Here is a 41357-nt window from a genome sequence, read left to right as displayed (position 1 = left end):
GTTTTTAATACTTAATTCACCACAAAACCTGGTGGTCAATTTGCTCCGGAATTAGGTGGTCAGTTTGCTCCGGAACGGGTGGTCAATTTACTCCGGAATTAGGTGGTCAAATTGACCGGTTTTTCCAATAGAATAGCAGTCTTCTTTTTCAAGGCTGTATAATTTTTTCTTCGGTGCGCTTTCAGGCTGCGGCAGGCTGCGGGCAGGGCCGAACATCTCAGCCATAACGCTTCGGTCTATCCTTACAAGGCGGATTCCCAGATTAACTGACGGAATTTCCCCCTGGCTGACAAGCCGGTAAAGTGTTCTTTTGGCAACACCAAAAAGAATGCCAGCTTCCGGAACAGAAAGAAAAGCCTTGTTCTCGGGTATTTTACCTGCCAGCACTTTGATCTCCTCTTCCTTTTTTAGCCGCAGCATCTTCTGTTTGTATGCTTTTTTGCTGCATTTAGGAGAGCAGTAGACGGAAGCTACGTTTTTGGGCAGAAATTCCCCGCCGCAGACAAGACATTGTTTATTTAATCGTTTCATAGCTCAATCTACTGATTAATACACCATAAGCATAAATAAGTGCCACTTTATCGCCTTTTAAGTGCCGGTACAAATGTGGTACAAATATATGATAAAAAACGATTAAAAAATAGCAGAATAAAAAAAGAACAAAAAAGAAAAAGCGCTGTAAACATAAAGTTTACAGCGCTTTAGCACTTATTCTTAACTGATGTTAATCAGTAATTATTTGACTTCTTCGAATTCAACGTCTTCAACATTGTCACCTTGAGACTGCTCTTGTTGAGGAGCCGCTTGTTGACCTTGTTCACCACCTTGAGCGTACATTGCTTCTGTAGCTACTTTCCAGGCTGCATTTACATTGTCTAATCCTTTTTGGATTGCTTCAAGATCTTGAGATTGGTGAGCAAATCTTAATTCTGTCAAAGCAAATTCGATAGCTGTTTTTTGATCGTCAGTAAGCTTATCCCCTAACTCTTTCAACTGAGTTTCAGTTTGGAAGATAGTACTGTCAGCTTCATTTATTTTTTCAGCTTTAGCTTTTAAAACTTTATCAGACTCAGCGTTGGCTTCAGCATCTTGTTTCATTCTTTCGATTTCTTCAGAAGTTAATCCGGAAGAAGCTTCGATACGAATATCGTGAGATTTACCAGTTCCTTTGTCAGTAGCAGTTACTTTGATGATACCATTAGCATCGATGTCAAAAGCAACTTCAATCTGAGGAACTCCTCTTGGTGCTGGTGGAATACCATCTAAGTGGAAACGACCGATAGTTTTGTTATCAGCTGCCATTGCTCTTGCTCCCTGAAGAACGTGTAGTTCAACAGATGGCTGAGAATCAGAAGCAGTAGAGAAAACCTGAGATTTTTTAGTTGGGATAGTTGTGTTTGCTTCAATTAATGTAGTCATAACACCACCCATAGTTTCGATACCTAAAGATAAAGGTGTAACGTCAAGTAACAATACATCTTTTACATCTCCGGATAAAACTCCACCCTGAATAGCTGCTCCAATTGCAACAACCTCATCAGGATTAACTCCTTTAGATGCTTTTTTACCAAAGAATTTTTCAACTTCTTCAACAATTCTTGGGATACGGGTAGAACCACCAACCAAGATAACTTCGTCAATATCAGAAATAGATAAACCTGCATTTTTCAACGCTTTAGCAACTGGTGCCATAGAACGTTTTACTAATGAATCAGTTAATTTTTCAAATTGAGCTCTAGTTAATTTTTTAACTAAGTGTTTAGGTCCGGAAGCTGTAGCAGTTACATAAGGTAAGTTGATTTCAGTTTCTGCAGAAGATGACAATTCAATTTTAGCTTTCTCAGCAGCTTCTTTGATACGTTGCAATGACATTGGGTCAAGACGCAAATCGATACCTTCTTCAGCTTTAAATTCGTCAGCTAACCAGTCAATAATTGTATGGTCAAAATCATCTCCTCCTAAGTGAGTGTCTCCATCAGTAGACAATACTTCGAAAACTCCGTCTCCTAATTCAAGAACAGAGATATCAAAAGTACCTCCACCTAAATCGTAAACAGCAATTTTTTGATCCGTTCCTTTTTTATCTAATCCGTAAGCAAGTGCCGCAGCAGTTGGCTCATTGATGATACGCATCACTTTAAGACCAGCAATTTCACCAGCTTCTTTTGTAGCCTGACGTTGTGCATCGTTAAAGTAAGCAGGAACAGTAATAACTGCTTCAGTTACAGTCTGACCTAAATAGTCTTCAGCAGTTTTTTTCATTTTTTGAAGTGTCATTGCTGACAATTCCTGAGCAGTGTATAAACGACCGTCAATATCCACACGTGGTGTATTGTTGTCACCTTTTACAACACTGTAAGGAACTCTTTTTGCCTCTTCCTGAGTCTCAGCAAAAGTGTGTCCCATAAAACGTTTAATAGAAGCAATCGTTTTTGTAGGATTCGTTACTGCTTGTCTTTTTGCAGGATCACCTACTTTAATTTCGCCACCTTCAACAAAAGCGATGATAGATGGAGTTGTTCTTTTTCCTTCTGCGTTAGGAATAACAACTGCTTCGTTACCTTCCATTACAGAAACACAAGAGTTCGTCGTACCTAAGTCAATTCCGATTATTTTACCCATTTTTTATATATTTAATTTTTGATATACATTTTAACTCAGGTGGCATAAGTCAATCTTTGTGCCAATATAAAAAACCAAAGTAAATTGTCAGTTTTAATGTTGTCATGGTAAAAATCAGCTGACAACATGACATTTTTAAAACCTGACAACTGTGGCATATCAGTACTTTAGGTGTCATTATCAGGAGCTTTTCCTGCTGTCCCTCCAATCTTTTATGCCGAACCCCGGCACAAAAGGATTTTCCCTCCCATCAGGGCTAGGGCATTTATTTTCAAAAGAAGCTTATCTGATCTCATCAGATTATATCTTTCCATATTTTCAATTAAATCCTGAAATACTTACATTAGCAACTTTCTTCAATCACATAGAATTATAAATGGAAAACTACAGCATCATTATATTTATTCTCGCGATCGTCATCGGGCTATCCGCTTTTGCCGACACCATCAAATTACCACAGCCTATTTTACTTGTTATGGTAGGAATCGCAATCGGATTTATTCCCACCATGAACGAAATTGAAATTAATCCGGAAATTATTTTCCTGATATTTCTGCCGCCTTTATTATACGATGCCTCTTTTAATATTTCGCCTAAGGATTTCAAAACCAATCTGAATACAATTGGCACACTCGCTATTTCACTAGTTTTCCTTACCGCCTTAGGAATCGCTGTTTTAGCCCATTTTACAATTCCGGGAATGACCTGGCCGCTGGCTTTTGTCCTTGGAGCAATTCTCTCTGCTACAGATGCTGTAGCCGCAATAAGCATTACAAAAGGACTGAAAATATCACATAAAACGATAACTATTCTTGAAGGTGAAAGTTTAATTAATGATGCTTCGGCATTGGTTGCCTATCGTTTTGCAGTGGCTGCCGTCATGGGTTCGGCTTTTGTCATCTGGAAAGCTACACTCGAATTCCTGCTTTTACTGGGAGGTGGATTTTTAGTAGGTTTTGTAATGGCGAAAATGCTGGGTTTTATATTGAACCGAGTACACAAAAACGTAAATGTAACGATTAGCTTCATGCTGTTAATGCCTTTTGTAACTTATCTTATCGCAGAACATCTGCATGTTTCTGGAGTAATTGCAGTCGTTATTTTGGGATTGGCAATTGCCCGTTTCAGTAAAAAAATATTTCCGGAAAGTTTAAAAATCAGTCCCGAAACCTTTGGGATATTATCATTTTTCTGCTCAACGGACTAATCTTTATTTTAATCGGACTTAATTTTCGTTATATTATGAAAGACATAGACAACAGCATGATTCTGCCTTACATCGGTTACGCAGCAATCATTACTATTGTGGCTTTATTGATTAGGATGGTCCGAATATTTTTGCAGAAAATCAATCTCCAAAAAGCATTTCAAAATACCAAAAGGAAAAGAAAAGTGAGCGAACATGCACTTTTGGATTTTAATAATAGTATCATCTTAAGCTGGTCCGGAATGCGGGGAATCGTTTCTCTGGCCATTGCAATTGGTATCCCTAAAGAACTGGAAGACGGGACTCCCTTTCCCGAGCGAACTGTTATTATATTTATCTCTGTAGCTGTTGTTCTTTTAACACTTATTGGTCAGGGACTTACTTTGCCTTTAATTGTAAAAAAATTTAGTACCAAAGAAAATAACGATCCTAAAGAATCGTTCTAAAATTACAGCGTTTCGTAACTACTACAAACTAAAATTTTACAAATTATGGAAAACAGCATTGCAATTTATGGCGCTTACGGACATACAGGGAAATTTATTGTAGCTGAACTTTCCAGAAAAGGATATAAGAACCTCCTGCTTTCCGGAAGAGATCCCGAAAAATTAACTCTTCTCCATCAGGAATATCCGGATTTAAAAATAAAAGCAGCCGCCATTGATGATCCAAAAGCAATGGATGACGCTTTTTACGGAGCCTACATTATCATAAATTGTGCAGGGCCTTATTTAGATACTGCAAAACCTATCATTGAAGCTGCTTTGCGTTCAGGCAGTCATTATATCGATTTGAGTGCGGAACAAAAAGCAGTATTAGATGTATTTGAACTTTTTGCTGAACAGGCAAAAAACAGTAAAATTTTAATAATTCCTGCCGCTGCCTTTTACGGTGGGTTAGCCGATCTGCTCAGTACGGCACTAACTCAGGACTGGAACAAAATTGACGAAATAAACGTTTATATAGGTCTGGATTCGTGGCATCCGACCAAAGGAACAAGACTGACCGGAGATCGAAACCACTATAAAAGATTAACATTCAAAGACAATCGTTTACAGGAGCTTGAAGCCGGGGTTCCAAAGGAATGGGATTTCAAAAACCCGATCGGAATTAAGGAAGTTGTGGCTTTACCGCTCTCTGAAATTATTACAATTTCCCGCCATTTAAATGTACATACCATTAGTACCTTCCTTAGTCAGAACTCTTTGAATGATCTCCGAAATAATGACACGCCCGAACCAAAACCGGTTGACAGTAAAAACCGCTCTTCTCAGCAATTTTGTGTGGAAGTTATTGCGGTAAAAGGCAATATCAGGAGAACCGTTTCGGCTCATGGACAGGATATTTATGCCGTTACAGCACCTTTGGTTACAGAAGCTGTCAACAGAATCTTATCGGGCAGCATAAAAAAAACAGGTGTCACAACAATGGGCGAAGTCTTTGACGCTTCTGATTTTTTACAATCCTTAAGTGAAGATGATATTAAAATAGCTGCCATAGAAGAATCTACATTAAATTAAAAACCTATTGTCCCTTACACAATGCCAAAATTCATATCCTTATTCTTCTTATTATTTCCCATAGCCTTATTGGCGCAAAAAGATAATTTCAATAAAAAAATCATTAAAGTAAATGGCGATCTGAACAAAGATGGCTTAGCAGACTATGTTCTAGTTTCGCAAGACACTTTAAGCGACAATGCCCCGTATCTACTCGAAATTTATTTTGCTGAATCCAATGGTCATTTCAAGCGCGTCCTTTCGTCAGTAAAAGCTATAGATCCGGCTTTTCCCGAAGGCAGAAAAGGGTATTACAATGGAAATGCATTTTCGGATATTACCATAAAAAAAGGCATTCTTAGTATCAACAATGAACTTTTGCGGGGTCACTATGAGCATAAATTCAGGTATCAGCATAATAATTTCGAACTCATTGGTTTCTCCGAAGTCTATTCGGACGGACAGGGAACAATGGGAACGATTGACTTTAATTTATCGACTGGAATCCGCATCAAAAAGACAGAACCTTATGGCGAAGATGATTTTCCGGTAACAAAAACTCAAAAGAAAATCATTATCAGGCCGCTTCCGAAACTAAAGGATTTTGCTCCTTTCAAAACGGAATATTTTTAAAAACCAGCGGCAATAGTTCTGTTTTGCAGTAAAAGGTCTGAGTTTTTATTTGTAATTTCGATTTCTCAATAAAATACAAACAAAATGGTTTCATTTATTAAAGAATTATCTTTTCGCTGGTCAGATCTTGATCCAAATTTTCACGTTCGTCATAGTGCTTATTACGATTTTGGGGCACAACATCGTATCGAAATATTAGAACAGCTGGGTTTAACCCTGCGTGTCATGCAGACGCAAAGTTTTGGCCCGGTTTTGTTTAGGGAAGAATGCATCTTCAGAAAGGAATTAAAACTTTCAGACAAGATATTCATTCACACCAAAACTTCAAAAATGAAGGCAGATGCTTCCCGCTGGTCCATTATACACGAATTCAGGAAGGAAGACGACACCCTTTGTGCTGTCATCACCGTAGACGGCGCCTGGATGGATACCAAACTGCGTAAATTAGCTTCGCCAACTCCTGAAATTGCTATTGAAGCGTTAAGTATTTTCCCTAAAAGTGATGATTTTATTGGGCTTTAAAAGAAAATCTTAATCTGTTATAAATTACAAAAATCCAAAAAGCACCTTCTAAAAAATAGTCGTTTTTTGGATTTTTTTTAAACTTACAACCCTATGATTGATTATTTAAAAGACTTTAGAATAGGTGTTTTTATTACCATTATAGCGATTGTTACTATTGCTCTGGGTGCTATTACCGACAAGGTATTACGTTATTTTTTATATCGCAAATTAAGCAATAAGGAATATGACGCGACTGGTTTCCGGTTTCTGAAGCATTTAATCATCACCGTAATTTATATTTTGGGATTTGCCTTTGCTTTAATCCAGATTCCGGAATTTAAAATTATCGGACATTCCTTTTTGGCAGGTGCCGGAGTAATTTCCCTGGTAGCGGGGCTGGCATCACAACAAGCTTTGAGTAATATTGTAAGCGGTATTTTCCTCGTGATTTTTAAGCCTTTCCGGATCAATGATAAAATTACCATCAATGGCTTCGTGGGCACAGTGGAAGATATTAATTTGCGGCAGGTCGTTTTGAAAGATGCCGAAAACAACCGGATCATTATTCCGAATTCGGTTATCAGCAATCAGATTATCGTAAACACCAATATGCACGATACCAAATGCTGTAAAATAATCGAAATTGGCATCGGGTACGACTCAGATGTCGAAAAAGCACTGGAAATCATGAAAGAGGAAGTGGCCGGACATCCTCTTTTTATTGATACCCGAACAGCCGAAAATAAAAAGCAAAAAATACCTCTGGTCGTCGCACGTGTTGTAGCACTTGCCGATTCCTGCGTGACGCTGAAAGCATGGGCGTGGGCGAAAAATTCGACAGACGGCTTTATCATGTACTGCGATTTATTGCAAAGCATCAAAAAACGTTTTGACGAGGCCGATATTGATATTCCTTATCCGCAGCGTGTTGTTACGCTGAAAAAATAATCCCTGCAATAAACTTTCGGTTTTTTCTGATAATTTTAAGAGTATAATTTTTGCATTTAAAGCGGTAAGCCTTACTTTTATTATAATTGCAAATTAAAACTGTCTGAAAATGAAAAAAATACAAATCATATTGCTGCTGCTTCCCTTTATATGTCTGGCACAGCAGGAAAATATAAAAGCACTCGACATCAATTTAACCAATTATGAATATCCTTTCCCGGTTCATTTTTTAGAGTTGAACAATCAGCGTCAGCCTTTAAAAATGGCTTACATGGATATCAAACCGGAAAATTACAACAACAAAAATATCGTACTGCTTCATGGTAAAAATTTCAACGGAGCCTATTGGGAAACCACAATCAAAGCGCTGACAAAAGAAGGTTTCAGGGTCATTGTTCCGGATCAGATTGGTTTCGGAAAATCTTCAAAACCGGATCATTTTCAATACACATTTCAACAACTCGCAGAGAATACCAAAAAAGTACTGGATCATTTAGGAATTCAGAAAACAACCGTTCTCGGACATTCCATGGGCGGAATGTTGGCCACAAGATTTGCGCTGATGTATCCCGAAACAGCAGAAAAACTGGTCCTTGAAAATCCTATTGGTTTAGAAGACTGGAAATTGGTCGTTCCTTACAAACCCGTAGAATGGTGGTACGAATCGGAATTGAAACAAAATTACGAAGCCATCAAAAAGTACCAAATGGAAAATTATTACGACGGCAAGTGGAATGCTGATTTTCAAAAATGGGCTGAACTGGGCGCAGGATGGACGACTGCCCCGGATTATTCAAAAGTGGCCTGGAATTCTGCCTTACTTTACGATATGATTTTTACACAACCCGTTTTATACGAATTTAAAAACATCAAAAGTCCGACACTTTTAATCATCGGAACGAGAGACAAAACGGCTTTAGGAAAACAGCTTGTCCCGGAAGAAGTCAGAAAAACAATGGGCAATTATATGGAATTAGGCAAGAAAACACAAAAAGCAATTCCGAATGCAAAATTAGTTGAAGTTCCGAACACCGGACATTTACCACATATTGAATCATTTGATTCCTTTATAAAACCATTAATTGTATTTTTGAAACAATAAAACTTTAACCTTAAAAACGAAATATATGTTTACTATAGAACAAATAAAAGAAGCACACGGCAAAGTAAAAAGCGGTGCTGATTTTCCAAATTATATACAGGATTTAATCATTTTAGGCGTAAAAGGGTACGACACATTTGTACACGACGGCCATGTTGAATATTACGGGGTAAACAATTACAGCGTTACTGCTGATGAAAAATATCCTGAAATTAAAATCTCAGTGGCTGTCAATAAAGAGCTTTTTATCGAATTTCTGGTCAAACACCAGAATGGCGAAACAGATTATCTTACATTTTGTAATCATGCTGCACAATCTGGTATTGCCAAATGGCGTGTAGATATCATCGAAATGACCTGTACTTATTTTGATCTGGCAGGAAACGAAATATTGATTGAAAAAATTCCGGGTTAATATTATTAAAAAGAATTTAATTTTTCATTTAAATGTCCAATACATTTTCACCTCTTATACAGCCTGAAGAATTAGTAAAACTGCAGGAATCATCAGGAATCATACTGATTGATGCACGGGCCGGAATTAATGCCGAAGAAAATTATCAGAAAGAACACTTAAAAGGCGCGCGCTATGTTGACCTGAATAAGGACCTGGCAACCGTCGAAAGCGATCCTGCACAGGGCGGAAGACATCCGCTGCCTTCTTTTCAAAAGTTTTCAGAAGTACTTTCCAGACTTGGAATTCAGCCTTCGGGCCATGTGATCATTTATGATGATAAAAGCGGGGCGAATGCCGCGGCCAGATTCTGGTGGATGCTGCGTGCCATTGGCCATGAAAAAGTGCAGGTTTTAAATGGCGGTTTGCAGGCTGCAATAAAAGCAGGTTTTCCGGTCAGTTCGGAAATTGAAATTTTCGAACCCGTTGAAAAATATCCGGTTTCAGCATGGAATTTAGCCTTAGCCGATATTGAAGCAGTCGAAAAAGCCCGAAATAACGACGAAAACATCGTAATCGATGTTAGGGATAAAAATCGTTTTGACGGACTCACAGAACCCCTGGATTTAATTGCAGGACATATTCCCGGTGCGGTCAATGTTCCCCTTAGTGAAAACTTAAACGAAAATGGCTTTTATCATTCTGCTGAAATATTACATCAGAAATACAGCCAAATTTTGGGCGATGTAAAACCTGAAAGCACAATTGTACATTGCGGTTCGGGCGTTACGGCCTGCCATACTTTGTTAGCAATGGACTACGCCGGAATTCCGATTCCGAAACTGTACATTGGCTCCTGGAGTGAATGGTCGCGAAACGATCGCGACATGTTTACACAGCAAACAAAATAACCGCGAAGTAAAATTCATAATTATTAGCCACAGATTACCGGATTAAAATGATTTTAAAAATCTGTGCTAATCTTTTATCCCGATAGCTATCGGGAGTGGCAAAAACAACTATTAATCTATGTTTTTGTTTGTTAAAGATATACGCAACAGGTAAAAACAATTCTATTAAAAAACAGAAATGCAGCATTGGGATATACTTTTGTCGAATCAGGTAAACAAAAAAGCCTTTATCGATACTTTACTTTCTGGCGAAGCCAAAGGAGAACTAGCCGTTTTTAACAATCAAAAAGGGATTCTTTTTTCAGATATTGCCATTGAGAAATTCATCGAAAAAGAATACCAGTACGACATTGTTGAGGCTTCTCCGGATTCCCACAGGCAATTGCGGACCTTTTCTTCCGGCGAACGCAAAAAAGAGTTTTTAAAATACTGTATCAGCCAAAAACCTGACTTTATCATTTTCGATAATCCATTTGATCATTTAGATCAGGCCTCGCGTGTCATTTTAGCCGAGTCTTTAAAAGATTTAACAGAGCAGATCGCTATTATTCAAATCGTAAACCGCGTTACCGACGTACTTCATTTCGTGCCCAATAAAGCGCAGATCAAAGACAATACCTTTGAATTACATCCTCTTTCAAAAATAGAAAAACTTTATAAAACGCTAAATACAGCGGCAATTCCAAAAGCTTTGGAATCACATTCCTTCGACGAAAATGTCTTAATCAAAATGGAAAATGTTTCCGTAAGCTATGACGACCGAAAAATTGTAGATCAAATTTCATGGACCATAAAACAAGGTGAATTCTGGCAGTTGATCGGCCCGAACGGTTCCGGGAAAAGCACGATTTTATCTTTAATCACCGGCGATAATCCAAAAGGTTTCGGGCAGGATTTACATTTGTTCGGAAGAAAAAAAGGAACCGGGGAAAGCGTCTGGGACATCAAAAAACAAATCGGAATCTTCACGACTTCCATGACCGATTTATTCCAAAAAGGACATACTCTGGAAGAAATGATTCTTTCGGGATTTTTCGATTCCATCGGTTTATACATTGAGCCTACCACTTTGCAAAAACAAACCGTGGCGCAATGGCTTGAAGTAATTGAAATGAGTGATTTGCGCAAAAAACGTTTCATAGATCTTTCTATTGGCCAGCAAAGAGTCGCATTAATTGTCCGTGCGGTTTTAAAACATCCGCCTTTATTAATTCTGGATGAACCTGTAGAAGGTCTGGACGACGAAAATGTTGCTCTGGTCATTCAGTTGATCAACACCATCAAACAGGAAACGAATGTCAGTATTTTATACGTTTCACATCGCATCGAATCCGGCCTCGCCCCTACTTCGGTATTTGAATTGCTTCCGGCCCCCACAGGGTCAATCGGCAAAATCAAATACCACCCGGAGCTAAACTAAAAAACAAAATGAAAATTAAATATCCTGTGTTATTAGTCTTATCCCTAATAATCACTTCCTGTTCCGGCACCATTGCCACTACCAAAAAAGAATATAAGATCACTCCAGCGGTTGCCCTAAAATCAGACTGGAACTTAAATACAACAGAATGGTTTCTTGAAAAAGACACGTTAAGGGGAATTGGCGGACCCATGCATTGGGGTGTCATAGAATCTAAAAAGAAACTTCCGGAGAATTATGAAATTGCTTTTAACGTCAATATGACCAAAGAATCACTGTTTGAAATTATGTTAAACATCGATAAGGAACAATATATCAGAACCTATCTCTATCAGATCGACCAGAATATCGTGATTGGAAGAGGTGTTTACAAAAAAGGAACAGATGAATATGAAAAACGCGGCGGCCCGACTTTATTCAAAAAACCAATGAAGTTAGAAAACAACAAATGGTATTCCGTAAAAATAAAAGTACTGCACAAGCATTTGTTCTTTTCAGTCGATAACGAAACTGTCTTAGAATGTTCCCTGGAAAAAAGCCTGTTAAGCCAACAAGGCAAGTTAGGTTTCCTAACCAACGGAGAAGCAAAAATCAAGGACTTAACCATTAAAAATATCCCATAAAAAAAGCTCCGACTGGAGCTTTTTAAATATCAGGAATTATCTAATTTTCTAATTAAAAAATTATCTAATTAATTTAAAAAATCATCTAATTAATTCGCTTCTTCTTCCATATTATGAGACTTCCCGTAATTGCGCCATTTCTCGATACAATCCTGGAAATCTTGCGGTAATTCCGTATCAAAACGCATCATTTCTCCGGTATTCGGATGTACAAAGCCAAGTGTTTTGGCATGCAGCGCCTGACGTGGCAAAGCTTTAAAACAATTTTCTATAAACTGTTTGTATTTCGTAAACGTAGTTCCTTTCAGAATCAAATGGCCGCCATAACGTTCATCATTAAACAACGGATGCCCGATATGCTTCATGTGCGCACGGATCTGGTGTGTTCTTCCTGTTTCTAATCGACAGGAAATCAAAGTCACATAACCAAAACGTTCCAGTACTTTATAATGCGTAATAGCAGGTTTCCCGATTTCAGGATCGGCAAAAACAGCCATCTGCATGCGGTCTTTCAGGTGTCTGGCAAGGTTTCCTTCAATTGTCCCTTCCTCTTCGGCCACATTTCCCCAAACAAGGGCAATATATTCGCGTTCCGAAGTTTTAGCTTCAAATTGTTTGGCCAGATGTGTCATGGCCGCTTCCGTTTTGGCTACCACCAGAAGTCCGGAAGTATCCTTATCAATTCGGTGCACCAAACCAGGTCGTTCGCTGCTGTTCATAGGCAGATTATCAAAATGATGCGCCAGGGCATTCACCAAAGTTCCGGTATAATTTCCGTGACCAGGGTGTACGACCATTCCGGGTTCTTTGTTAATCAGTAACAAAGCATCATCTTCATAGACAATATTCAACGGAAGATCTTCCGGAAGAATATGGTTTTCAAACGGGGGGTGCGTCAGCATTACGGTCACCACATCAAGTGGTTTTACTTTATAATTTGATTTTACAGGAATATCATTTACAAAAATGTTTCCTTCAGTGGCTGCGTTCTGAATTTTATTTCGGGTCGCATTCTGAATCAAATTCATTAGGTATTTGTCAATACGCAATAGCGCCTGACCTTTAGGGACTTCAAATCTGAAATGTTCGAATAATTCGTCTTCCAGATCTAAATTTTCATTATTATTGTTCATCTTGTGGTGTTTCAGTTGCCGGCACAGCTAAACTGTCTGTCGCCTGACTGTCGTCTACATACGATGCTTTTCCGTCTCCTAAAACCAAATCGATTTTAGAAGCTTTGAGCACGCGGTCTCCTACTTTTAAGTTTCTTCCTTTATAACGCATTTCCAGAACCATATCTTTTCCAAGGTTCGGAATGTAAGTGATCGTTCCCGCTTCAAGCCCTAAAGCTTTTAGGGTCGGAACCGCTTCGCGATAGGTTTTTTCGATTAAGTCCGGAATTTTAACCGACGAAAAACCGGATGCATTAATTTTAATATATATTTTTCTTCCTACTTTTACCTTTGTTCCTGGCAGTGGATCTTGCTCTACAACACTATATTTAGGAAATTCACTTCTATAATCAACACTATCCAAAAGCACATAATCCAGATCCAATTCGTCCAGCTTACTTTCCACTTGTTCTTCTGTCAGTTTGGATAAATTCGGAACGGTTATTTCGTTCCCGTGATCCGTTGTAAAAGTCAGCCAATGCATAAACAAATACCCCAAAACTGCAATAATAGCAGCCGCACCTAATACCTGAAGAAAAAATACACGGCTTGTTAAATACTTACGTAAACTCATAAAATTATTTTTAGTTGTCGCAAAGATAAACCTATTTCGTTTCAAAAAAAATGATAATTTTGTTTAAAACAAGAAAGTATAGGGATTGTTGTCCTGAGCCAAGCCGTTTGTCGTGCTGAGCGAAGTCGATTGTCATCCTGAGCGAAGCCGTTTGTCATCCTGAGCGAAGCCGAAGGATGATTTTCAGGAGCCATTTCCTGCTGTCCGCTGTATCTTTTATGCCGAACACCGGCACAAAAGGATGCCGCTGCCATCAGGGCTGGGGCACTTGTTTTCATAAAATATTTTAAGTTTTGTTTGTCAGGCTGAACGAAACCGGATTGTCTGGCTGAGCGAAGTCGAAGTGTCACACTTATCGAAGTTCAAATTGTCAGGCTGAGCGAAGTCGAAGCCTCCGCAAAGTGATGCAGCAAACGTGGGCTTCGACTTCGCTCAGCCTGACAAAAAAAGTTTTAAATGTCGCTCAGCCTGACAAAAATGAGAATCACCCATAAAAACCTGAAACAAAGAAAACCTGAAACGAATAAACAAATAAACGTTTAAACAAATAAACATCAAAAAATGAAAAACATAGCCATCATCATGGGCGGATATTCAAGCGAATATAAAATTTCTCTTATCAGCGGAAACGTCGTACACCAATACCTTGACAAAACGAAATATATCGGTTTCCGTATTCATATTTTTAAGGAAAAATGGGTCTATGTAGATGAAAACGATGCTGAATTTCCAATTGATAAAAATGATTTCTCCGTTACCGTAAACGGACAAAAAATCACTTTCGACTGTGTTTTCAACGCCATCCACGGAACTCCGGGCGAAGACGGACTTATGCAGGCTTATTTCGAATTACTAAACATCCCGCAATCTTCCTGTGATTATTACCAGTCCGCATTGACTTTCAATAAACGTGATTTGCTTTCGGTTTTAAAACCATACGGAATCAAAACGGCAATTTCCTATTACCTTAACAAAGGTGATGCGATCAATACAGCCGAAATTGTAAAAAAAGTCGGTTTACCCTGTTTCGTAAAACCAAACAAAGCAGGTTCGAGCTTCGGAATTTCAAAAGTAAAAACAGAAGCCGAATTGCCAATTGCCATTGAAGTGGCTTATAAAGAAGACAACGAAATCATCATCGAAAGTTTCCTTGACGGAACGGAAGTTTCGGTTGGTGTCATTAATTATAAAGGCGAAATCAAAGTTTTACCGATTACAGAAATTGTATCAGACAATGATTTCTTTGACTACGAAGCCAAATACGAAGGAAAGTCACAGGAAATAACACCTGCCAGAATTTCAGACGAATTAACTCAAAAAGTGGGAGAAACGGCAAAACGTGCTTACGAAGTGTTGAAAATGAAAGGTTTCTCGAGAAGCGAATTCATTATCGTAGACAACGAGCCGTACATGCTCGAAATGAACACGATTCCGGGATTAACAACAGAAAGCCTGATTCCGCAACAAGCAAAGGCAGCCGGAATCTCCCTGGAAGATTTGTTTACCAATGCGATTGAGCTGGCTCTTTCTTAAAAGTTGCTAAGATCCTAAGGTTCTGAGACGCTAAGTTTTAGAACCTTATTTTTTTAATCACAATATTGTCAGACTACATGAAGTCGAACTGTCAGACTGAGCGGAGTCGAATGTCAGACTGAGGGAAATCGAATGTCAGACTGAGCGAAGTCGAAGTCCCGTAACAATTTATGATGCGTTGCGCTCTGAATGCGATTTCTCCTTCGTCGAAATGACACAAAACATAATTTAGAAGAATTAAATAAACTTTATGAAAGTGGTAAAATTATAAAAATCACCAGAAAAAATCTAAATTTTAATAAACAGGACTTAGTACCTTAGCCACTCAGAAACTTAGAACCTCAAAAAAAATGAAAGAAATTTTCGAATGGAACAGAATATTTTATAACGATCTGCCGGAGAATTTTGCTCTGGAAGTTATTTTTCGATCCACAGTCATGTTTACAATTCTGTTGCTCACCTTAAAACTGGCCGGAAAACGAGGTGTAAAACAACTATCCATTTTCGAAACCGTCATTATTATTGCCTTAGGTTCCGCAGCGGGAGATCCCATGTTTTATGAAGATGTTGGCATTGTTCCGGCGGCCATTGTTTTTACGGTAATTATTGCTTTATATCGGGGCGTAACCTGGCTTACGGGGAAAAGCAAGAAATTTGAAGAATTCATTGAAGGCAAAACTGAATGTCTGATCAATAATGGTAAATTTTCTATCGCTACATTCAAAAAAGAAAGTCTCGCGCAGGATGAGTTTTTCTCAGAACTACGCATAAAATCCATCGAACATCTTGGGCAGGTAAAACATGCCTTTATAGAAACCAGCGGTGAAGTAAGCGTCTTTTTTTATGAAGATAAAGAGGTACAATACGGCCTTCCGATTTTACCGGCCGCATTCAATAAAAAAAGTAAAATTATTGAGAGCGAAGGCGTTCATGCCTGTACTTTTTGCGGTCATACCGAAGAACAAAAGCCGGGAACTGCTAAATGTGAAGTATGCCAAAAAGACGAGTGGGTTCCGGCCATCAAAACACTTAGAATAACGTAATAGAGTTAAATTCCAATTCTAATCGTGATTTGGATAAATTCCAAATTCCAATAAAAATCAATAAAACTCTAGCATCTTTATTTAAAAAACTCTGAACCTTTGTCACTGTGAACCTCTGAACCTTTAAAAAAAAAAGCTTTAGCTTGTTTGATTAAAAAACTCTGAACCTTTGTAACTTTGAATCTTTGAACCTTAAAAAAACTCTGAACCTTAAAAAATGAGAAAAGCCATATTCCCCGGATCATTCGATCCGATTACGCTGGGTCACGAAGATATCATCAAAAGAGGAATTTCCCTGTTTGACGAAATTGTAATTGCGATTGGTGTTAATGCCGAAAAAAAATACATGTTTTCACTGGAAGAGCGGAAACGTTTTATCGAAGAAACCTTTAAAGACGAACCCAAAATTTCGGTGATCACTTATGAAGGACTGACCATAGATCTGGCCAAAAAACTAAAAGCGAATTTCATTTTAAGAGGTTTGCGAAATCCGGCCGATTTCGAATTCGAAAAAGCCATTGCACACACCAACAGACGCCTTTCTAAAATAGAAACGGTATTTCTTTTAACGGCTGCCAAAACATCTTATATCAGTTCGAGTATTGTTCGCGATGTATTGCGCAATAATGGTGAATATGAATTATTGGTACCGGATGCTGTTAGGGTGAAGAAGTAATTCCAGCTAAATTTAACTTAAAAATATAAATTTGGAGAAGTAACATATATATCTATTTTTGTACAATTAACCAAAACACTAAAAATGGTATTTTATTACGGAACCAAAGCTACGAATTTAAGAAATGGGCAAATTATTAATGTAGATTGTCCCAATTGCAACACCAATGTGTCAATGATTTACAGCGTATTTGGAAAATATGGTCACTTGTATCTCATCCCTTTTTTCCCAATCAAAAAATTAACTTTTGCTGAATGTAATTCTTGCAAAAAAACATTCGAACAAAAAGAATTACCAGCGCCAATACAGCAAAAACTGGAAGGAGAAAAAGAAAAAAACAAAGTGAAGACTCCGATCTGGATGTTTTCGGGGTTGTTTTTAATTGCTGCTATTATCGGTCTTGTTTCCTACAGTTCACATCAGACAGACTTAGACACAGCAAGCTTTATTAAAGATCCAAAAGCCGGAGATATTTATTATTTAGACTCAGTTGAAGGCTATTATACTACCTTAAAAATAAATCAGGTTTCAAAAGACAGTCTGACTGTTTTCCTGAATGATATGGAAATAGGTAGTAAAACAGAGATGGATAAAATTGATATTGACAAAAATTACACAAAGAAATCTAACATATCTAAAAAAGATATGTTAAAACTTTATAATGAAAAGAAAATTTATGAAGTTAAACGCAATTAGAATTTAATCTTCAGGCATAATTTGCGAAACGTAGTATTTAACTCTACTTTCGCCAAAAAATAAGATCAAAAACATGAGCATAGAAAGAGAATTAAACAAACGCAGCGGATCGAAATGTGAACTTTGCGGCGCAACCGAAAACCTTAAAGTATATACGGTTCTGCCCACCCAAAAAGGCGGGATTGACGAAAGCGTAATGGCGTGCGGCACTTGTGTAGACCAGATCGAAAATCCGGATAATGTCGATTTAAATCACTGGAGATGCTTAAACGACAGCATGTGGAACGAGAATGTAGCCGTACAGGTTGTGGCCTGGAGAATGTTAAGCCGTTTGCGTGCTGCAGGATGGTCACAGGAATTACTGGATATGATGTACCTGGACGAAGATACGCTGGCCTGGGCAAAAGCAACAGGTGAAGGCGAAGAAGCTGAAAACAAACTGGTACACCGTGACAGCAACGGCGTAATTTTAGAACACGGAGATTCTGTTGTTTTAATCAAAGACCTAAAGGTAAAAGGATCAAGCATGGTCGCCAAACAGGGAACTGCTGTTCGTAACATTCGCTTAGACCATGAAAATGCCGAATACATAGAAGGAAAAGTAGACGGTCAACAGATTGTCATTATCACGCAGTACGTGAAGAAGATATAATTTTTAAAGGTACAAAGGTTCAAAGGAACAAAGTTGCAAAGATTTTATTTTTATAACCTGAAACTAAAAAAGGCTATTCAAAATCTGAATAGCCTTTTTTGGTTTTATGCTTGAAAGTAAATTATTTCTGGAATAATTTATTGATCTGATCTTTTACGAATGGCTCAGAAACGCTGCTTGTTGCAGAAGAAGCTTCTTTTGAAGAAACCATGAACTGAACTGTAGCTTTCTCAGGAATAACACTTCCTGTGTAGTGCAACCAGATATAGTTATTAGGCAATTCTAATTTAATATCGTACAAAGGGCTTGCAGTAAAACCTCCCATAATAATATTATAAAGGCCTGTGTAATCATTGTTTACGTTTTTAAATGAAAACTTTCTTAAAGCAGAAGAGTCATCATCATTCTGGATGCTAGTATAATAAACAGTATATTCATCTCCAATTTTTTGAATATAATTGTTATTTACTTTTCCCAATTTTTCAACTGGTACAGTTTCAAGAACTTTAATCTGTGCAAACGAAACAAAACTAAAGAGCAAAATGGCAAGGGTAATAATTTTTTTCATAACGAATTTGGGGTTAATTTTTACTAATATTATAAACGCCGAAATTATGAAAAATTACCGCTACAACTGCTATTTTATTAACATTAAATTGTGAATATTAGTTAAAATTCCAAAGCGGCAAAACAAACCGAATGTAACCTTTTAATAATCAATGAAATAAACTAAAAATAATGGCTTTAAACTTTGTTAATTTTCTCAAAAATTGGTCAAAATTCATTGCTTTTATCGCTCTTCTTCCTTTTTAACGACCTTTCTGGCCACTTCAATTTTAAATTTTTTGCCTTTCATTTTCTCGTCCCTGATATTTTTCAGCAACTCTGTTACCTTATTATATTTTACTGCTGCAAACGAAATAAAGTCTTTTACTTCAATAAGACCTAAATCTCCTTTTTCCAGTTTTCCTTTTTGGGAAAAGAAACCTACAATGTCAATTTTATTTAATTTGTTTTTCTTTCCGCCACTAATATAAATGGTTTGAAATTCCGGTGGTTTTGGTAATGTTGTTACGTTATCGACATTCAGGACATCCATTCCGTAGTCAATATAATCGAGTTGTTTTTCACTTTCGTGAATCAGTATATAAGCCGTTCCGGAAGCAAGCATACGTGCTGTACGACCGTTACGGTGGGTAAATTCGTCTTCTTTTAAAGGCAAATGATAATGAATTACATGCTTCATTTCCGGAATATCCAGACCACGGGCCGCAAGATCGGTTGTGATTAAATAACTCACACTTCCGTTTCTGAACTGAATCAAAGCGCGTTCACGCTCGTCCTGATCCATTCCGCCATGATAATAAACAGAGTAGATTCCTTTTTCGTTCAGTGTATCACTAATGCGCTCCGCCGCATCACGGTGATTGCAGAAAATAATCGCCGATTGTGATTTCAGCGAACAAATCAGATTGAATAAACTCCCCAGCTTATCTTTTGCAGAAGAAACCACCATTTTCATTGACAGATTGGTCTTTTCTTCTTCTTCAGGAATAAAATCCAGAACAGTTGGATTAACGACTCTCGTATATCGTGGAATCTCAACATCTGAAGTAGCCGAAACCAAGACCCTTTTGTTCAGTTTCGTTAATTTCCCAATGATAAAAGACATTTGCTCATGAAAACCCAATTGCAGTGATTTGTCAAATTCATCCAGAATTAGGGTCTGAACTTTATCCAGACGAAAAGTTCCCCTGTCAATATGATCTGCAATTCGTCCCGGCGTTCCGATTAAAACTGCCGGAGGATTGCTTAAGTTTTTGATTTCAGTATCTATCGAGTGACCTCCGTAGCAGATATTTACTTTATAATCGGTGCCCATTTTTTTCCAGACCTGTTCGATTTGCAGTCCTAATTCACGGGAAGGAACTAAAATTAAACATTGAACGGAAAGAATTTCAGGCTGTAATAATTCTAAAACCGGCAATAAAAAAGCCAACGTTTTACCTGATCCTGTCGGGGAAAGTAATAAAACGTTATTGTCGTTAAGAATTGCATCCTGTGCAACTTCCTGCATTTCGTTCAGGCTTTCGATGCCTAAATTCAAAAGTATATTGTTGGAATGGTGTTTTTTATTCATTTTGCAAAAGTAATCAAAAAAAGTGGTTTCAGGTTTTCACGTTTTCTTTCTTTCAAGTTTTTTAACCGCAAAGTTCGCAAGGATTTACGCAAAGTTTTTTTTTATTCAATCACGCAAAGTTTGCAGGGGTTTACGCAAGGTTTTTTTTATTCAATCACGCAAAGTCGCAAAGTCGCCAAGTTTATTTTCTTTGCGACTTTGCGACTTTGCCTTTACTTTGGATTAGTTTAAAAAAGAGTAAATTTATTCAAAGGAAAGCAGAGGTGAACTATCGACTTTGCTAGTCAGGAACTATGTCGCGCATTAGTCCTCTGCCTTCTCCTTGAATCCCGTTGAATTGCTTCAAATAGAATGATAGACATAGCGGTCTAATAAAGGCTCTAAAGAAGTTCAACATTTTTGTTTATCTAAACTCAAAGTTATGAAAAATTATTTGTTCCATGCAGGCATTGATATTTCAAAAGACAAATTGGATATCAATATTTTAGACTCTTTAACTCTTCAATCACAGCATTTAATTATTAGGAATGATATAAAGAGTATTTCTGATTTGATTAAGATTTTACAAAAGAAGATAGATCTAAATCGTACTCTTTTTTGTTGTGAGAATACTGGAGTTTACACGAATCATTTATCTTTTGTTTTGTTGAATAAGGAGTTGGATCTATGGGTGGTTCCCGCGATTGAAATAAAAAAATCGAAAGGCATTTCAAGAGGAAAAAATGATAAAACCGATTCAAAAGATATATCATATTACAGTTATAGACATTTAGACAAACTAAATCTTTTCACTCTAGCTGATGTTGATGTTCAGAAATTAAAAATTCTCTTTACAGAAAGAGCAAAAATGATCAAAGCACTTTTAATTCCTCAGACATCCAGAGAAAATAAGGAGTTTACCCAAAAAGAAATTTACAAGGAAATATCCGGAGTTAACGGAGCTTTGCTAAAACAAATTAAGAATTCGATTAAGAAAATTGAAATTAGAATCAAAGAAGTTATAAAATCAAATGATCAGTTGAATAAACAAGACCAGCTTGCCCGATCAATTCCTGGAATTGGAGCGCAGACCAGTGCCTATTTGATCATTGCTACGAAAGGTTTTTCATCTTTCGATAATTGGAGGAAATTTGCCTGCTATAGTGGTGTTGCACCTTTTGAATTTAGCTCTGGTACAAGTGTTAGAGGAAAGACAAAAGTAAATCATATGGCAGATAAAAAAATGAAGTCACTATTGCAAATGTGCGTTTTGACAGCAATAAAATACGATCCGCAGTTAAAGGAATATTACAATATAAAAAAAGCTGAAGGAAAAAATTCAATGCTCGTTATGAATAATATAAGATGCAAACTTATAAGCAGAGTTTTTGCTGTCATTAGCAGAGGAACTCCCTATATCAATACTTATAAATTTGCATCATAAATTTTCAATCCATTTACTTGCATTTTATGATAGAATGCGTGAAATAAATTAGTACTCTTTACGGTAAAATATCAAAGTTTCTGTATTTATAATTCACAAAGTTCGTAAAGCTGCAATCACGCAAAATCGCCAAGTTTTGATTATAAAGCTTTGCGAACTTTGCGTTTTTAAACCCTCCTATATTAAAAAACTTTGCGTGCCTTGCGTTTAAATGCCAAAATTGCCCTACCCTCATTTCAACTTAAAACCTGAAACCTGAAACAAATAAAACTTTATATTTGACTTTTCTATTAAAAACCCAAATCATGAGACTTTTTACCATTGTCATTTCCCTTTTTACACTTACTCTTTTCGCCCAAAACACCAAAAAATACGATACTTTTTTCGAAAAAGGAAATGGAAATCAGGCGGCAGACTATCAGGAAACCATCAACTACTACACCCTATTATCGCATGATTTCCCAACAATACAGATGCTCGAAATGGGCCTGACAGATTCAGGATATCCTTTACATATGATCACTTTTAATCCGGACAAAGAATTTGACTTTACTAAAATTCAGAAAAACAAAGCCGTCCTGTTAGTGAATAACGGAATACACGCCGGAGAGCCTGACGGAATTGACGCTACCATGCAATTGTTCCGCGATCTGGCTTTAGGAAAAATCAAGGCTCCCAAAAATACGGTTATCGTCACCATTCCGGTGTACAATATAGGTGGCGCTTTAAACCGAAATTCCACCACAAGAGCCAATCAGGATGGTCCTGAAATTTATGGTTTTCGCGGTAACGCCAGAAACTACGACCTGAATCGCGATTTTATGAAATCGGATACGCGTAACACCAAAAGTTTTGTCGAGATTTTCCAGAAAACAAATGCCGATGTTTTTATAGACAATCACGTTAGTAACGGATCTGATTATCAGTACAAACTAACCTACATCATGACGCAACACAACAAATTAGGAACTGTTCTGGGTGATTTTATGAATACCCAAATGATGCCTGCTTTGGTAAAAGACCTGCAAAATAAAAAAATAGAAACGACACCTTACGTCGATTCGTTTAAGGATACACCAGACAAAGGTTTCGGTCAGTTTACAGATAGTCCGAGATATACCACAGGTTATACTTCGCTCTACAATACCATTGGATTTGTGGTGGAAACACACATGCTGAAAAAATATGCCGACCGTGTTAAAGTAACCTACGAATACATGAAGTCGACCATTGATTTCATGGACGCCAATTACCTAAAAATAAAAGAACTTCGACTGAAAAACGAAGAACAATATAAACCCAAAAAGACCTATACTTTGAAATGGGAAATGGACAGTACCAAAACGACTCCTTTTTCATTCCTGGGCTATGAAGCGGGTTACAAAAAAAGTGAAGCCACAACAGGAAATCGCTTGTTTTATGACCGCAGCAAACCTTATAAAAAAGACGTTCCGTACATTAAGGAATTCAAATCCGTGAAAGAAGTTGTGATTCCGACCGCTTATATTATTCCACGTGGGTATTGGAATATTATTGATCTTTTGAAAAACAATGCCATCACCTACTCTACTTTAAAAAAGGATACGATAATAGAAGTCGAAAGCTATAAAATTGCAGATTTCAAAACCGCTCCATCGGCTTATGAAGGGCATTACATTCACAGAAATACGACCATTACTTCTAAAATCGTAAAAGTTACTTTTTCGAAAGGCGATTACCTCGTTCCAACAAATCAAAAAGGGGTAAAATATCTATTGGAAGCTCTCGAACCGGAAGGGGTTGATTCTTTCTTCAACTGGAATTTCTTCGATCCTATTTTACAGCAAAAAGAACATTATTCCGAATATGTTTTTGAAGATACGGCTGCGAAACTTTTAAAAGATAATACAACATTGAAAGCTGAACTCGAAGCTAAAAAAGAATCTGACGCCACGTTTGCTAAAAGTCCCGAAGCACAATTGGAATGGATTTACAAACATTCTGCTTATTATGAGAAGGCGCATTTGCAGTATCCGGTTTATCGTGTTTTGTAGATTTTTCTTAACCGCAAAGTTCGCTAAGGTTTTTTGTTTTTGATTGGGTTGAAAAACGCGAGAGGTCGCAAAGGTTTGCGTATGGATTGTTGTTATTTTTTCGGGAACTTTAATAAAGAGGAATATAGGCTGGGGTAAATTTAAATGTATTATGGTTTTCCGTAATATTTTCTTTTAGAATGCTTTTATTTTTGGATTGTAATAATTTAAAAACAAAAAGTATGGCTTGGAGTATACGTAAACGAATTAAAATTATCCCGGGAGTTCATCTGAATTTAAGCAAAAGTGGTATTACCACCTCTATTGGAGTTAAAGGAGCCAGCATGACTTTTGGAAAATCAGGAACTTACTTAAATACTAGTGTTCCAATTTTAGGAATTAATAATCGACAGAAATTATCTGGTTCCGGTACTAATCTAAAGCCTGAAACTTATAATGACACGATAGAACTTTCAGACAATATTTTTAGTTCTGATATTCAGGAAATCACAAGTCAAAATATGCAGGGAATTAAAGAATCAATTCTTTTGGCTCGTGAACAAAGAAAAGACTTAAAAAAAGATTTATTAAAAATACAAACGAGCTTAAGTTCTTCAAAACTAAAGCTTGGTCTAAGTTATTTTTTAATTTATGGATTAGTTAAAAAGAATATTCCCGAAAACATCAAAACTGATATTGAAGCGCAAAAGCAAGCAATAGTAGAAGCAAAAAAACATATCGAAAATTGCTTTGTTAAACTTGAGATTGATTTTGATCCTGAAATCAGAGAAAAATATGAAACTCTGTTGAAGGCATTTACTAAATTGACAACTTCACAAAAAATTTGGGACGTAACAAGTGCCCATTCTCAGGATAGGGTTGTAGCCAGATCATCAGCCAGTACGCTTGTACAAAAGAAAGAGGTAAGATTCGCTTTAAAATCACTTCCAGAGATAAAGTCCGATTTTAATGCTCTTTATTTTCAAAATGCAAATGGAGCTGACTTATATTTTTATCCAAGCTTTATAGTTATGTATTCCAATAACACAAATTTTGCTTTGATTGGAATAGATGAAATTATTATCAGTCAAAGTTTCGTAAGATTTACCGAAACAGGATCTATTCCTAAAGATTCAAAAGTAATTGATCGCAATTGGGCAAAAGTTAATAAAAATGGTACTCCTGATAAAAGATTTAAAGGTAATTACCAAATTCCAGTAGTTCGTTATGGTGAAATTAAATTGAAAACCAATACAGGCCTTAATGAAGAATATGAATTTAGTAATTCTGAGTTTACGGAAGATTTTGGCAGAGCATTTGGGGATTATCAGGCAACAATTAAATCATTGAAACAATTATAATTTCTATTCTGTGCGATTCCTGCTCTTAAGCATAACCAAAAAACCTCGTAAATCAGAAACTTACGAGGTTTTTATTTTTATTTTCATTTCGTCTTTATTGTCCAGCAAGTCCCGCTAAAATAAGGTATTTTAATCATTGACTTATTACAAACTTTTATAGAAAGTTATTTTGTAAATCATCTTTAATAAAGCCTTTTTTTGTAACATTACAATTGAAAAAGAAATTGTTTAAATATGAAAGTTTTTTCTTATATTTGAAACTTCTTAAACTTACGACATTAGATTAAATAAAATTTCCCTTGTAGTAGATTTACGGTCTGCTTTAATGACCCGTAATACACTACTAACAAGGTTTTTATATTCACTAAAATGTAAGTTATGAGTACAAACACTTTTTCAAAAGAAGCCGAAAAAAGGCTAATTGATTTTTTTAATCACGCGATAGCCCCGGAAGATATGGCTAAAGTAATCAGGCAGGTAAATTACACACTGGCTTTAGGCGTAATGCGGGAACAGGAAACCCCACCAAACGGAATAGAATCCAACTTTTATTGGCTCAATGAATTAGCCGAAATTTTAAATCCTTATCTGGAAGCTGAATAAATTTCTTTGATATTTTAAATGAAAACCCCGAACTCAAAAAGTTCGGGGTTTATTTATTTTAGGTGTTTACAATACTTACATTCATTAGCGAGTCGCTCGTCCAAGCGTGGAGTTAGTATGGAATCAATAATTACCTGACCCTTTTGTAGATCAGAAAAGCAATATAAAGTATTAAAGAAAATAACAATAGAATTGTTGCTACAGGCAAATAGGTAAAGACATAATATGTATCATGAATATTAATATCTAAACAATATTCAGTTGGATAAATGCAACCGTAAATTAGCATCCCAATGCCTAAAATTAAAAAGAAGTAAATAAAACATTTCATAATCTTGTATAATATTCATCCAAAAAGAATGCATTAAAAAAAGTAAAATCCCCAAAAGGAATAAATCCTCTACTTATTCTTGGAAGTTTGTAATCTAGTAATTCTGATGGAAATTTAATAATGTTGTACTTTTTTTCAACCATCTTAATAATTTTATTTATTTCATTAACATAAACTTTTTCTAGTGCTTCATTTTTGTATGGTTTATCAATCCACCTACCATGTTCTAAATCTAATGTAGCATCCAAAACATAATATGTAAAATATGGAACTAAAACACTAATATTCAAACAAATGGAATGAAGATGATTCCCAACCATTTGGGTAAGTTGTAAATTTAAAGCTCTATCACAAGAATTAAAAGATGTTACATCGTGAAAATTCATAGATAAATTTATTTCTTTAAATTCGTTCATAAACTCATTAAACATTCCTTCATTTCGATGCATGTTTTCAAATGAAGTTAATATTTTACATAAATTTTGATGCTCTTTACTTTCATTATATTTCGTTAATTCATTAAGTTCTGAAACATTATCAGGATAATTGGAATTTGAAATACTTTTTAAAATTTCTATTAACATATTTAATTACTTACAATTACTTGGAAAAATCCAATTACTTTTATATTCAGTTGGCGGAACGGTGCTAATGGGATTTAACTGAAGCCTACTTCCAGGAACCATTAATTCAAATGTATCTTTCAATGCTTTTTTAAAGAACTGATTAACCATTAGTTCGGTAGCAGGAACAGCTTTATAATAATTCTTTGTTTCAACCATTGCTGCATTTATAGCCTTTGCAACTATACTTGCTGCCATTCCCGGAGTAATATTTGTATTCCCTATTACAGTATTTGTCGGCATTTGAAATGATACAGCTTGTGGCAATATAATCATTTCCGTACTAGAAATTAATGGTGTTAAGGATTGAATAATTTGAATCTTAAAATTAATATTCCTAACCGCAGCTTCCTGCCACGGCAATCCTGCCATCTTTATAAAATTTATACTAGCACAATCAGGATAAACCGCTACATTATTACTAGTGGAACCACCACCTCCACCATTTCCGCCACTAGGCGAAGTATAACCACCCGGGGTTACCCCTCCAATTACAGGACTGCGTGGGGAATATATAACGGGAGTTCCTTTACTGGGTGCCTTTATAATAACCTCTCTTAAAGGAGTTGCAGGTCCATCACCACCGGATAATCCACCACATCCACCATCGCCAAAATCAGCGTAAATACAGGGAGGGTCTGCCGGTGCTTTGAATGTCTTGCTTCTTTCGTTCGAAAATGTGGCAACTCCTTCCTCAACTACCCGATTGTTTACAAATTTGGCAGCCCTCAAAGGACCTGTCTTTAAATCCCAAACCGTCATATAACCTGTAAAATCTCCTCCTTCAACAGATTGGCTCTCTGGTTTAACATCCTTATTGGAATAGGATTCAAACAAAAGGGCTGTATATTTATCTTTATCTTTATAAATATACATTTTTTGCTCCCAAAATTCCCGATCGTCTTTTTTGAGTTCCGTAACAGGTACAATAATCGTCTCTGTCCCATCTTCTGACCTTGTAACGCTGGCTTTATCCCAAACGTATTGCATATTCTCAAATAAAGCATAATTAGGCCTGTTTGCCTCATACTCATTAAACCATCTTTTGGCGGCCTGGACTTTTATGCCATCTGCAACTCCTCTTACTTCATCCTCCTGCTGACAACCTGTAAACAAAACAGCAATCAGTACGGTAGTAATTACAACCACTGCTCTCTTAAAATTTTCTTTCATCGCGTAACTCTTTAGATTATTATTTTGATTTTTCTTATAAAAAGCACATTTTTAAACTGCTGCAGCTAAGGCTTAAAAGGTGTTCTTTTATAAAGTAAAACAATAATTTTTGTAGTCCGGCAAACCGATTTATAACTGTAGGGTTTTAATTGATATTCGTAGTTAAATGATGCAATTCAGCCAAAATTCGGCTGAGATTTTAATGAAAAAAAATGTAAGACTTTTTGCTACTGTATTTTTTTTCAGATTTAAATCAATCACTAATACTGAAAGCCTAACCAGCACAAAAAACTAAAGTCTGAAACAAAATTTCTACTCAAAGTGCAGCTCCGCGTGAGGGATAGAAGCACGCTACCGCAGTAGCGCGGATAGCCCGACAGCATTTAAAAAAAGGCCTCATAAACGCAAAGTTTGTCAGGCCTTTTTTTAAATGGTGGCACGCCAGGATAACCAACAATTTCATTTTTAACATTTTAATACGCAACTATTCTTTGCATATGCTACTAGAGAATATAACTTAAAACAAAAATGAAATGAAAAAGCTCATCGCATTATTTACTGTACTTGCAATTGTTTCCTGCTCTAATGAAGAAATTACAGATTCAGGAATTAAAACCAATCTCAGTTCTATCAGATTTAATGATTATTATAAAAATTCACTGATTTATTCTCAGGACATGCAATTTGAAAATGAGAAACTTACAACGGTTAAAAATTCTGATGGTAAACATAGTGACTACACTTATAACAATCAGAATCTGGTTTCGAAAATAATTGACTACAATGCTTCGGAAGAAATTTTATTGACAACCAGTTTCCTGTACAGTGATGCCGGAAAAATAACCGAAATAAAACAATTGTCAGGTCCGGCAAATGATGAAATCTTGAATGCCAAATTTGTTTTTACGCATCTTGCAGGCAAAATAGTTTTGACAAAAACCAGCGAAAATAATCCGGCAGAATCGTTGGAGATTTCACTTAATTCGAATAATGAAATCGAAAAACGGACGATATTTTCAGGAGCTTATTTTTACAAATATGATTTCGTAAACGGCAATTTAGAAAAGTTTTCTCAAGTTGGGGACAACGGAAGTTTAAGCGAACGTTTTATGAGTTATAAGTACACTAACCTCAAAAATAATTACAGTTACAAAAAACTGCTGTTTGGCGAAGAATGGAAACTCAACAGCTTTTTAAACAGTTTCTTAAATTTTAATTACTCTTTAATGATTGACCTTTCTGAAAACTTAATTTCGGAATACAGTGACACTTTTGTTTATCAAAGTTCAAATTACAGTGTTGTTTACACCACAAAAGCAGATTACACTTTTGACAATAAGGAAAGAATGACAAAAATGACGGAGAACTTTAGTACTAACAATGGCGGAAAAATAGCAAACGATTATAAATCGGAGTTTATTTTTAGCTATAAAGAATAAAACTATGTTCTGAAAATGGATCTAAATCGCAATGTACTATTGCGATTTTTTTATTGATATTGATTTTCTTCTGCAAATAATAATTTAATATTCTCATAAGAATTTTTAAGCGCTTCTTTGATTTGCTCCGGGTTGAGCCAGGCCACTTTTTCGATGCCTTCTTCGATCTGGCCTTGCGGAGTTCCTTCAAAATTTGACGTCATTTCGAACCAGTGCGTTATTTTGAGTTTGTATTTTCCGTTACGTTTAAAAACGTGATAGGTTTTTTGAAGTTTATCGGTAATACTTAATTTTCCAACACCGGTCTCCTCTTCTACTTCGCGCATGGCGGTGTCTTCAATTTCTTCGCCTTTTTCGATTCCACCCTTCGGTAAATCCCATTTTCCGTTTCTGAAAATAAATAAAACCTCGCCTTTTTTATTGTAAACCAATCCTCCTCCGGCTTTGGCTACAGGAATTTTAGCCTTGAGCGTTTTCATTATTTCCTTTTCATCAGGATGGTAGAGATATGCTTTTTGAATTTTATTTTGAAATATTTTCACTATAAGCTGCTCAATATCAATACTCTCTAACAGGAATAATTGAAAATTAGTCTCTCTGGAGATTTCATTTGTCAAAAAAAGTGGTTTGTCGTTCACAAAAACTTTATACATTTGTACTATGATTTTTAATAAAGATACTGCCGAAAAAACAGCCGAATTGCTTTTGCAAATAAATGCAATTAAATTGAATCCAGAAAATCCTTTTACATGGGCTTCTGGCTGGAAATCTCCTATTTATTGCGATAATAGGTTAATTCTTTCATTTCCAACGATCAGAAATTATGTTCGTGATGAGTTTGCAAAGAATATTGAAAAACAATTTGGGAAACCGGATGTGATTGCCGGTGTTGCAACCGGAGCGATAGGAATTGGTATTTTGGTGGCCGAGAGCCTTGGATTGCCTTTTGTTTATGTACGCCCTGAAGCCAAAAAACACGGAAGACAAAATCAGGTGGAAGGCTTTTTGCAAAAAGGCCAGAATGTTGTTGTGGTTGAAGATTTAATCAGCACCGGAAACAGCAGTCTGATGGCTGTGGAAGCTTTACGCAATGAAGGAGCTAACATTAAAGGAATGGCAGCGATTTTTACGTACGGTTTTAATGTGGCAGAAGAGAACTTCAAAAAGGTCAATATTGACCTGTTTACCTTAAGCAATTACGAGAACCTTTTGGATTTAGCGGTTCAGAAACAATACATTACCGAAGACCAGCAATCGACCTTACAGGAATGGAACGGAAGTCCGTCGACCTGGGGACAGGAAGAGGAGTAATTTTAGATTTTAGATTTTTAGATTTTTAGATTTTAGATTTTAGATTTTAGATTTTAGATTTTAGATTTTAGATTTTAGATTTTAGATTTTAGATTTTAGATTTTAGATTTTAGATTTTAGATTTTAGATTTTAGATTTTATACAAAAAATCGCTTCGCTCTTTTTTGTAAATTGTGATTTAATTTAGATCTAACTTTGCGAACATAGCGTTTACTAACGTTTTACAATAAAAAAACCTTGCGCCCTTTGCGGTACAAAAAATTATAAAAAAAGAAAAATATGAACTTAGAAAGTCCAAAAGTTACTGTTCAGAAATCAGCACAGGATTTATTTGATTTGTTGACTGATGTTAAGAATTTCGAAAAATTGATGCCGGATAATATTGCTAAATTTGAAGTAACAGGCGAAGATGCTTTTATTTTTGGATTGAAAGGGATGCCGGAAATAAAACTTAAAATGAAAGAAAAAGTAGCTCCAAACAAAATTGTTCTGGGTGCTGCAAGCGATAAACTTCCGTTTACACTGGTTTCTAACATTGATAGTATTTCTGCTACCGAAAGTGCCGTACAATTGCAATTTGAAGGAGAATTCAATGCTATGATGGCCATGATGATCAAAGGCCCTATCAGCAAGTTTATCGAAACTCTGGCAAACAATATGACGAAGCTTTAAGTTATTTAATATGCTTAAAATTTAAAGTCCGATTTTACGATCGGGCTTTTTTTTTGTTTCAGGTTCAGGTTTAAATTCCAAGTTTGAAAAATTCCAAATTCCAGGTTTCAGGTTTCAGGTTTGACGTTTCAAGTTTCAAGTTTCAGATTTCAGGTTAATCGCGTGGATGACACCTTCTATTCTCGGAACACTTTATCATCATCTACTGGAACAGAAAAATAGCTCCAAAAGCTGTGAAACTAGTAGAGATTTGATTTGAATCAATGGCAACAGGACACAGATTTTACGGATTAAACAGATTAACACAGATTTTTAACCTCTGTACCTTTGCAACTTAGATCCTAAAACCTTAGCAGCTCAGAACCTTAGTCCCTCAGAACCTTTAATAAAGCATCTGAACTTCCTTAATATCAAATTCAGAAACCGAATCATCTTCAAGCAAGATCCTGATTTTTCCAACAGGGGAAACGCCCTGAATGATTCCCATGAAGTTTTGTCCCGAAGTTTCGGGATGTAGATTTTTAAAAGGCATTGGAACCCCTTTTCTAAACAGCGAATTAAAATATTCATCCCAAAAAACTGCTGAATTCGTCTGCCAGGATTGTATTTTTTGCTCGATCCTTTCCGTAATTAAAAAGGGTAAAATATCCTTATCAAATGTTTTTCCTGAAAGCACTGCCAAAGACGACGCGTTGGGGAGTTCATCAAAATTCGTCTGATTCACATTGAGGCCTAATCCGACAACTGACACGATCCTGCCATCACTTTTGAGGGTATTTTCGATTAGTATGCCACCAATCTTTTTGTTGTATGACATAATGTCGTTTGGCCATTTTATACTTAAATTCGAAATATCCAGCGATTTTAGCGTCTCGATAACCGCTAATGAAACTATTATGCTTAAATTAAAAACCTGCTCATTATCAAACAAAAAATCCTTCACCAAGACACTCATAATTAAGTTTTTACCGGATTCAGACTTCCATTTGGCTCCCATCTGCCCCTTGCCTTTTGTCTGATTTTCAGCTGTTACCACCGTAAAATTATCAAGCTCTTCCTGACTGGCCAACGCCTTTAGAAAATCGTTTGTAGAATCTATGGCATCGAGTTTGATTAGTTTCATTCAAATAATTTATTTATACTTAATTTAATATTTTGTTAAGGTTCAAAATTAATCACAAAAATTGGTAACTTTACAAAATCATATAAAATAATTCATGGCGAAAAAGACTATTAATAATGATGTTCTATTGGCGAACATAATCAAAGGGATTGAAGAAGTAAAAGGAAATGATATAGATATTCTTGACTTAAGAGAAATAGACACGGCTGTTTGTGACTATTTTGTAATTTGTAACGGAAGTTCAAATACTCAGGTTAATGCCATTGTAAACTCAATTCAAAAAACAGTATCCAAAGACTTAAAAGACAAACCTTGGCACGTAGAAGGAACCGATAATGCAGAATGGGTCCTGATGGATTATGTGCATATCGTAGTACATGTTTTCCAGAAACACATTCGTGAATACTATAATATCGAAAGCCTTTGGGGTGACGCCAAAATAACTACAATCGAAAACAAATACTAAAGAAAATTTTTTCTAATGGCTAAAGATAATAATCCAAACCCGAGTAAATTTAAAATAAGTCCCTGGTTAATATATACTGCAATACTTCTAGTTTTTTTATTTATAAGTTTTGCAACCGGTGGATCTAACTTAAGCGAACCTGCTCAATTGACTTCTTCTAAATTCAATGTATTATTAGAAAAAGGACAAATTGAAAAAGTGATCGTATACAATAAAGCAGAAGCTGAAGTATATCTGACAGCTGCAGCCCTAAAAGATGCAGCAAATAAAAAAGTATCAAAAGATATTTTTGAAAGACCTAACAAAGGTCCTCACTATACTTTGGAAATTGGTAACGACCAGATTTTTCAAACGAAATTAGAAAAAGCAGTGGGCGAAGGCAAACTGAAAGATTTTAATTTTTTACAGAAAAACAACTGGAGCGATATTCTGATCAGTCTGCTTCCTATCATCATCATTATTGGTGTATGGATTTTCATTATGCGTAAAATGTCAGGCGGAGCCGGTGGCGGTGGCGGACAAATTTTCAACATCGGAAAATCTAAAGCAAAATTATTTGATGAGAAAACAGATATCAAAACAACATTTAAGGATGTTGCCGGTTTAGAAGGTGCAAAAGAAGAAATACAGGAAATCGTTGAATTCCTGAAAAATCCGGAAAAATACACCAACCTGGGAGGTAAAATTCCAAAAGGAGCCTTACTGGTAGGACCTCCGGGAACGGGTAAAACCTTATTAGCCAAAGCTGTTGCAGGCGAAGCTCAGGTTCCCTTCTTCTCTTTATCAGGTTCTGATTTCGTAGAAATGTTTGTGGGTGTGGGTGCTTCACGTGTACGTGACTTATTCAAACAGGCAAAAGAAAAATCTCCTGCTATTATCTTCATCGATGAAATTGATGCTGTTGGTAGAGCAAGAGGAAAAAGCAATATGTCAGGCGGAAACGACGAAAGAGAAAATACACTGAACCAGTTATTGACAGAAATGGACGGTTTTGGTACAAACTCTAATGTAATCGTTCTGGCTGCTACAAACAGAGCTGATGTCCTTGATAAAGCCTTAATGCGTGCCGGTCGTTTTGACAGACAAATTTTTGTTGACTTACCGGACATTCGCGAAAGAGCTGAAATCTTTAAAGTACACTTAGCGCCTATCAAAAAAGTAGAAGGTCTTGATCTTGATTTCTTAGCCAAACAAACTCCGGGATTCTCCGGTGCCGATATTGCAAACGTTTGTAATGAAGCTGCTTTGATTGCTGCACGTTATAACAAAACGGCTGTAGACAGACAGGATTTCCTTGATGCTGTAGACAGAATTATTGGGGGTCTTGAAAAGAAAAACAAAATCATTACTCCTGAAGAGAAAAGAGCCATCGCTATTCACGAAGCAGGTCACGCAACCGTAAGCTGGATGTTAGAGCATGCTGCACCGCTTATTAAAGTAACGATCGTTCCTCGTGGACAAAGTTTAGGAGCTGCATGGTACCTTCCGGAAGAAAGACAAATCGTAAGAACAGATCAAATGTTAGACGAAATGTGTGCTACTATGGGCGGAAGAGCTGCTGAAAAAGTAACTTTTGACAGAATTTCTACCGGAGCATTAAGCGATTTAGAAAAAGTAACCCGTCAGGCTCGTGCAATGGTAACGATTTATGGTCTGAATGATAAAATAGGAAATGTTACCTATTACGATTCAACCGGTCAAAGCGAATACAATTTCTCAAAACCTTATTCTGATGAAACCGCAAAAGTGATTGACAAAGAAATTTCAGAATTAATTGAAGGTCAATACCAAAGAGCGATTCAGATTTTAGAAGAAAACAAAGACAAACTAAATCAGCTTGCCGATATCTTAATTGAGAAAGAAGTTATTTTTAAAGATGACTTAGAAACAATTTTCGGAAAACGTACTTTTGACAAAAATCTGGAAGAAGTAGTTTCTTAAATTATTCGGAAATATTTAATATTTTTTAAAATCTTAATTCAAAATAGCCTTTTGAATTAAGATTTTTTTATCTTTGAACGTTTTCAATTAACATGTAAAGTATTTCATATAAAATGAATTTTTTCAAAAAAATATTTGGTTCGAGCGATGCCGCTTCTGATGAAGAAACTGAAAGCGAATATGGAGGGAATCCAACAACTCCTGATAGTCATTTATCTATTGACGAAAGATTCATTTTTAATTTTAAGAAAAACGGAGGTAAATTTTTGTATTGTGAAAACAAACAGGAAGTAGCCGAACAATTTGAAAATATTTTAGAAGAAAACGACTGGTTCGAGAATGAAGTTTTATGCTATGAACCGGGGCTGTTTAGCTTACTGGAAGAAAATAAATTAATTTATATTTCGCCAAGAAATCCTAAATTCCTTCTTGCCTCTTGCGAAAACCTTATTGCCGACGAAGGCTCTATCTTGTTTTCATCCAAACAAATCAGACAGGACAAACCAAACGAATTACCTCCCAATATTGTTATAATAGCGACCACCAGCCAGATTCTTGCTATAAAAAGTGATGGACTGAGTGCTATTAAACGCAAATACGAAAGAGACTATCCTACCAATATTACCACAATAAAATATTTCGAAAAAGCAAAAGAAGAAGATTTTACACAATACGGAAGTGTTGCCAAAAATCTGTACTTATTGCTTTTAGAAGATCTTTAAGATGAACGAAACACTCAAGAGAACCATTTCTGGTGCTGTTTATATCGCTTTGTTACTAACATCGATCTTGTTTTCTACCGAAAGCTTTATTATCCTTTTTGGTATATTTCTCGTTATTACTATTTATGAGTTTTCTAATCTGGTAACTCTTAATAAAATCTTTTCGATTCTGTTCGGAACCTTATTGTATTCGCTTATCGTATTGGCAAGCCATTATAATAAAGAAAGTACACTCTTCCTTAATAGCCTGTTTCAGGAAAACTTTGATTTCGAGATAAATATTCAGCAGTTAGACCTGATATTACTTGCCGTTACTATAGTTGTAGCCATTAAATGTATTTTATTCCTGTTTTATGACTCAGTTCAGAAAATAAGTATTTCCTCTAAGTATTTATATCTATTAGGCTACATTACATTGCCCTTTGTTTTTATTGTAAAAATTTCTTTCGGTACGAACAATTATAATCCAAAAATTATCATTGGATTATTTATTCTGATCTGGACTAATGACACTTTTGCTTATCTGGTAGGCAAATCAATAGGTAAACATAAATTATTCGAACGCGTTTCTCCTAAAAAAACCATAGAAGGTTTCTTAGGTGGTGCTGTTTTTGCTGCTTTTGCAGGCTTTTTGATTTCAAAATTTTACATCCAGCCCAATCCTGCCTTTAGCAGCAAGTCTATCCTGATATGGACCATAATTGCGTTAATTGTAAGCATTTTTGGAACGATCGGTGATTTGATCGAATCAAAATTCAAAAGAATTGCCGGTGTAAAAGACAGCGGTTCGATAATGCCCGGACACGGAGGCATCTTAGATCGATTAGATAGTGTTATATTTGTAGCACCAATTATATATTTATTTTACCAAATTTTATATTATGTTTCATAAAGAAGGAGCCCCGTCCATTTTATTAGGTACTGTTTTTGCCGTAGCCGTACTTTTGATCGCTGATCGTTTTATTGATATCAGCTGGTTGAAAATGCTTGTTCAGATCGCAGGTGTTTTGATTTTGATTATTATTTTACAGTTTTTCAGAAACCCAAAAAGAATTGCGATCAGAGAGGACAATCATATCCTGGCTCCGGTTGATGGAAAAGTAGTTGTAATTGAAGAAGTTTACGAAGGCGAATACTTTAAAGATAAACGTTTACAGGTTTCTATTTTTATGTCTCCAATAAATGTGCACGTAACGCGTTATGCTATGGATGGTGTTATCAAATTCAGCAAATACCACCCTGGTAAATTTTTGGTTGCGTGGCACCCAAAAGCAAGTGAGGAAAACGAAAGAACAACTGTTGTTATCGAAAACGAAACTTTCGGACAAATCCTTTACAGACAAATTGCAGGTGCTTTGGCACGCCGAATTGTAAATTATGCAGAAGAAGGAATGCAGGTGGTTCAGGGAACAGATGCAGGTTTCATTAAATTTGGTTCAAGAGTAGATTTATTTCTACCTTTAGGTACACCAATTAATGTACAATTAAACCAAAAAGCAATTGGAGGAAAAACCATTATTGCTACAAAAGCTTAAATGACGATCAAAGATTTAGATACTCGTTTCTCAGAGGCTGTAGAAACTGCCTTACAAATGACGCAGGCTTCGTTACCGCAAGATGTGCAGTTAAGACTGTATGCTTATTACAAACAGGCTACTTTTGGCACTGCCGTGTACAATCAGTCTGAAAATTTTGATTTACGTGATGCATTCAAAACAAATGCCTGGATGCAGATAAGCCATATATCCGTTGACGAAGCAAAAGAACACTATATCGAAATCATAAATTCACTAACAGCAAAATAATTCCCATTATGAAGAAAAACATTGTTCGTTTCAGTATTTTAACTTCATTCTTAGCATTATTTTCTTGTAATGACAATAAGCTAACCGAAGTTGTAGAAGTGCCTTTACCAACAAAAGAGGAAAAAATAACTATTGGGGCTCCCGATGAAGTAAAGGCAGATCCGGGATCTTTTGCGCTTACAAAACTGGCTTTTCCTTATGACGGATTAGCTCCCGGCATACGATCCCTTACTTTAGAAACACATTATTCAAAACATTATTTAACGTATACCAATACCTTAAACAAGGAAATTGTTTCTACTGAATTTGAGAATATGTCTATTGAAGATATTCTTAAAAAATTAGATCTTAATAATGCTAAACTTCGTCAGAATGCGGGTGGATATTACAACCACACGCTTTATTTTGATATTCTGACACCAAAACAACAAACTCCTAAGGATACCCTTTCCAGCGCAATCGATAAGGAATTTGGTTCTTTCAGTAATCTTACCAATCAGTTTAAAGGACAGGCTACAAAACAATTTGGTTCGGGCTGGGTCTGGCTGGTTGTCGATAAATTAGGCAAACTGCAGGTAACGACCACAGACAATCAGGATAATCCTTTAATGAAAAATGCTTTGGTTCCGGGAACACCAATTATGGGTATTGACCTTTGGGAGCATGCTTATTATCTGGATTACCAAAACAGAAAAGGAAGCTATATCGATGCTTTTTACGAACATATCAACTGGGAAAAGGTAAACGAAAATTACGTCGAAGCCTTAAAGAAAGTCAAGAAAGTATAATCATAAAAAAAGCTGATACGATAACGTATCGGCTTTTTTATTTTTAATCGAAAAGTATTTTTATTCTACTTCATAAATAAAAGATTCTGACGGGCCGATTTTAACCCTTGCCACTCCTTCTCCATTCTTTACTGTAAAATACGTTTTATTCTTTACATACAACTGATCCAAGAGTACATAAGAACCGTCTTTTAATTTCCATTTTGAAATAATATCAGCAGGAATTTTCAATTCAAATTCACTTGTTTTCTCCGAAGAAAAATTGGCTACAACAACTAGTTTTTGTTTGTCCGACCAGCGAACATATGAATAAATTAAGTCATTATACCCTTCATTGTTACGGTTTCCCGATTGAACTTCCTGAAAACTCCCCATCAAAGCAGAACTTTTAATCGAGAAATTCAGCAATCGTTTGTAAAAATCACGAAGATCTTTTTCTGATTCAGAAAGTTGACCTCCGTCAAATTTCCCATCGTTCATCCAGCGCTGATGATTCGGAACACCTATATAATCAAAAATTGAAGTTCTCGAATGTGTTCCAAAACCTGCATTTTCATTCCCGGGCTCTCCTACTTCCTGTCCAAAATAAACCATTGTTGGCGACGTACTGATTGTTGTAGAAACTACCATTAGCGGTTTTCCTCTTTCCGGAGTTCCAGCAAACTCAGGACTGGCCAGACGCTGCTCATCATGATTATCCAGAAAATGGAGCATATGATGTTCGATATCCTGCATTCTCGTTTGAATTTCAGACAAACCATCCGTTGAAGATTTTCCACGAATGATATCTTTCAGTTTATCGTAAGTTTCTACTTTATCATACAAATAATCCATTTTTCCCAAACGGATATAATTGCGGTATTCATTCGGATTATACACTTCAGCCAGTAAAAATGCATTCGGGTTTTTCATTTTGATAGCTGAATTCATGTAACTCCAGAATTCATACGGAACCATTTCGGCCATATCATAACGAAAGCCATCGACTCCTTTTGCTGTCCAGTACAAAGCGATTGCTTTAAATTTTTTCCAGGAATCCGGTACGTCTTTATCCTGCCAGAAAGCAAAATGTTCGGCAGAGGATTTTTGGTCAAAACCAGCAGGAAGCTCCGGAAAATCTTTTGAACCATCCGGGCGGATTCCGTAATTTACTTTAACCGTTTCGTACCAGTCATTCTGATCCGGTTTTACTTTACGAGATCCGTTTCCGGTCCATTTTGCAGGATTTTCATCGAAAGTGCCATCGACAAGAGGATTTTTTTCTCCATTTAACGGAAGGTCTCCGTCTGGAATCTGAAAATGTTCATTCGGAATATAATAGAAATTATTATTTCTGCTGTATTCTACACTCACATCATCATCAGCACCAAAATCCTGAACTCCTTCCGGATTACTTTTTCCTTCGTATTTACGCGCAATATGATTGGGTACAATATCAATAATTACTTTCAGGCCGGCTTTGTGGGTGCGCGCAATCAAATCTTCAAATTCCTGCAGGCGATTGGCTGGATTTACCGCCAGATCAGGATTTACATTATAGTAATCTTTTACGGCATAAGGAGAACCCGCCCTGCCTTTTACTACTTCGGGATCATCGTTTGAAATTCCGTAAGCGGTATAATCCCGAACCAAAGCATGATGCGGAACACCTGTATACCAGATATACGTAACGCCTAAATCCTTAATTTCATGCAGTGCTTTGTCTGTAAAATCATTAAATTTTCCAACACCATTTTCTTCAATTGTTCCCCATGGTTTGTTGGTTGTATTTTTATTTCCGAATAAACGTGTAAAAACCTGATACACGACAATTTTCTTATCGGTAAGAACTTCTTCCTTAGCTGCATTCATTTTCAAATCTTTTGTTTTACATGCCGTAAACAGCATCGCTACAGCTATTCCTGCAACCCAAATTCTATTATTTTTCATACTTATTTTTAAACTGTTTCATAGAAAAGAAAATCCAATAGTTAAAACCAAAATTACAACCTTAACAAATTGAAAACTGTTTTTATCAGCTTACTTCATCAATCCATAGAAACGATTTTTTAAATTTAAACTAATTTTTAAAACTCAAAGGAAATTGATTCTCATTTTACTGCAAAAAGCAAAACTACAACGAAATAGTTTTATGTTTTGTTGGTAACTTAAAAATAAGGTTCAAAGATGCGGAGGTGCAAAGGTTCAAAGGTTTTACTGATCATTTTTATCGTAGACGCACTGCTGTCTGTCTCTGCCAGATCCCTAATGCCCTTAAACCTTTGTCACTTTGAGCCTTTGCCACTTTGAACCTCTGTACCTAAAAATTATAATTTAATCCTAATATCAATAAAGGTTGTAACCTTTTTCATAAATTTGACAAAAAATTAATCCATTGAAGAAATTACTCTTTTTCATATCTTATTGTTTGCTGCTGTTAAGTGTTCAAAGCATATTGGCACAAGCACCCAAAAAAATCATTATTGAGAATGCAGACAATTCGTTTGTAGACCAAGTCGCAGTGCCCGATGCTCTTTTACTGGCTGGCAATGTAAAAATCAATCATGATGGTGTAGTGCTTACCTGCAACAAAGCCTATTTTTTTCAAAAAGAGAATTATTTAAAAGCCTTTGGAAACGTACAATTAGTTCAGGGAGATACTTTATATCTCAACAGCAAATACGCCGAGTATAATGGTAATATGAAGAAAGCGTTTGCTACAGGAGATGCAGTTATGACTTCGCCGGATGCCACTTTGCAAACCGACACGATCAATTTTGACCGAAATGTTCAGGAAGTTTTTTATAATTCAAAAGGAACAATCGTTAATAAAGACAATACTTTAGTGAGTAAATCTGGCCGCTATTATGTTGCCCAGAAAAAATTTCAGTTTTTGACTGAGGTAGTTCTTACCAATCCAAAATACGTCATCAAATCAAACCATCTGGATTATTACAGCAATTCGGGACACAGTTATTTGTTTGGCCCCTCAACGATTACCAGCAAGGCTAATTATATTTATACCGAAAAAGGATTTTACGATACCAAGAAAAACCTGGCCCATTTACTTCGAAAATCATACATAAAGTACGACGACAGGCGCATCGAAGGTGATAGCTTATTCTACAATAGAAATACCGAATTTGCATCGGCAACCCGAAATGTAAAAATTACCGATTCTGTAAATCGCGGAATCGTAAAGGGACATTATGCAGAAGTTTTCAAACTGAAAGATT

43 protein-coding genes (1 of these 43 running past the window's edge) are annotated in these 41357 nt (G+C 36.2%); 31 read left to right on the top strand and 12 right to left on the bottom strand.

The features are described 5' to 3' along the window. Window positions 1–87: 87 nt before the first annotated feature. Both D0817_RS04830 and dnaK read right to left on the bottom strand, forming a co-directional pair. The gene (locus D0817_RS04830) at window positions 88–531 is read right to left on the bottom strand and encodes a helix-turn-helix transcriptional regulator (RefSeq protein WP_127337270.1); all 444 of its coding nucleotides are present in this window, start codon (window positions 529–531) and stop codon (window positions 88–90) included. A gap of 204 nt (window positions 532–735) precedes the next feature. Further along, window positions 736–2622 carry a molecular chaperone DnaK gene (dnaK, locus tag D0817_RS04825; RefSeq protein WP_127337269.1) on the bottom strand — a complete coding sequence of 629 codons (1887 nt, stop codon included), beginning with the start codon at window positions 2620–2622 and terminating at the stop codon, window positions 736–738. 376 nt (window positions 2623–2998) lie between these two features. Between dnaK and D0817_RS04820 the strand changes: the two genes are divergently transcribed. The 11 genes from D0817_RS04820 to D0817_RS04775 all read left to right on the top strand — a co-directional run bounded on the left by D0817_RS04820 (window position 2999) and on the right by D0817_RS04775 (window position 11863). Next, window positions 2999–3829: a cation:proton antiporter gene (locus tag D0817_RS04820; RefSeq protein ID WP_262708213.1), complete on the top strand. Its 831-nt coding sequence runs from the start codon at window positions 2999–3001 to the stop codon at window positions 3827–3829. After that, entirely contained in the window at window positions 3760–4275 is a 516-nt protein-coding gene (locus tag D0817_RS26405; RefSeq protein WP_306462202.1) for a cation:proton antiporter domain-containing protein, read from the top strand. The genes D0817_RS04820 and D0817_RS26405 overlap by 70 nt, the downstream gene beginning before the upstream one ends. A gap of 45 nt (window positions 4276–4320) precedes the next feature. Beyond that, entirely contained in the window at window positions 4321–5349 is a 1029-nt protein-coding gene (locus D0817_RS04815) for a saccharopine dehydrogenase family protein (RefSeq protein ID WP_127337268.1), read from the top strand. A gap of 21 nt (window positions 5350–5370) precedes the next feature. Then, window positions 5371–5961, top strand: a complete 591-nt coding sequence (locus D0817_RS04810; protein WP_127337267.1) for a hypothetical protein — start codon at window positions 5371–5373, stop codon at window positions 5959–5961. Between the two features lie 84 nt (window positions 5962–6045). Then, complete coding sequence (locus tag D0817_RS04805) at window positions 6046–6483, top strand: acyl-CoA thioesterase (RefSeq protein ID WP_127337266.1); 438 nt, start codon at window positions 6046–6048, stop codon at window positions 6481–6483. 93 nt (window positions 6484–6576) lie between these two features. After that, complete coding sequence (locus D0817_RS04800; RefSeq protein ID WP_127337265.1) at window positions 6577–7413, top strand: mechanosensitive ion channel family protein; 837 nt, start codon at window positions 6577–6579, stop codon at window positions 7411–7413. Window positions 7414–7522: 109 nt separating this feature from the next. Beyond that, complete coding sequence (locus D0817_RS04795) at window positions 7523–8515, top strand: alpha/beta fold hydrolase (RefSeq protein ID WP_127337264.1); 993 nt, start codon at window positions 7523–7525, stop codon at window positions 8513–8515. 25 nt (window positions 8516–8540) lie between these two features. Further along, a complete protein-coding gene (locus D0817_RS04790; RefSeq protein WP_127337263.1) occupies window positions 8541–8930 on the top strand; it encodes a DUF1398 domain-containing protein in 390 nt (129 codons plus the stop codon). Between the two features lie 32 nt (window positions 8931–8962). Then, a complete protein-coding gene (locus tag D0817_RS04785; RefSeq protein ID WP_127337262.1) occupies window positions 8963–9820 on the top strand; it encodes a sulfurtransferase in 858 nt (285 codons plus the stop codon). 178 nt (window positions 9821–9998) lie between these two features. Beyond that, on the top strand, window positions 9999–11240 hold the full coding sequence (locus D0817_RS04780; protein WP_127337261.1) for an ATP-binding cassette domain-containing protein: 1242 nt from the start codon (window positions 9999–10001) through the stop codon (window positions 11238–11240). An 8-nt stretch (window positions 11241–11248) separates the two neighbouring features. Further along, the gene (locus D0817_RS04775) at window positions 11249–11863 is read left to right on the top strand and encodes a hypothetical protein (RefSeq protein WP_127337260.1); all 615 of its coding nucleotides are present in this window, start codon (window positions 11249–11251) and stop codon (window positions 11861–11863) included. 89 nt (window positions 11864–11952) lie between these two features. Here D0817_RS04775 and D0817_RS04770 read toward each other — a convergent pair whose 3' ends face one another. From D0817_RS04770 to D0817_RS04760, 3 genes are read right to left on the bottom strand one after another with little or no spacing between them, the layout of a single operon-like run. Next, a complete protein-coding gene (locus D0817_RS04770; protein ID WP_127337259.1) occupies window positions 11953–12996 on the bottom strand; it encodes an RluA family pseudouridine synthase in 1044 nt (347 codons plus the stop codon). Then, window positions 12986–13609, bottom strand: a complete 624-nt coding sequence (locus D0817_RS04765; RefSeq protein WP_127337258.1) for a PASTA domain-containing protein — start codon at window positions 13607–13609, stop codon at window positions 12986–12988. Before D0817_RS04765 ends, D0817_RS04770 begins: the two co-directional genes overlap by 11 nt. Window positions 13610–13650: 41 nt before the next feature. Next, window positions 13651–13887: a hypothetical protein gene (locus tag D0817_RS04760; RefSeq protein WP_127337257.1), complete on the bottom strand. Its 237-nt coding sequence runs from the start codon at window positions 13885–13887 to the stop codon at window positions 13651–13653. Window positions 13888–14170: 283 nt separating this feature from the next. On the opposite strand from D0817_RS04760, the gene D0817_RS04755 reads away from it, so the two are divergent. The 5 genes from D0817_RS04755 (at window position 14171) to D0817_RS04735 (ending at window position 18209) form a co-directional block, all read left to right on the top strand. Continuing rightward, complete coding sequence (locus D0817_RS04755; RefSeq protein WP_127337256.1) at window positions 14171–15142, top strand: D-alanine--D-alanine ligase; 972 nt, start codon at window positions 14171–14173, stop codon at window positions 15140–15142. Between the two features lie 350 nt (window positions 15143–15492). Beyond that, window positions 15493–16185 carry a DUF421 domain-containing protein gene (locus tag D0817_RS04750; protein WP_127337255.1) on the top strand — a complete coding sequence of 231 codons (693 nt, stop codon included), beginning with the start codon at window positions 15493–15495 and terminating at the stop codon, window positions 16183–16185. Between the two features lie 217 nt (window positions 16186–16402). Further along, complete coding sequence (coaD, locus tag D0817_RS04745; RefSeq protein ID WP_127337254.1) at window positions 16403–16861, top strand: pantetheine-phosphate adenylyltransferase; 459 nt, start codon at window positions 16403–16405, stop codon at window positions 16859–16861. 84 nt (window positions 16862–16945) lie between these two features. Next, a complete protein-coding gene (locus D0817_RS04740; RefSeq protein WP_127337253.1) occupies window positions 16946–17557 on the top strand; it encodes a zinc ribbon domain-containing protein in 612 nt (203 codons plus the stop codon). 73 nt (window positions 17558–17630) lie between these two features. Beyond that, window positions 17631–18209, top strand: coding sequence for a PhnA domain-containing protein (locus tag D0817_RS04735; protein WP_127337252.1), 579 nt, complete (start codon window positions 17631–17633; stop codon window positions 18207–18209). A gap of 121 nt (window positions 18210–18330) precedes the next feature. Here D0817_RS04735 and D0817_RS04730 read toward each other — a convergent pair whose 3' ends face one another. Continuing rightward, window positions 18331–18777 (bottom strand): hypothetical protein, encoded by a 447-nt coding sequence (locus tag D0817_RS04730; protein ID WP_127337251.1) that lies wholly within the window; start codon window positions 18775–18777, stop codon window positions 18331–18333. Window positions 18778–18999: 222 nt separating this feature from the next. Beyond that, the gene (locus D0817_RS04725) at window positions 19000–20349 is read right to left on the bottom strand and encodes a DEAD/DEAH box helicase (protein WP_127337250.1); all 1350 of its coding nucleotides are present in this window, start codon (window positions 20347–20349) and stop codon (window positions 19000–19002) included. Window positions 20350–20770: 421 nt separating this feature from the next. On the opposite strand from D0817_RS04725, the gene D0817_RS04720 reads away from it, so the two are divergent. The 4 genes from D0817_RS04720 (at window position 20771) to D0817_RS04705 (ending at window position 25748) form a co-directional block, all read left to right on the top strand. Next, complete coding sequence (locus tag D0817_RS04720) at window positions 20771–21772, top strand: transposase (protein WP_127337249.1); 1002 nt, start codon at window positions 20771–20773, stop codon at window positions 21770–21772. 305 nt (window positions 21773–22077) lie between these two features. Then, window positions 22078–23805: a M14 family metallopeptidase gene (locus D0817_RS04715; RefSeq protein WP_127337248.1), complete on the top strand. Its 1728-nt coding sequence runs from the start codon at window positions 22078–22080 to the stop codon at window positions 23803–23805. A gap of 221 nt (window positions 23806–24026) precedes the next feature. Further along, window positions 24027–25145 (top strand): DUF4236 domain-containing protein, encoded by a 1119-nt coding sequence (locus D0817_RS04710; protein WP_127337247.1) that lies wholly within the window; start codon window positions 24027–24029, stop codon window positions 25143–25145. A 378-nt stretch (window positions 25146–25523) separates the two neighbouring features. Continuing rightward, window positions 25524–25748, top strand: coding sequence for a hypothetical protein (locus tag D0817_RS04705; protein ID WP_127337246.1), 225 nt, complete (start codon window positions 25524–25526; stop codon window positions 25746–25748). A gap of 327 nt (window positions 25749–26075) precedes the next feature. On the opposite strand, the gene D0817_RS04700 is transcribed toward D0817_RS04705, so the two are convergent. Together D0817_RS04700 and D0817_RS04695 are read right to left on the bottom strand one after the other, a co-directional pair. Next, a complete protein-coding gene (locus D0817_RS04700) occupies window positions 26076–26663 on the bottom strand; it encodes a hypothetical protein (protein WP_127337245.1) in 588 nt (195 codons plus the stop codon). A gap of 6 nt (window positions 26664–26669) precedes the next feature. Then, complete coding sequence (locus D0817_RS04695; RefSeq protein ID WP_127337244.1) at window positions 26670–27875, bottom strand: hypothetical protein; 1206 nt, start codon at window positions 27873–27875, stop codon at window positions 26670–26672. A gap of 533 nt (window positions 27876–28408) precedes the next feature. On the opposite strand from D0817_RS04695, the gene D0817_RS04690 reads away from it, so the two are divergent. Next, a complete protein-coding gene (locus D0817_RS04690; RefSeq protein ID WP_127337243.1) occupies window positions 28409–29314 on the top strand; it encodes a hypothetical protein in 906 nt (301 codons plus the stop codon). Window positions 29315–29364: 50 nt separating this feature from the next. Here D0817_RS04690 and D0817_RS04685 read toward each other — a convergent pair whose 3' ends face one another. Continuing rightward, window positions 29365–29967: an NUDIX hydrolase gene (locus D0817_RS04685; protein ID WP_127337242.1), complete on the bottom strand. Its 603-nt coding sequence runs from the start codon at window positions 29965–29967 to the stop codon at window positions 29365–29367. 7 nt (window positions 29968–29974) lie between these two features. Between D0817_RS04685 and pyrE the strand changes: the two genes are divergently transcribed. Continuing rightward, window positions 29975–30625 (top strand): orotate phosphoribosyltransferase, encoded by a 651-nt coding sequence (gene pyrE, locus D0817_RS04680; RefSeq protein ID WP_127337241.1) that lies wholly within the window; start codon window positions 29975–29977, stop codon window positions 30623–30625. 279 nt (window positions 30626–30904) lie between these two features. After that, window positions 30905–31297: an SRPBCC family protein gene (locus D0817_RS04675; protein WP_127337240.1), complete on the top strand. Its 393-nt coding sequence runs from the start codon at window positions 30905–30907 to the stop codon at window positions 31295–31297. Window positions 31298–31679: 382 nt separating this feature from the next. Here D0817_RS04675 and D0817_RS04670 read toward each other — a convergent pair whose 3' ends face one another. Further along, complete coding sequence (locus tag D0817_RS04670; protein ID WP_127337239.1) at window positions 31680–32420, bottom strand: biotin--[acetyl-CoA-carboxylase] ligase; 741 nt, start codon at window positions 32418–32420, stop codon at window positions 31680–31682. Window positions 32421–32514: 94 nt separating this feature from the next. On the opposite strand from D0817_RS04670, the gene rsfS reads away from it, so the two are divergent. From rsfS to D0817_RS04635, 7 genes are all read left to right on the top strand, one after another. Further along, window positions 32515–32886: a ribosome silencing factor gene (rsfS, locus tag D0817_RS04665; RefSeq protein ID WP_007809313.1), complete on the top strand. Its 372-nt coding sequence runs from the start codon at window positions 32515–32517 to the stop codon at window positions 32884–32886. 15 nt (window positions 32887–32901) lie between these two features. Then, window positions 32902–34827, top strand: coding sequence for an ATP-dependent zinc metalloprotease FtsH (gene ftsH / locus D0817_RS04660; protein ID WP_127337238.1), 1926 nt, complete (start codon window positions 32902–32904; stop codon window positions 34825–34827). A gap of 113 nt (window positions 34828–34940) precedes the next feature. Next, window positions 34941–35549, top strand: a complete 609-nt coding sequence (locus D0817_RS04655) for a lactate utilization protein B/C (RefSeq protein WP_127337237.1) — start codon at window positions 34941–34943, stop codon at window positions 35547–35549. 1 nt (window position 35550) lies between these two features. Next, the gene (locus tag D0817_RS04650; RefSeq protein WP_127337236.1) at window positions 35551–36441 is read left to right on the top strand and encodes a phosphatidate cytidylyltransferase; all 891 of its coding nucleotides are present in this window, start codon (window positions 35551–35553) and stop codon (window positions 36439–36441) included. Beyond that, window positions 36431–37084 (top strand): phosphatidylserine decarboxylase family protein, encoded by a 654-nt coding sequence (locus D0817_RS04645; RefSeq protein ID WP_127337235.1) that lies wholly within the window; start codon window positions 36431–36433, stop codon window positions 37082–37084. The genes D0817_RS04650 and D0817_RS04645 overlap by 11 nt, the downstream gene beginning before the upstream one ends. Beyond that, the gene (locus tag D0817_RS04640) at window positions 37085–37354 is read left to right on the top strand and encodes an acyl-CoA-binding protein (protein WP_127337234.1); all 270 of its coding nucleotides are present in this window, start codon (window positions 37085–37087) and stop codon (window positions 37352–37354) included. Window positions 37355–37362: 8 nt separating this feature from the next. Next, complete coding sequence (locus tag D0817_RS04635) at window positions 37363–38142, top strand: superoxide dismutase (RefSeq protein WP_127337233.1); 780 nt, start codon at window positions 37363–37365, stop codon at window positions 38140–38142. A gap of 60 nt (window positions 38143–38202) precedes the next feature. Here D0817_RS04635 and D0817_RS04630 read toward each other — a convergent pair whose 3' ends face one another. Next, window positions 38203–40071, bottom strand: coding sequence for an alpha-amylase family glycosyl hydrolase (locus D0817_RS04630; RefSeq protein ID WP_127337232.1), 1869 nt, complete (start codon window positions 40069–40071; stop codon window positions 38203–38205). 445 nt (window positions 40072–40516) lie between these two features. On the opposite strand from D0817_RS04630, the gene D0817_RS04625 reads away from it, so the two are divergent. Beyond that, window positions 40517–41357 carry the 5' portion of an OstA-like protein gene (locus D0817_RS04625; RefSeq protein WP_167470926.1) on the top strand. 839 nt of this gene lie beyond the right edge of the window, so only the first 841 of its 1680 coding nucleotides appear in the window; it begins with the start codon at window positions 40517–40519; the stop codon falls past the right edge of the window.

This window comes from Flavobacterium cupreum (assembly GCF_003996965.1).
Taxonomy (GTDB): Bacteria; Bacteroidota; Bacteroidia; order Flavobacteriales; family Flavobacteriaceae; genus Flavobacterium; species Flavobacterium cupreum.
The sequence above is the reverse complement of the archived record's forward strand: the minus strand, read 5'-3'. Positions and strand labels throughout refer to the sequence as shown.

Bases quoted from the DNA above. Each gene is read 5' to 3' on its own strand.
- D0817_RS04775 (WP_127337260.1), top strand. From the start codon at position 11,249: ATGAAAATTAAATATCCTGTGTTATTAGTCTTATCCCTAATAATCACT.
- D0817_RS04755 (WP_127337256.1), top strand. From the start codon at position 14,171: ATGAAAAACATAGCCATCATCATGGGCGGATATTCAAGCGAATATAAA.
- D0817_RS04700 (WP_127337245.1), bottom strand. From the start codon at position 26,663: ATGTTAATAGAAATTTTAAAAAGTATTTCAAATTCCAATTATCCTGAT.
- rsfS (WP_007809313.1), top strand. From the start codon at position 32,515: ATGGCGAAAAAGACTATTAATAATGATGTTCTATTGGCGAACATAATC.
- D0817_RS04725 (WP_127337250.1), bottom strand. From the start codon at position 20,349: ATGAATAAAAAACACCATTCCAACAATATACTTTTGAATTTAGGCATC.
- D0817_RS04795 (WP_127337264.1), top strand. From the start codon at position 7,523: ATGAAAAAAATACAAATCATATTGCTGCTGCTTCCCTTTATATGTCTG.
- D0817_RS04800 (WP_127337265.1), top strand. From the start codon at position 6,577: ATGATTGATTATTTAAAAGACTTTAGAATAGGTGTTTTTATTACCATT.
- D0817_RS04805 (WP_127337266.1), top strand. From the start codon at position 6,046: ATGGTTTCATTTATTAAAGAATTATCTTTTCGCTGGTCAGATCTTGAT.
- D0817_RS04695 (WP_127337244.1), bottom strand. From the start codon at position 27,875: ATGAAAGAAAATTTTAAGAGAGCAGTGGTTGTAATTACTACCGTACTG.
- D0817_RS04830 (WP_127337270.1), bottom strand. From the start codon at position 531: ATGAAACGATTAAATAAACAATGTCTTGTCTGCGGCGGGGAATTTCTG.
- D0817_RS04810 (WP_127337267.1), top strand. From the start codon at position 5,371: ATGCCAAAATTCATATCCTTATTCTTCTTATTATTTCCCATAGCCTTA.
- coaD (WP_127337254.1), top strand. From the start codon at position 16,403: ATGAGAAAAGCCATATTCCCCGGATCATTCGATCCGATTACGCTGGGT.
- D0817_RS04780 (WP_127337261.1), top strand. From the start codon at position 9,999: ATGCAGCATTGGGATATACTTTTGTCGAATCAGGTAAACAAAAAAGCC.
- D0817_RS04790 (WP_127337263.1), top strand. From the start codon at position 8,541: ATGTTTACTATAGAACAAATAAAAGAAGCACACGGCAAAGTAAAAAGC.
- D0817_RS04815 (WP_127337268.1), top strand. From the start codon at position 4,321: ATGGAAAACAGCATTGCAATTTATGGCGCTTACGGACATACAGGGAAA.
- D0817_RS04640 (WP_127337234.1), top strand. From the start codon at position 37,085: ATGACGATCAAAGATTTAGATACTCGTTTCTCAGAGGCTGTAGAAACT.
- D0817_RS04655 (WP_127337237.1), top strand. From the start codon at position 34,941: ATGAATTTTTTCAAAAAAATATTTGGTTCGAGCGATGCCGCTTCTGAT.
- D0817_RS04650 (WP_127337236.1), top strand. From the start codon at position 35,551: ATGAACGAAACACTCAAGAGAACCATTTCTGGTGCTGTTTATATCGCT.
- D0817_RS04705 (WP_127337246.1), top strand. From the start codon at position 25,524: ATGAGTACAAACACTTTTTCAAAAGAAGCCGAAAAAAGGCTAATTGAT.
- D0817_RS04635 (WP_127337233.1), top strand. From the start codon at position 37,363: ATGAAGAAAAACATTGTTCGTTTCAGTATTTTAACTTCATTCTTAGCA.
- D0817_RS04685 (WP_127337242.1), bottom strand. From the start codon at position 29,967: ATGTATAAAGTTTTTGTGAACGACAAACCACTTTTTTTGACAAATGAA.
- dnaK (WP_127337269.1), bottom strand. From the start codon at position 2,622: ATGGGTAAAATAATCGGAATTGACTTAGGTACGACGAACTCTTGTGTT.
- D0817_RS04645 (WP_127337235.1), top strand. From the start codon at position 36,431: ATGTTTCATAAAGAAGGAGCCCCGTCCATTTTATTAGGTACTGTTTTT.
- D0817_RS04630 (WP_127337232.1), bottom strand. From the start codon at position 40,071: ATGAAAAATAATAGAATTTGGGTTGCAGGAATAGCTGTAGCGATGCTG.
- D0817_RS04690 (WP_127337243.1), top strand. From the start codon at position 28,409: ATGAAAAAGCTCATCGCATTATTTACTGTACTTGCAATTGTTTCCTGC.
- pyrE (WP_127337241.1), top strand. From the start codon at position 29,975: ATGATTTTTAATAAAGATACTGCCGAAAAAACAGCCGAATTGCTTTTG.
- D0817_RS04770 (WP_127337259.1), bottom strand. From the start codon at position 12,996: ATGAACAATAATAATGAAAATTTAGATCTGGAAGACGAATTATTCGAA.
- D0817_RS04820 (WP_262708213.1), top strand. From the start codon at position 2,999: ATGGAAAACTACAGCATCATTATATTTATTCTCGCGATCGTCATCGGG.
- D0817_RS04740 (WP_127337253.1), top strand. From the start codon at position 16,946: ATGGTATTTTATTACGGAACCAAAGCTACGAATTTAAGAAATGGGCAA.
- D0817_RS04750 (WP_127337255.1), top strand. From the start codon at position 15,493: ATGAAAGAAATTTTCGAATGGAACAGAATATTTTATAACGATCTGCCG.
- ftsH (WP_127337238.1), top strand. From the start codon at position 32,902: ATGGCTAAAGATAATAATCCAAACCCGAGTAAATTTAAAATAAGTCCC.
- D0817_RS04730 (WP_127337251.1), bottom strand. From the start codon at position 18,777: ATGAAAAAAATTATTACCCTTGCCATTTTGCTCTTTAGTTTTGTTTCG.
- D0817_RS04760 (WP_127337257.1), bottom strand. From the start codon at position 13,887: ATGAAAACAAGTGCCCCAGCCCTGATGGCAGCGGCATCCTTTTGTGCC.
- D0817_RS04715 (WP_127337248.1), top strand. From the start codon at position 22,078: ATGAGACTTTTTACCATTGTCATTTCCCTTTTTACACTTACTCTTTTC.
- D0817_RS04735 (WP_127337252.1), top strand. From the start codon at position 17,631: ATGAGCATAGAAAGAGAATTAAACAAACGCAGCGGATCGAAATGTGAA.
- D0817_RS04710 (WP_127337247.1), top strand. From the start codon at position 24,027: ATGGCTTGGAGTATACGTAAACGAATTAAAATTATCCCGGGAGTTCAT.
- D0817_RS04785 (WP_127337262.1), top strand. From the start codon at position 8,963: ATGTCCAATACATTTTCACCTCTTATACAGCCTGAAGAATTAGTAAAA.
- D0817_RS04670 (WP_127337239.1), bottom strand. From the start codon at position 32,420: ATGAAACTAATCAAACTCGATGCCATAGATTCTACAAACGATTTTCTA.
- D0817_RS04675 (WP_127337240.1), top strand. From the start codon at position 30,905: ATGAACTTAGAAAGTCCAAAAGTTACTGTTCAGAAATCAGCACAGGAT.
- D0817_RS04765 (WP_127337258.1), bottom strand. From the start codon at position 13,609: ATGAGTTTACGTAAGTATTTAACAAGCCGTGTATTTTTTCTTCAGGTA.
- D0817_RS04720 (WP_127337249.1), top strand. From the start codon at position 20,771: ATGAAAAATTATTTGTTCCATGCAGGCATTGATATTTCAAAAGACAAA.